General features: G+C 36.0%; 46 protein-coding genes (1 of these 46 running past the window's edge). 31 read left to right on the top strand and 15 right to left on the bottom strand.

The features are described from left to right. On the top strand, positions 1-157 hold the end of the coding sequence (locus BMX24_RS18755) for a DUF3667 domain-containing protein (RefSeq protein WP_089795566.1). 956 nt of this gene lie to the left of the window's left edge; the window shows 157 of its 1,113 coding nt (coding positions 957-1,113); the start codon falls outside the window, past its left edge; it ends in the stop codon at positions 155-157. Here the strand turns inward: BMX24_RS18755 and BMX24_RS18750 are convergent. Next, the gene (locus BMX24_RS18750; protein ID WP_089795564.1) at positions 154-486 is read right to left on the bottom strand and encodes a hypothetical protein; all 333 of its coding nucleotides are present in this window, start codon (positions 484-486) and stop codon (positions 154-156) included. The two genes, BMX24_RS18755 and BMX24_RS18750, sit on opposite strands and share 4 nt — an antisense overlap. A gap of 250 nt (positions 487-736) precedes the next feature. Here BMX24_RS18750 and BMX24_RS18745 point away from each other — a divergent pair, with 250 nt between their 5' ends. The 5 genes from BMX24_RS18745 (at position 737) to BMX24_RS18725 (ending at position 7,799) form a co-directional block, all read left to right on the top strand. Further along, the gene (locus tag BMX24_RS18745) at positions 737-4,084 is read left to right on the top strand and encodes a methylmalonyl-CoA mutase family protein (RefSeq protein WP_089795562.1); all 3,348 of its coding nucleotides are present in this window, start codon (positions 737-739) and stop codon (positions 4,082-4,084) included. A gap of 121 nt (positions 4,085-4,205) precedes the next feature. After that, the gene (locus BMX24_RS18740) at positions 4,206-5,249 is read left to right on the top strand and encodes a hypothetical protein (protein WP_089795560.1); all 1,044 of its coding nucleotides are present in this window, start codon (positions 4,206-4,208) and stop codon (positions 5,247-5,249) included. Positions 5,250-5,290: 41 nt separating this feature from the next. Continuing rightward, the gene (locus tag BMX24_RS18735) at positions 5,291-6,001 is read left to right on the top strand and encodes a Dph6-related ATP pyrophosphatase (RefSeq protein ID WP_089795558.1); all 711 of its coding nucleotides are present in this window, start codon (positions 5,291-5,293) and stop codon (positions 5,999-6,001) included. Between the two features lie 101 nt (positions 6,002-6,102). Continuing rightward, positions 6,103-7,242 carry a serine hydrolase domain-containing protein gene (locus BMX24_RS18730; protein ID WP_089795556.1) on the top strand — a complete coding sequence of 380 codons (1,140 nt, stop codon included), beginning with the start codon at positions 6,103-6,105 and terminating at the stop codon, positions 7,240-7,242. A gap of 29 nt (positions 7,243-7,271) precedes the next feature. Next, complete coding sequence (locus BMX24_RS18725; protein ID WP_089795554.1) at positions 7,272-7,799, top strand: 2'-5' RNA ligase family protein; 528 nt, start codon at positions 7,272-7,274, stop codon at positions 7,797-7,799. Between the two features lie 60 nt (positions 7,800-7,859). On the opposite strand, the gene BMX24_RS18720 is transcribed toward BMX24_RS18725, so the two are convergent. Beyond that, the gene (locus tag BMX24_RS18720) at positions 7,860-9,218 is read right to left on the bottom strand and encodes a T9SS type A sorting domain-containing protein (RefSeq protein WP_089795552.1); all 1,359 of its coding nucleotides are present in this window, start codon (positions 9,216-9,218) and stop codon (positions 7,860-7,862) included. Positions 9,219-9,220: 2 nt separating this feature from the next. After that, the gene (locus BMX24_RS18715; protein ID WP_089795549.1) at positions 9,221-9,712 is read right to left on the bottom strand and encodes a hypothetical protein; all 492 of its coding nucleotides are present in this window, start codon (positions 9,710-9,712) and stop codon (positions 9,221-9,223) included. A gap of 96 nt (positions 9,713-9,808) precedes the next feature. Between BMX24_RS18715 and ruvC the strand changes: the two genes are divergently transcribed. Then, positions 9,809-10,363 (top strand): crossover junction endodeoxyribonuclease RuvC, encoded by a 555-nt coding sequence (ruvC, locus tag BMX24_RS18710; RefSeq protein WP_089795547.1) that lies wholly within the window; start codon positions 9,809-9,811, stop codon positions 10,361-10,363. A gap of 27 nt (positions 10,364-10,390) precedes the next feature. Here ruvC and BMX24_RS18705 read toward each other — a convergent pair whose 3' ends face one another. From BMX24_RS18705 to BMX24_RS18695, 3 genes are all read right to left on the bottom strand, one after another. Beyond that, positions 10,391-10,801 carry a hypothetical protein gene (locus BMX24_RS18705; RefSeq protein ID WP_089795545.1) on the bottom strand — a complete coding sequence of 137 codons (411 nt, stop codon included), beginning with the start codon at positions 10,799-10,801 and terminating at the stop codon, positions 10,391-10,393. A gap of 68 nt (positions 10,802-10,869) precedes the next feature. Beyond that, the gene (locus BMX24_RS18700; protein WP_089795543.1) at positions 10,870-11,304 is read right to left on the bottom strand and encodes a hypothetical protein; all 435 of its coding nucleotides are present in this window, start codon (positions 11,302-11,304) and stop codon (positions 10,870-10,872) included. Positions 11,305-11,351: 47 nt separating this feature from the next. Further along, positions 11,352-13,250 carry a zinc-dependent metalloprotease gene (locus tag BMX24_RS18695; protein ID WP_089795541.1) on the bottom strand — a complete coding sequence of 633 codons (1,899 nt, stop codon included), beginning with the start codon at positions 13,248-13,250 and terminating at the stop codon, positions 11,352-11,354. Between the two features lie 223 nt (positions 13,251-13,473). Here BMX24_RS18695 and BMX24_RS18690 point away from each other — a divergent pair, with 223 nt between their 5' ends. The 9 genes from BMX24_RS18690 (at position 13,474) to BMX24_RS18650 (ending at position 26,070) form a co-directional block, all read left to right on the top strand. Then, positions 13,474-14,544, top strand: coding sequence for a DUF4407 domain-containing protein (locus BMX24_RS18690; protein ID WP_089795539.1), 1,071 nt, complete (start codon positions 13,474-13,476; stop codon positions 14,542-14,544). 118 nt (positions 14,545-14,662) lie between these two features. After that, positions 14,663-15,256, top strand: a complete 594-nt coding sequence (locus BMX24_RS18685; RefSeq protein WP_089795537.1) for a phage tail protein — start codon at positions 14,663-14,665, stop codon at positions 15,254-15,256. A 4-nt stretch (positions 15,257-15,260) separates the two neighbouring features. Beyond that, positions 15,261-15,962 (top strand): T9SS type A sorting domain-containing protein, encoded by a 702-nt coding sequence (locus BMX24_RS18680; protein ID WP_089795535.1) that lies wholly within the window; start codon positions 15,261-15,263, stop codon positions 15,960-15,962. Between the two features lie 288 nt (positions 15,963-16,250). Beyond that, the gene (locus BMX24_RS18675; RefSeq protein ID WP_089795533.1) at positions 16,251-17,819 is read left to right on the top strand and encodes a T9SS type A sorting domain-containing protein; all 1,569 of its coding nucleotides are present in this window, start codon (positions 16,251-16,253) and stop codon (positions 17,817-17,819) included. 4 nt (positions 17,820-17,823) lie between these two features. After that, the gene (locus BMX24_RS18670; protein ID WP_089795531.1) at positions 17,824-20,847 is read left to right on the top strand and encodes a hypothetical protein; all 3,024 of its coding nucleotides are present in this window, start codon (positions 17,824-17,826) and stop codon (positions 20,845-20,847) included. Positions 20,848-20,857: 10 nt separating this feature from the next. Next, entirely contained in the window at positions 20,858-24,187 is a 3,330-nt protein-coding gene (locus BMX24_RS18665) for a DUF6443 domain-containing protein (protein WP_089795529.1), read from the top strand. Between the two features lie 575 nt (positions 24,188-24,762). Further along, on the top strand, positions 24,763-24,960 hold the full coding sequence (locus tag BMX24_RS18660; RefSeq protein WP_089795527.1) for a KTSC domain-containing protein: 198 nt from the start codon (positions 24,763-24,765) through the stop codon (positions 24,958-24,960). A gap of 117 nt (positions 24,961-25,077) precedes the next feature. Beyond that, entirely contained in the window at positions 25,078-25,536 is a 459-nt protein-coding gene (locus tag BMX24_RS18655; protein ID WP_089795525.1) for a redoxin domain-containing protein, read from the top strand. A 15-nt stretch (positions 25,537-25,551) separates the two neighbouring features. Next, positions 25,552-26,070 carry a DsbA family protein gene (locus BMX24_RS18650; RefSeq protein ID WP_089795523.1) on the top strand — a complete coding sequence of 173 codons (519 nt, stop codon included), beginning with the start codon at positions 25,552-25,554 and terminating at the stop codon, positions 26,068-26,070. Between the two features lie 141 nt (positions 26,071-26,211). Here BMX24_RS18650 and guaB read toward each other — a convergent pair whose 3' ends face one another. The 7 genes from guaB to BMX24_RS18615 form a co-directional block, all read right to left on the bottom strand. Beyond that, positions 26,212-27,672 carry an IMP dehydrogenase gene (gene guaB, locus BMX24_RS18645; RefSeq protein ID WP_089795521.1) on the bottom strand — a complete coding sequence of 487 codons (1,461 nt, stop codon included), beginning with the start codon at positions 27,670-27,672 and terminating at the stop codon, positions 26,212-26,214. Between the two features lie 167 nt (positions 27,673-27,839). After that, a complete protein-coding gene (locus tag BMX24_RS18640; RefSeq protein WP_089795520.1) occupies positions 27,840-28,340 on the bottom strand; it encodes a DUF4252 domain-containing protein in 501 nt (166 codons plus the stop codon). 11 nt (positions 28,341-28,351) lie between these two features. Continuing rightward, complete coding sequence (locus BMX24_RS18635; RefSeq protein ID WP_089795518.1) at positions 28,352-29,626, bottom strand: DUF4252 domain-containing protein; 1,275 nt, start codon at positions 29,624-29,626, stop codon at positions 28,352-28,354. A 68-nt stretch (positions 29,627-29,694) separates the two neighbouring features. Further along, the gene (locus BMX24_RS18630) at positions 29,695-30,378 is read right to left on the bottom strand and encodes a hypothetical protein (protein WP_185116627.1); all 684 of its coding nucleotides are present in this window, start codon (positions 30,376-30,378) and stop codon (positions 29,695-29,697) included. Further along, on the bottom strand, positions 30,353-30,862 hold the full coding sequence (locus BMX24_RS18625; protein ID WP_089795516.1) for an RNA polymerase sigma factor: 510 nt from the start codon (positions 30,860-30,862) through the stop codon (positions 30,353-30,355). The genes BMX24_RS18630 and BMX24_RS18625 overlap by 26 nt, the downstream gene beginning before the upstream one ends. Before the next feature lie 98 nt (positions 30,863-30,960). After that, a complete protein-coding gene (locus tag BMX24_RS18620; RefSeq protein ID WP_089795514.1) occupies positions 30,961-32,121 on the bottom strand; it encodes a GlmU family protein in 1,161 nt (386 codons plus the stop codon). A gap of 114 nt (positions 32,122-32,235) precedes the next feature. Then, positions 32,236-32,487 carry a type B 50S ribosomal protein L31 gene (locus BMX24_RS18615; RefSeq protein WP_072961771.1) on the bottom strand — a complete coding sequence of 84 codons (252 nt, stop codon included), beginning with the start codon at positions 32,485-32,487 and terminating at the stop codon, positions 32,236-32,238. Between the two features lie 231 nt (positions 32,488-32,718). Here BMX24_RS18615 and BMX24_RS18610 point away from each other — a divergent pair, with 231 nt between their 5' ends. From BMX24_RS18610 to BMX24_RS18540, 15 genes are all read left to right on the top strand, one after another. Continuing rightward, positions 32,719-34,131, top strand: coding sequence for a hypothetical protein (locus BMX24_RS18610; protein ID WP_089795512.1), 1,413 nt, complete (start codon positions 32,719-32,721; stop codon positions 34,129-34,131). Positions 34,132-34,152: 21 nt separating this feature from the next. After that, entirely contained in the window at positions 34,153-34,350 is a 198-nt protein-coding gene (locus BMX24_RS18605; RefSeq protein WP_089795510.1) for a hypothetical protein, read from the top strand. Then, a complete protein-coding gene (locus tag BMX24_RS18600; RefSeq protein ID WP_089795508.1) occupies positions 34,350-34,676 on the top strand; it encodes a nucleotide pyrophosphohydrolase in 327 nt (108 codons plus the stop codon). The genes BMX24_RS18605 and BMX24_RS18600 overlap by 1 nt, the downstream gene beginning before the upstream one ends. 87 nt (positions 34,677-34,763) lie before the next feature. Continuing rightward, positions 34,764-35,987: a 3-phosphoshikimate 1-carboxyvinyltransferase gene (locus BMX24_RS18595; RefSeq protein WP_089795506.1), complete on the top strand. Its 1,224-nt coding sequence runs from the start codon at positions 34,764-34,766 to the stop codon at positions 35,985-35,987. 30 nt (positions 35,988-36,017) lie between these two features. Further along, the gene (locus BMX24_RS18590) at positions 36,018-36,704 is read left to right on the top strand and encodes a MarC family protein (RefSeq protein WP_089795504.1); all 687 of its coding nucleotides are present in this window, start codon (positions 36,018-36,020) and stop codon (positions 36,702-36,704) included. 51 nt (positions 36,705-36,755) lie between these two features. Continuing rightward, positions 36,756-37,544 (top strand): SDR family oxidoreductase, encoded by a 789-nt coding sequence (locus BMX24_RS18585; RefSeq protein ID WP_170835754.1) that lies wholly within the window; start codon positions 36,756-36,758, stop codon positions 37,542-37,544. Positions 37,545-37,702: 158 nt separating this feature from the next. Beyond that, positions 37,703-39,307, top strand: coding sequence for a BamA/TamA family outer membrane protein (locus BMX24_RS18580; RefSeq protein WP_089795502.1), 1,605 nt, complete (start codon positions 37,703-37,705; stop codon positions 39,305-39,307). Positions 39,308-39,492: 185 nt separating this feature from the next. After that, on the top strand, positions 39,493-42,633 hold the full coding sequence (locus BMX24_RS18575) for a SusC/RagA family TonB-linked outer membrane protein (protein WP_089795500.1): 3,141 nt from the start codon (positions 39,493-39,495) through the stop codon (positions 42,631-42,633). A 17-nt stretch (positions 42,634-42,650) separates the two neighbouring features. Continuing rightward, complete coding sequence (locus BMX24_RS18570; protein ID WP_089795499.1) at positions 42,651-44,126, top strand: SusD/RagB family nutrient-binding outer membrane lipoprotein; 1,476 nt, start codon at positions 42,651-42,653, stop codon at positions 44,124-44,126. Between the two features lie 80 nt (positions 44,127-44,206). Then, a complete protein-coding gene (locus BMX24_RS18565; protein WP_089795497.1) occupies positions 44,207-46,558 on the top strand; it encodes a phosphocholine-specific phospholipase C in 2,352 nt (783 codons plus the stop codon). Positions 46,559-46,797: 239 nt separating this feature from the next. Then, positions 46,798-47,376, top strand: coding sequence for a hypothetical protein (locus BMX24_RS18560; RefSeq protein ID WP_089795495.1), 579 nt, complete (start codon positions 46,798-46,800; stop codon positions 47,374-47,376). A gap of 99 nt (positions 47,377-47,475) precedes the next feature. Next, on the top strand, positions 47,476-48,273 hold the full coding sequence (locus tag BMX24_RS18555; RefSeq protein ID WP_089795493.1) for a WxL protein host-binding domain-containing protein: 798 nt from the start codon (positions 47,476-47,478) through the stop codon (positions 48,271-48,273). After that, positions 48,266-51,004 carry a COG1470 family protein gene (locus BMX24_RS18550; RefSeq protein WP_089795491.1) on the top strand — a complete coding sequence of 913 codons (2,739 nt, stop codon included), beginning with the start codon at positions 48,266-48,268 and terminating at the stop codon, positions 51,002-51,004. Before BMX24_RS18555 ends, BMX24_RS18550 begins: the two co-directional genes overlap by 8 nt. Further along, positions 51,001-51,534, top strand: a complete 534-nt coding sequence (locus BMX24_RS18545) for a hypothetical protein (protein WP_089795489.1) — start codon at positions 51,001-51,003, stop codon at positions 51,532-51,534. The genes BMX24_RS18550 and BMX24_RS18545 overlap by 4 nt, the downstream gene beginning before the upstream one ends. A gap of 12 nt (positions 51,535-51,546) precedes the next feature. Beyond that, positions 51,547-52,074 carry a hypothetical protein gene (locus BMX24_RS18540; RefSeq protein ID WP_170835753.1) on the top strand — a complete coding sequence of 176 codons (528 nt, stop codon included), beginning with the start codon at positions 51,547-51,549 and terminating at the stop codon, positions 52,072-52,074. A gap of 67 nt (positions 52,075-52,141) precedes the next feature. Here BMX24_RS18540 and BMX24_RS18535 read toward each other — a convergent pair whose 3' ends face one another. Next, the gene (locus BMX24_RS18535; protein WP_089795487.1) at positions 52,142-54,037 is read right to left on the bottom strand and encodes a SusD/RagB family nutrient-binding outer membrane lipoprotein; all 1,896 of its coding nucleotides are present in this window, start codon (positions 54,035-54,037) and stop codon (positions 52,142-52,144) included. A gap of 21 nt (positions 54,038-54,058) precedes the next feature. Continuing rightward, positions 54,059-56,965: a SusC/RagA family TonB-linked outer membrane protein gene (locus BMX24_RS18530; RefSeq protein ID WP_089795485.1), complete on the bottom strand. Its 2,907-nt coding sequence runs from the start codon at positions 56,963-56,965 to the stop codon at positions 54,059-54,061. Positions 56,966-57,671 lie beyond the last annotated feature (706 nt).

The following is a 57,671-nucleotide window of genomic DNA, read 5'->3' as shown; positions in this document are numbered from 1 at the left end:
TATTTCTCTTTATTTTTTTGTGGCACATCACAGGGTATATGAAAGCTCCAGGACGATGAGTGTTTTCAAAGGAATATTTTTATTCCTGATCAATTCTATTGGGATTATGTGTATGTTCTTAATATTAATGTATGTAAGTTTTCTTATGATGCATTAATCACGAAGCGTTTTGTTGGCTCGGAAGCTTGCAATCAAGTAATACGCCACGAAAACTGTCGAGAACTTCAATACAGACGGAATGGCCTGTTCGAGGTTGAAAATCAACGTTCCTATCGCCACCATTACTCCCATTGCCAGGAAAGACAAGCCCAGTTTTTGCGGTAATGAGAAATTCGGAGTATCAAGGTAATAGGCAATTCCCCACGCAAAGCCAAAAGCAAGGGCATAATATAAATCAAGACCTATATTTTTGGAGCTGTAAAAAAAATAATTAATTAAAAAACTCAAAACAGTTCCCAATGCAAAATACAGCAGCGCTTTTTTCATACGTAATATAATATGATGCAAAAGTAGAAAATTTAATCTGAGAATTTGAAGAGTAGCGCAAAACTCAACCTCAACCTTAATCTTAACCTTACCCTCACCTAAGTCATTTTTAAACGAATGTTTGTTCTATTGGGTAAACATTTAATTAATTAATTTGAAATAAATATTTAAAATTCAACAATTTAAATCAAAATCAAAGGTTACTATTTTATTGTTATATTTGGAAATTCAGAAATTCTCTAGATTTTTTATGGAAACCCAAAAATATACTCCTAAAAACAAAGTAAGAATCGTAACAGCCGCGTCGTTATTCGACGGTCATGATGCTGCGATTAATATCATGCGTCGTGTCATCCAGGGAACAGGATGTGAAGTGATCCACCTTGGCCACGACAAATCTGCTGAAGAAGTTGTAAACACAGCGATTCAGGAAGATGCCAACGCAATTGCCCTCACTTCATATCAGGGAGGTCACAACGAATATTTTAAATATATCTACGACCTTTTAAGAGAAAAAAATTCTCCGCAGATCAAAATTTTTGGTGGCGGCGGTGGAGTGATCTTACCTGAAGAAATCAAAGATCTTATGTCTTACGGAATCGACAGAATTTATTCTCCGGACGACGGTCGTGAACTTGGCTTGCAAGGTATGATTGATGATTTGGTAAACAGATCAGATTTCGCAACCGGAAAAGATGTTACGGAAAAAGATTTGGATTCAATTAATTTTGAAAATCCTACAAGCATCGCAAAAATCATTTCGGCAGTAGAAAATTTTTCAGATGAAAAACCGGAATTGGTGCAGGCGATTGACGAAAAATCAAAAGATTTAAATATCCCGATTATCGGTATCACAGGTACGGGTGGAGCAGGGAAATCTTCATTAACAGACGAATTGGTAAGACGTTTTCTACGTTCCAATACAGATAAAAAAATTGCCATCATCTCGATTGACCCTTCGAAAAAGAAAACCGGAGGTGCACTTTTGGGTGACAGAATTCGTATGAATGCGATCAACGATCCGAGAGTTTATATGCGTTCTATGGCGACAAGGGAAAACAACGTTTCCGTTTCTCCGTTCATTCATTCAGCTTTGAATGTATTGAAATTAGCTCATCCGGATGTTATCATTCTGGAAACTTCAGGTATCGGACAATCCGGCTCGGAAGTTTCTGATTTCGCAGATGTTTCTATGTACGTGATGACTCCTGAATATGGAGCTTCAACACAGCTGGAAAAAATCGACATGCTGGATTATGCAGATTTAGTTGCTTTAAATAAATCTGATAAAAGAGGGGCTCTTGATGCACTTCAGGCTGTAAGAAAACAGTTCCAGAGAAACCATTTACTGTGGGATCAGCAATTGGACGAAATGCCGGTTTATGCAACAAAGGCATCTCAATTCAACGATCATGGAACAACGGAATTATACAACAGACTTGTTTCTAAAGTAAACGATAAATTTTCAGGCTTAAACCTGCAAGGTTTTGTTGAACAGGAAATTACAGACGAAGTGACGATCATTCCTCCAAAAAGAGTTCGTTATTTATCTGAAATTGTTGAAAACAACAGACAATACGATGCCAATGTTGAAAAACAGGCTGAATTGGCGAGAAAAATGTATCATATCGAAGGGGTGAAAAATTTCCTTTCTAATGAAACTTTAGACGCCGAATATCAAAAAGCTGAAAAAGACCTTCAACAGGAAAATATCGACTTCCTAAAATCTTGGGATGATACGAAAAAGGCTTTCCATGAAGAATTTTACTCCTATTTCGTAAGAGGAAAAGAAATTAAAGTTGAAACTTCAACAGAATCTTTATCTCATTTAAGAATTCCAAAAATCGCTTTACCAAAATATAACGATTGGGGTGATCTGATCAAATGGAAAGGACAGGAAAACCTTCCGGGAAGCTTCCCTTATACAGCGGGAATTTATCCTTTCAAAAGAACGGGAGAAGATCCGACAAGGATGTTCGCCGGAGAAGGAGGCCCGGAAAGAACCAACAGAAGATTCCATTATGTTTCTGCGGAAATGCCTGCAAAACGTTTGTCTACGGCTTTTGACTCGGTAACTTTGTACGGACAAGATCCAGCTTTACCACCGGATATTTATGGTAAGATCGGAAATGCAGGAGTTTCTATTGCGACATTGGATGATGCTAAAAAACTGTATTCCGGTTTTGATCTGGTGAATGCTATGACTTCTGTTTCAATGACGATCAACGGACCGGCTCCGATGTTGCTGGCTTTCTTTATGAATGCAGCTATTGATCAGAATGTTGAAAAATATATTGCAGAAAATAATCTTGAAGCTAAAGTTGAGGCTAAACTTAAAGAGAAATTCGACGATAAAGGATTGGCAAGACCAAGATATAACGGAGAATTGCCTCCATCAAATAACGGTTTAGGATTAAAATTATTAGGAATCACGGGTGATGAAATTATCCCTGCTGAAGCTTATGCAGAAATTAAGGCTAAAACCATCGCAACAGTTCGTGGAACGGTTCAGGCAGATATTTTAAAAGAAGATCAGGCTCAGAATACCTGTATTTTCTCTACTGAATTTGCCTTAAGATTAATGGGTGACGTTCAGGAGTATTTTATCACAGAAAAAGTAAGAAATTTCTACTCGGTTTCTATCTCAGGATATCACATTGCGGAAGCGGGTGCAAATCCGGTTTCTCAGTTGGCATTTACATTGGCAAACGGTTTCACGTATGTGGAATATTATTTGTCCAGAGGAATGGATATCAATGATTTTGCACCGAACCTGTCATTCTTCTTCTCCAATGGTATCGACCCTGAATATTCAGTAATCGGACGTGTAGCAAGAAGAATCTGGGCAAAAGCCATGAAACTGAAATACGGAGCCGATGAAAGAAGCCAGATGTTGAAATATCACATCCAGACTTCGGGACGTTCGCTTCACGCTCAGGAAATTGATTTCAACGATATCAGAACAACTTTACAGGCGCTTTACGCCATTTATGACAACTGTAACTCATTGCACACGAATGCTTATGACGAGGCGATTACAACGCCGACTGAGCAGTCTGTGAGAAGAGCAATGGCAATCCAGTTGATTATCAATAAAGAATTAGGATTAGCGAAAAACGAAAATCCGCTTCAAGGTTCATTTATTATTGAAGAATTAACGGATTTGGTGGAAGAAGCTGTTTATGCAGAATTCGACAGAATTACAGAAAGAGGAGGTGTTCTTGGTGCGATGGAAACGATGTATCAACGTTCAAAAATCCAGGAAGAATCCATGCATTACGAATGGTTGAAACACACCGGAGAGTATCCGATTATCGGGGTGAATACTTTCCTTGGAAAAGACGGTTCACCAACGGTACTTCCTGGTGAAGTTATCCGTTCGACCGAAGAAGAAAAACAAGCTCAGATCGAAACGCTGCACAACTTCCAAAAGGCCAATGAAAGCAAGTCTGAAGAAGCATTAAGAAAGCTACAGCACGCTGCCATCAACCAGCAAAACTTATTCGAAGTGATGATGGATGCCGTGAAATACTGTTCTCTTGGGCAGATTACCAATGCTTTGTTTGAAGTGGGGGGTAAGTATAGAAGGAATATGTAGTCCGACTCATATTAGACAGACAATTTAAAAATTAAAACCTCAAGGAATTTCTTTGAGGTTTTTTGTATTTTTATAAACTAATCATCCATTTTATTCGTTACTAAACTACAAAATAGCCATTATGAAAATCAGTTTTAAGGGAATATCATTTTTAATAACTATTAGTTTATCATCCATCTTATTTGCACAAAAACGTACGGAAGATTTTACAATAAGCCTTCCTACTCAAAAATTAAATAGAAGTTTTTACAAAACCATTACCGTAATTGATAACAGAATCGATACTGCTTCAATAGGAATTGTACAACAAGGTGCATTGAACGCAAAAGCAAGAGTAGTTCCTACATCCCCGCTTTCAAATCAATTCCAAAGTGTTTTGAATAGTGTAAATGGAGAAAATGCAGAAGACGGAAGCTTAGTTTTGTATCTTAAACAATTGTATTTCGCAGAAGTTTCCAAAGCATTTACAGAATTTGGTTATTGCTACTTTCAAGGCTTTTTATTTGCTAAAAACGAAGACGGGACATATTCTCTGCTTGAGAAAACAGATACAGTGGTTGATCATAAAGCCGCAGATGTTACCAAAGAAATTTTAAGAAAAGGCAGCGACATGCTTGGTGAGTTTATTGCTAAAAATGCATCCAGGAAACCCGAAACCACGGAACCTCACTACACCTTTGATCAGATTAAAAAATTTGATGATATTGATAAACAGTCTATAAGTTTATTTAATTCATCTCAATTAAAAGATGGTGTTTATAAGGATTATCTTTCTTTTAAAAGTCAGCAGCCTCAGCAGGAAATCACCAATGTGAAATTTTATGGCAATATGCCAAAAATTGTAAGAATCTATGAAACTGTCGACGGAAAAGAAAGAGAAATAAAGAAAGACGATATCTATGCAATAATTTATAAAGGCGAACCTTATATTTATCTTCCTATAGAAAATCTTTTTACCAAAGCAGAAAAAAGAGATAACGATTATTATTTCGTAGGAAAATTAAGATCCGGAGGCCCAAATATGGCTAATCTAAGCATCGGAATGTTTTTCGGAGCTGTTGGTGTTTTGCTAGCATCCAATCCGGCTTATCCGTTCGAACAGAAAATAGATTATATCAACGGAGCTTTTATTCCCATTAAAGAAATTCAATCTAAAAAATATTAATTCACAGAATCTCCCTACTTTTGGGAGATTTTTATTTTAACATGAAACCAAAAGCCATCTTCAACTGGAGCAGCGGAAAAGATTCTGCGCTTGCATTATACAAAACTTTACAAGAAGGAAAATTTGAAGTTACATCTTTGCTAACAAGCATTAATAAGGAATTTCAAAGAATTTCCATGCACGGTGTTCATGTTTCATTGTTGGAAAAGCAGGCTGAAAGTTTGGGATTTCCTTTAATAAAAATGGAGCTTCCGAAAGAACCGACTATGGAAGAATATCGGGAAATTATGGGTAAAACGATGAACGAAATAAAATCTCAGGGCGTAATTCATTCAATTTTTGGAGATATTTTCCTGGAAGATTTAAGAAAATACCGCGAAGATCAATTAAAAACAATCGGAATGGAAGGTGTCTTCCCGCTCTGGAAAATCGACACCACCAACCTTATTCATGAGTTTTTAAATTTAGGTTTTAAAACCATCGTCACCTGCGTGAATGAAACGTATCTTGATAAAAGTTTTGCCGGAAGAATTATTGATAAACATTTCATTAAAGATTTACCCGAAAATGTTGATCCTTGCGGAGAAAACGGAGAGTTTCACACTTTTACTTTTGACGGACCGATATTTAAAAATCCGGTTCAGTTTGAAGTGGGAGAAACCGTAAAAAAAACATATCCAAAACCAAAATCAGATGAAAATGATGAAACCGGAGAATATATTTTCTGGTTCTGTGATTTAATCTCAAAATAGAATAATTTAAACAAACTATTAAAAACCTCTTACATAAAATTAAGAGGTTTTTCTTATTTTTGATAGACAACCAATGTTTAAAAATTTATTCCATACACCAAATGATCATAAAAACACTTCGCATATTCTTAATTATTTCTATTCTGATTAATTTAATTTCATGCAAAAATGAAGTTAAAGTAAAACCCGTTGACAAAAAAGCCATAGTTGATAGCACAATTACTGTTTTCCAGAAAAACCTTTTAAAGAATCAAATCGATTCTGTTTTTAAAAAGTATAATTTTAACGGAAGTGTTGCGGTTTTTAAAGATTCGGTTCAGTTGTATCGCAAAGATCAGGGCTTTTCTGATTTTAAGAATAAAATTAAAATTGACAGCAATACCGTTTTTGCGATCGGATCGGTGAGTAAACAATTCACTGCTGCTTTGGTGCTGCTTCAGATGGAGCAGGGAAAACTACAGACAGATGACAAAGTTTCAAAGTACTTACCTGATTTTCAAAATAAAGATTACCAAAATATTACAATTCATCAGCTATTGAACCACACTTCCGGATTGAATACTTTGGGTGAAAAACTGCATTTTAAGAGCGGTACCGATTTTCTATATTCAAATGAAGGTTTTAATGCGTTAGGAAAAATTATAGAAAAAGTTTCAGGAAAGTCTTATGATGAAAATGTAATGGAACTTTTCAAAAAAGCCGGGATGCTGCACTCTTCTACTGGAAATCTGTTTAAAGGAAATGACTTTGCAGGAGCCCACCTCAGAAACGGAAAAAAATTCGTTGAAATACAAAATATGCCGAAAAGGTTAGCCAGCAAAGATATTGGAATTCCCGCCGGTGGAATCCTTTCTACAATCGATGATCTTCACACCTGGAATAATGCCCTTTACAACGGAAAAATATTAACCAAAGAAACTTTAAAAAAATTCACATCCCAAAGCGCCGAAAGACACCATCCCGTCTTTGGAAAAATGGGCTATGGCTACGGAATCATGACAAATGTTGAAAAGCCCGTGACTTATTATCACAGCGGGTATGTAAAAGGTTCTCCGTCACTGAATATTTTTTATCCAGAAACAAAAACTTCAGTAATTATTTTATCAAATATCGCCGATGAAGAAAAAGGGAAAAACCTTATTTTCAAACCATATGCTGACATTAAAAAGATAACGGATGCCATTGAAAATTCTGTTGTTCAGATGAAGAAGGATACAACCAATGTTTTAGCTGTGCATTAATTTCATTTTAGTTTTCTTAAATTCAGTTCATGAAAAAAATGTATTTCATAGCTATTTATCCGCCTCAGGAAATTATTGAAGAAGTAAAAGTCTTTAAAAAAGATCTTGCTCTCAACTATGGGAATTCAAAAGCGTTGAAAAATGACGCTCACATTACCCTATTTCCGCCATTTTCTAGGGAGCTGGATCTTGAACGCGATATTCATGAAGCATTTCAAAAAATTGATACCAATATTTCACCTTTTGAGCTTACACTGAATGGTTTTGGAAGTTTTGGAAATCCGAAAAACCCTGTGCTTTTTGTTCAGCCCGAAAATAATAATCAGCTAAAAGACTTGTATTTGAGAGTTCGGGAAAGATTCAATTTTATGAGTTATTCTTTTAATCCGCATATGACCGTTGGCTACAGAGATCTTACGTATGATAATTACTTAAAAGCTTGGGAAGTTTATCAGGAGAAAGAATACAAAACTAGATTTTTAGTTGACAAAATATTACTGCTCCGCCATGATCAGAAATGGGTTCCGATAGCAGAAAAAAAGCTAAGCATTCATTAAGGTTTAAAACAAAAAAAATCGACTCAGAGAGCCGATTTAAAAACAATATTTAAAATTAAATTATTCTTTAATAATCTTCTGAGAAATAATTAATTCTTTATCATCCGTTACACTCAGAGAATAGGTTCCTACAGGCAAATTATTAATATCTACAGATAATGTTGAAGCATCCTTCAGGTCAAATTTCACCGGAATCAACTTTCCTGACATATCGTGTAAAATAACATTTACATTTTTAGAAAAATCCTGTTTTCCCTTAATATAGAATTCATTTTCTGCAGGATTCGGATATACGGAGAATCTTCTTTCTTTTGCTTTAATATCAACTGTTTTCAAAGTAGATTTATTCAATGTCCAGGTCACATTTGTGAAATGAATCGTGCTGTGATTATTGATTTTAAGAAGAGGATTATTATCATTCACCGAAAAAAGAAGTGTGTTGTTTCCGTTATTCAGCTGACTTGGAGTAATCGTAACCGAATTGCTGGTAGAAGCCAAAGGCGTTCCGTTCAACGTCCATGAATTCACCAATGTATTAGGAATCGGAAGAATTTCAGTTACGGTAAAAGTTACATTAGAATTCGCGTTTACAGTGGAGCTGTTTGCTGGTGTATAGGAATCCACTGGGGAAACCAGCGCATGAATTTTCTCAATAATCGCCTCTTTACAAACCGAGCAAAACTGCTGATTGAGATACCTCATCTCACAACTTTGGTGCGGACGGTACCAACTCGGGCTTTCTGCGTGAGCATAAACGCCTACTCCATTAAGGCCGATCCAGTTTTTCCATTTTATCGTTGCTGGATTGGATGTTTGTGTTTTATTCGCCGATTCTCCCGACCCGGAAAACCAATATTCATCGGCTAATTTCCCAAAAGAATGCCCCAATTCATGCACAACAATTTCGTTCGACGAAGAATTTAGTGAAGCAAAAGCATACGTTCCGCCGCAGCCTCCATATTCCGGGGAATTTCCAAGAACATACGCAACATCAAAGTCGGGAAGATTGGCCGCTAAAACCTGCGTAACTTTCGTTGTATTTCCGTAATAACATCTGTGAACCCCATTATCAAAGGTAGAATTGAAATAGTTATTGGGATTCGAAACAGGGAAAACGGGTTCTGTAACGTCCGAAGCTGTTCCCGGATGCTTCACCCCCGATTCGGGAGAAACCACTTTTATGGCATAAGCATTAAAATAATTTTTATATTCTGTATAAGGGCTTTTTGTGAAAAGATAATTCACCGTATTCTGTGCCGAAGTGACAAATGTCGAAAGCTGTGCCGTTGTAAATCCGTCTCCCAACACCGCAATATTAATGCGTTTGTCGTTTGTCCCGTTCTGTAAAACAGGAACCGTCTCAAAAACCTGAGCAAAACAAAAGCTTCCGATAAAAAGTGATAATAAAATTTTCTTCATGGTTATAGTTTTTGAGTGAATAATAATTGCTTTCCGGTTTCAGAGATCTTTTGGATTTTCACCATTTGGATTTCGTCAGAATGTGAATATCTTACACTGAATTCAGCATTTTGTAATGAAATTTTATTTCTGCTGATTTGATCTCTGTCATACACTTCTCTTGACGGATTCAAAGGATCTTCCACAATTTGTTTGATGATTTCTTTTCCGTTTGCGTTCGTAAATGAAACAATAAAATCTCCGTTCTGACCATTATTTTCATCTGAATTCGGTACAGATTTCAATTTTCCTTCTGTGATTTTCTTCTCCTGCAGCGTGATTTTTTCCACACCGGAATTTGTTTTTTCTACTTTAAAAAAAAGATAAACAATCTGCGGGCTTTTACTCAAAGTTCTCATAGCGGGGTTTTCCCCCGTATCCTTTACTTCTTTTACCTGTAAAAAGCTGTAAAAGAAATAAAAAGGCAGCGTTAAAAAGATCATTAAATTTTTCATGGATATATTTTTGATTAAGTTAATAAGATTTTAAATAAGAATACTTGATGAATTTTTTCATGACTAAAAATTTTAGAAAGTCATATCTTTGACCTAATGATTGCAGAGAAAATTATTTTAGGAATCGACCCGGGAACAACGGTAATGGGTTTTGGAATTATTTCCGTAAAAAAAGGTAAAATGGAAATGATCTCCATCCACGAGCTTTTGCTGAAAAAATATCCCAATCACGAAACCAAGCTTAAATACATTTTTGATAAAACCTTAGCTTTAATTGATGAATTTCATCCCGATGAAGTCGCTCTTGAAGCTCCTTTCTACGGGAAAAATGTTCAAAGTATGCTAAAGCTCGGCCGTGCACAGGGGGTTGCGATGGCTGCAAGTCTTTACCGAAATATCCCGATCACCGAATATTCTCCGAAAAAAATAAAAATGGCGATCACCGGAAACGGAAATGCGAGTAAAGAACAGGTTGCGGGAATGCTTCAAAATCTCTTGAATTTAAAGGAATTCCCTACAAAATATCTCGACGCTTCCGACGGTTTGGCGGTTGCCGTCTGTCATCATTTCAATTCCGGAACAATTGCAGACACCAAATCCTATACCGGCTGGGAAAGTTTTTTAAAGCAAAATCCTGGTCGTTTAAAATAATTTTCTTTATTCTAAAATTTCAAGAAATTATTTACCCTTATATTCTGCGGGAGCGATGATGAAATCTGCCGTAGGTTTTCCGTTTTTATCAAAATAGGAATATTGTAAAGTGACGTCATTATTCCGAAACTCCTGCATATCTCCGGAGTTTCTTACAACTTTTAATGCTTCTTCTTTAGCTTCTTTTTTAAATGTTTCTATTTCTTCGGGAGTTACGTTTTCTTTTACATCATCCGTTAAGGTATAATTGTATTTAAAAACTTTATTGGGTAAAACCGAAACACTGTCGAGTCGCACACCTTCATTCAGAATTTGAGGGGTCATTTTGTTCATATTGGCAGCGGCCTCTTTTAGTTCGTCATCGATGGTTTTCTCTTTTTTGCAGGAAATTAAAACCATGATTAAGCAAACTAATGAAAATCTTGTTACGTTTTTCATAATACTATTTTTGTAGGTTGGTATTATAAAGGTAAGATAATTTTTATAAATAGATTTTTCTTGCAAAATCACTGTCTTTCATACAGGTCTTCTATTTCTCTTACCTTTCCGTCTAAAATCTCGCTGTACAAGATGGAGAATTTGTTTTTCGATAGAATTTTGTATTGGTCTTTTCTTTTTAGATCTAAATCGAGATAAGAAAATGAACTTTCCTCAATTATGATTGAAATTTTTCCAGAATTGCTTTTGAGCTTACAATCTTTTCCCGCTGCATAGTTTTTAGTTAAAATAATATTGTTATTTGATTTTTCAAAAACCAGACTGTATTTCTTTTCACATTCTTGAAGTGGATAAGATTTTTTGCTGTTTCCATCCATATAGTTTCTTTCTTTTAATATCCAGTTGCCGATAAAATAATTTTTATTTGTCTTCGAAATATTTTTTTGTGACTGACAATTAAAAGTCAATGCACACAACAGAAAAGCTAATAGTAATGTTTTCATTGTTAAAAAAAAGAGCCCTTTTTACAAAGGACTCCTTTAGGATTTAATTAGTTATTTAAAAATTTCTTAGATTCTTTTTTATTGTTGTTGGAGAAACTAACAATATATCCTCCTTTTGGAAGCTCCTGAATTATCTGAACTTCATTGGTTTTCGAATTTCCTTTCTGAATGATTTTTCCACTCATATCCAGAATCTGATAATCTCCGAAGATATCATTCTTATTTCCAAATAGTTTCAATTTATTTTCTGCTTTTACAAATACTATTTTGGTTTCCGTATGATCCTTCACTTCAGAAGTTCCCAAAACATCCATAATTCTTACTGCATAATCTTCCATCTGCCCATACTGCACCTGCGAACAAGCGCCGAAATCAGGAAGTGGTGCTGAAGTGTACGTTGCTGCATCCACTCCTACCCTCATTCTCAGATATGTGTTTTTCACAGCACCTGCCGGAGGTGTAATATTGGTCGTAACCGTATTGGTGGCTCCAGAAGTCATTACCGCTGATGTATTATCAACAACCAATTCAGAAGCTTCAAAAGCTCCGTTGTTATTGTAATCTATCCAAACTTTTGTTTTAAATTTATCCGATTGTGGAAATCCGTTCATAGAATACACTTTAAGGGGCGTCGCAGTGTTTGCCGGAATATCTGTATAATAAGCAGGTCTTATACAAGTCGCTGTAGAGTAATCTGCATAGAATATCGGAGCCGGTTCATCGGAATCATATCCATTTGTGATACTATTTATTGACCCTAAAACCACTCTGTATGGCCCAATCGCAAAATTATTGTTGGCAGGATGCGCAGTTCCTGCAGGATTACATTGTGCACTGGCCACAGAAACCGGAGATGGTACAACAATAGAAGGATCTTTTCCTGCCAAAGAATTAAGAAGATTTTTTCTATACTCCATCATCATTAGTAAAGCTCTGTCTCTTTGTCCCCCTGTAAATTTTTTATTAGAGTTGGTATAATTCATAATGTTATACTGGGTTCCGTCATAGTTTTGTCCTGTACAAGGATCCGTAGCCGTGTTATCCGGAACAGCAACTCCGTACATACTTCTTGACGGCGATGTATCACATACTCTGTCTCCATCCGTAGCACAGTTGTTATTTGCCGGACAGCTGGTCTGGTTGTTGTAATTTACCCCTTCAAAAGTATGGTACAATCCGAACGCGTGTCCCAACTCGTGGGTAAGAGTAGTATCATTATTATTTTTAATGGTTGCCACTTTCATAAAGCTTTCGTAGTTATAATCATACGTATCCGGGAAGGTCGCATATCCCATCAATCCATAAGTCAATTGCTGCTGTCCGTCAAATCCAATCACTACATAAATATTAAAATATGAAGTTTCCGGCCAGTGTGGAGCCAATTGATTTTTAATCATATAATCCGGAGCACCATTAGCACCCTGCGCTTTTACACCGTAAGCATCATATCCTGTAAGAGAGCTTCCGTTGTATCTTACAATTCCCGTTGTAGGAGTACAACTTGGTGATCTTTTAGCCAAAACAAGTTTAAAAGGAATCACATTGCCACCTGTTGGTCCGGATCCTTCAGGGTAAAAACCGTTTCCGTAAGTGGTGGCATACATTTTATTGGCTCTGTCTATCCAGTTGATGATTTCCTGGTCGGTAAGAGCCAGATTTGCATTAGCCGAGGCATTGGATTCTATTACATGAACAACTACCGGAATTTCATAAATCTGCCCTGTGTATAAGCCATTCCATGAAGTTGTAGCTCCCGCTTTATTAAGGTAAGAATTCTTGTCCATGGTACTGAACCTCGTATCAGCTTCATTTCTAATTTTCTTTAAATTAGGAAATTTGCTGTCCATTTTTTGCATCACATCATCAAAACCGCAATATTTTTGTGTGTTCTGAGAAAAAGCATTAAAAAAAATCATTAATGCAAATAAAAATACATTTTTCTTCATTATTTTTGTTTTTTTATTAAAATCAACGCGAATATATTAATTTTAAAACTTATTTTATAATTATTTAATAAAATATTTAAAATTTATTTTTTTAAAATTTACAACTATAATTGGTTGATTTTCAATATCTTTTCAAAAACAACAACAACTTACTTGGTAAAACATAATACTATCTTAAACATTGGTATAATTTTTAGTATTACCTTTGTATAAATTTTCTATCATGAAAAATAACCAACCAACTATAAATCAGGTGAATCATAAAATAAATTGGTTCCAAAAATTTCTGATGGTCTGTTCCGGAGGAAACATTCATATTTTGAGGAAAACCCCAAGCGAATGGAACAAATTTTCGGGTATCGGAGGCATTGTTCTCTTTACCGCCGTTTTTGCTACACTTTCTGCAGGTTATGCGATGTATACGGTGTTCGACAATATCTGGGCTTCTATCGGCTTCGGAATTTTGTGGGGATTAATGATCTTTAACCTAGACCGTTACATTGTTTCTTCCATCAAGAAAACAGGAACGTGGGGAAATCAGATTTTAATGGCCATTCCTCGTTTGGTTCTGGCTACTTTTCTGGGAATTATTATTTCTAAACCTTTAGAGCTTAAAATTTTTGAAAAAGAGGTCAATAAACAATTAAATACCATCATTCAAAGGAATAAAAAACAGCTTCAGGGCGAAATGAACGGAAGAATTCTTCAGCAGAGCGGGCCTTTTGAAACAGAGAAAAAACAGATTTCGGACAAAATCGCTCAATACCAAAAATCTTATGATTCTGCGGCAGTGGAGCTTGAGAAAGAAATTTTAGGAAAACAATCGGGGTTAACGAGTGGTAAAGAAGGTTTTGGACCCAATGCGAAACGTAAACAGGAACTGAAAGAACAAAGAAGACAGGATCTGGAAACTTACCAAAAACAGGTCGCTCCCAGACTGGAATATTTAGACAAAGAAATCTCAAAAGTATACACCAATCTCGAAACCGAAAGAAAATCTACGGAAACCTTTGAAGATAAATTCAATGGTTTTGCAGCGAGATTGCAGGCATTGGATGAATTAGGAAAAAATTCGGCGATTATTGGCTTGGCTGCAGCTTTTATTATGGGACTTTTTATTTGTCTGGAGATTTCGCCGGTTTTGGTTAAATTAATTTCCCACGTCGGACCTTACGATTATCTTTTAGAAAAAACAGAAAACGACTTCCGTCTCTACTCCAAAGAGAAGATCGAAAAAGGAAACGCACTCACCGATTTCAGGATTGATGATTTTAAAGATAATTTACACAAATAATTCATTTACATTAAGATAAGTTTACCTTTCAGTTAATTCTGAAAGGTTTTTTATTTTTATAATCAAAATATATTAAATATTTTTTACCTTTGGCATAACCTAAACTAAAACTAACATCATGAAAAAACTAGCATTAGCATGCACGCTGCTGATCAGCTATGCATTAGCACCTTCTCTAAAAGCACAGGCTTCTGACCCTTATCTTGGACAAATCGCATTCGTACCTTACAATTTCGTTCCGAAAAACTGGGCTGCTTGTAACGGACAATTATTATCCATCGCTCAAAATCAGGCATTATTTTCTCTTTTAGGAACTACATACGGCGGAAACGGAACAACCACCTTCGCATTGCCGGATATGAGAGGAAGAGTACTTGTACATGAAGGTCAGGCTCCCGGAGGCGCTACCAACTATACAATGGGGCAAACCGGCGGAGCAGAAAGTGTGACTTTACTGGTAACACAAATGCCTGCTCACTCGCATACCGTAAATGCAGTAACTGCAGAAGGAAATCAGAATACTCCGACCAATAATCTTCCCGCCGATACAAAAGGATTGGACAAAGAATATTCTGACGCAACCGCAAATACAACAATGAAATCTACAATGGTAAATCCTACAGGAGGAACTCAGCCTCATGAAAACAGACCGCCATTTGTTACATTGAAATGTATTATTTCTCTAGTGGGAGTCTATCCATCACAATTCTAAACATATGAAAAGTTTATACTTATTATGCCTGGCTCTGGGGAGTTCGGCATTTGCACAAACCATTACCTTTAATGGATGTCATAATTTGTTTGACGCCGATAACACATTTATCTTCAATAAAATAGGAGTAGATGCTTACAACAAGAATATTTACATGACAACACCCATCAACGATCAGCAATCTTGCAGTGGGTTAGGAATATGTGAATTTAAGATTCAGTGGAACAATGCCCTGACAAGATGGGAATTTCTTGCTGATGAAGGCTACGGAACTTTCACCAATCCTCTTTTAATCTATTACAACTCTACAGGAAATAATAATTTTGTAGGAAATCCACCTTCCATTACCTTTGGAACATGGGTTGAAAATACAGCTGTTACCCAGCCTGCAGGAGGATGTGGAGGAAACCTTACTCCTTCAAACTCCACGATGACCGGTGATGTCCACAGTACATCTCTTGCCGTTTCGGATGTGAAAGCTGATTCTAAAATTCAGATTTTCCCGAATCCTGTTGCTGATGTGATCCGCATTTCGGGTATTGATAATGGGCAGTCTGTTCAGATTTATAATATGGCCGGACAGCTTGTAAAATCAGAAGTATTTGACCAAAAAATCAATGTTTCTCAACTTACTTCCGGTATTTATTTGCTAAAAATTAATACCAAAAACTTCCAGACTCATGAATTTAAGTTCGTGAAAAAATAAAACACACAATGTCTCTATAAATTTACAATTATATTGAAAGCCTCTGGAGTTTTTCCGGAGGTTTTTGTTTTAATATTATAGGTATTTGTATTAACAGAAAAACTCGATTAATAATATGACAAGTTCTGTCGCTTTGCAATTATATATTTGCAGTAATTGTAAAGTATAGAATTAAATTTAAAATGATACAATAAAATTGTTTCCATTAAAGTATTATCAAGTATGGGGCTTTTACCTATTGTATAATAAGAACAAATAATATAAGTTCGCAACTTCAATAACTATAATATGAAAAAAAACTACACAGGTGCACTTTTCTTGTGCACAATTCTGAGTACATCTGCTCAGGAAGTAGTCTGGCAGAAAGACATTAAATCCTCGACACAGGATTTTCTAAGTCAGGTTACGACAACTATCGATCAGCAATATCTTATTTCAGGAAGCTCGATTCAGGCTGGAGGCCAGAAGATAGGAGCTGGAAGTAAGCAGAATAACGGTTACGACTATCATTTTATAAAATTAAACCAGCAAGGAGAAGAAGTCTGGGAGAAATATTTCTCAGGACAGAATCATGATTTTTTGTCGGCTACTGTTGCTACTCAGGAAGGAGGATTTTTAGCAGCAGGAACTTCTTATTCAGGAAAAGGATTGGATAAAAAAGACGATTCTAAAGGAGGAACAGATATTTGGCTGATTAGACTCAATGAATTCGGGGATGAATTGTGGCAGAAAACCATTGGTGGAGCTTCTGACGAGGAAGCAAGAGCTGTTATTCAAACCACAGATTTCGGATTTTTTGTGGCCGGATCCTTCGTCTCCGCTCAGGACTCTAAAATGAAGGGTTACGGCTCAAAGGATGTTCTCATTGTAAGACTGGATAAAAACGGAAAAGAGCTATCACAACTTACTTTAGGAGGAAAAGGACTCGATGAAGTTGAAAAAATGATTCCAACAAAGGATGGTGGAGCTTTACTCGGAATTTATTCCAGAAGTAATCAAGAAGGATCAAAGAAGACAGAAAACTTTGGTGAAGGTGATTATTGGATCATTAAGCTTTCAAAAGATGGAAAAGTTGAATGGGAAAAGAACTTTGGAGGAAAAGGTGATGATCATTTGAGAACGTTGGCTTTAACATCAACCGGATATTTAATTGGCGGAGAATCGAGATCTGAAAGATCAGGCAATAAATCTGTAGGAATCGAAGAAGGAACAGATTTATGGTTGATTTCACTCGATGAAAGAGGTGAAGAAATCTGGCAGAAATCTTACAATTTCAAAAACAGGGATGTTTTAATGGGAATGAGTGGGATAAGCGGGATGATGGAAGATGGAAGCGGGAAGTCAAAAGGAATTTTGTTAGGCGGCTATACTCAGGCAGAAGGAAGGATTGAAAATGACGATGAAACTTTTTGGATGTTGTACTTAGATCAAAATGGTAATGAGCAATGGAGAAAACATGTAAAAGGAGAATCCAGAAAGAAAGAGGAAAGATTGTCTGATATTAAACTCAACAAAGACGGTTCGATTATTTTAGCAGGCACCAGCGCAGAGGAACTTGGAAAGGAAAACTGGAAGATTGTAAAACTGGGTGATAAGCAGATTGATCAGTTGATCGAAAAACAGGATATTAAGATCTATCCGAATCCGGTGACAGACTATGCTTATATAGAAATTGGTTTTGATTTTAAAGAAGCTGATATTGTTTTGTATGATATGGGAGGAAGACAGTTGCAAAGTCTGAAAACTAAGAATAAAGTGACGAAGATTAATACTCAAGCTTTGATTCAGGGGGCTTATCTCATCACTATAAAAACTGATACCAATAAAACGGCTAACTCCAAATTAATAAAGAAATAGAAAGATGAAAAAAAGATTAATATTAGTCTCTGCATTACTGGCATCGCTACTTAATGCACAAGGAATACAAAACTACCAAAACTTTGGAGGAAATTTCTTCCCGCAAAGTCCTAATTCCACACCATTTGCAGTTGCAGGCAAATATCCGATCAATATGTACAGAGGAGTTCCCATAATTAATGTCCCTTTGTTTAATGAAGAACATGGCGAAAGCAATTTTACAATGTCCCTTAGTTACAATGTAAAATCTGTAAAACCATCAACAGTTCCTACATGGGTTGGATTAGGTTGGAACCTGGATATTGGAGGTTCAATTACAAGAATAGTTAACGGAGGAGTAGATGAAGTATATGTTAGCGGTGTAGTTCCCAACAATAGATATTCATATTTGGATAATTATTCTACCTTGGACAATTCTAATTGGGACAGCCAGTCCGCTTTGCAAAATTATTATAGTGCTAATTTACAAGTGATATTGCAGTCTGAACCTAATGTTGTACCAAATCCAGATGAGTTTATAGTTAATGTTGGTGGTCTGACCGGAAGTTTTTACCTTAATGAAAAAGGAAAATGGATTGGGAGAACTAGAGATGGGCGTACATTAAAAATAGAACATCAATATAAATTTGATTATGTTTTACCAGAAAAAACAATATTAGGTTCAAGTTACATTGGTACAACCTCACATAATCTTAAAAGAATGTTATATGGATTTGCTGTTACTACAGACGATGGCACAAAATATATTTTCGGCTTGGATGATACGGCAATAGAGTTTTCTTCAAATCCTGAAACAGTTGATCTGAGTTTTAATCCTCATATCGTTCCTTCAGCCTGGAACATAAAAGAAATAATTTACCCTACTGGGAAAAGCACAAAATTTACTTACGAACGTGATGAGCGAAGTGTATTTGTAGTAAATAGAAGTGGAAATAGATCATATTATTCTCAAGGCTCAAGTTCCGGATCTATTGGAAACTCAGCGTCTTCTGGTAATTTGTTGGCATTGCATTCTAACAGATTGAATAATGTTTTTTTAAAGAAAGTTGAAGGTGAGGACTTTATCGTTAATCTTAACAGATCTCTAGCCAATCAAAAAGAATATGAACAGTTTGATGTACCAACGAATGAATGGGTTCCACCCTACACACATCATATTTCAGCCTACTATAATTTTAAACATTGGTATAAATTAGACAATGTAACAGTTACAGATAAGGCCGGAAAAATAATTAAAAATATAGTTTTTAATTATAATAATGATCCTACTGACAGGCTTATGCTGAATAATGTAACAATTAATACTATTGAAAAATATAATTTCGCATATAACTCCCAAAAACTCCCCAAATATATATCTGACGCCACTGACCATTGGGGATATTATAACGGAACAAGTTTTTATGAATCCAACGTCAATTTGAATGTTCCTCAGGATCAAATGAAAAATATATTTTTAAATGTATATCCCACTTACAAAGTTCCTAATTTAAACTTGAGTAAGGCTCAAACCCTTGAACAGATTACTTATCCAACAGGAGGAACTACAACCTTTGAATATGAACTAAATGATTACTCTAAATATGGAGATAAGGATATAAACGAAACATACCTCAAAATATACCCAACAAGTACTAATGAGATTGCCGGTGGTTTAAGGATCAAGAAAATTAAATCATGTAATGAGAATAACAATTGTATTAATAAGACATATTCTTATTTAAATGATGATGGTATTACTTCTAGTGGAGTACTTCCGTACAAACCTATATATTTATTAGATGGATATGAGCCATCTGTAAATTTGAGCTTCTGGGAGTTTAATTACAATTCGTTTCAAAGTTTAAAAAATGAAGACAATTCTATCGGGTACAGTAAGGTCACAGAGATAGATGATAATGGAGGAAAAAAAGAGACTTATTATACGAACTTGGAGCAAACCGACTACAAAGATAAATCTGGAAATAGGTATTATGGCTGGCTATCTCCTATATTATTTAAACAACTTCCGTATTTATCATACTCACTAATGAGGGGTAAGCCATTAAAAGAGATAGTTTATTCCGATACTAATAAAATAAGTGAAACTACATATACTTACACTCAACAGACTGATTATTTAAGAGCGTATGCATTTAATTCAAAACAATTTGGACAGGTACAAGCATGGGGGCCTTGGAGCAATGCAGGAGGTGTCTCCTATGGAGCTTTATTAGATGCTCATAATATAAATTTTAATTCAAGCTTCTTATCTCAAAAGAAAACAGTTTTTGAAAATGTAGAATCGACAGTACAAAACTTTTATAATTATACTTACAATACCCCAACCTCAACATGGAAAACCCAAAGTGACGGCACTATTTATGTAACGAATTATAAATATGCATCCGATACAAATAATACGGCAATGCTTAATGCTTATATGGTTGGGGTTCCTGTTGGACAAGAAATAAAAAAGAACAATATTGTTCTTTCAAAAACGGAAACAGTGTATCCAACATCTTTGCCAACAACACAAACTGGGAATTTACTGTTACCTCTGTCGGAAACTTATTTTGATCCGCAAAACATTGCGCCAAGTACAGAAATTACTTATGATAAGTATGATACTGATGGAAATGTAGTTCAGTTCACCACCAAAGATGATGTTCCTACAACCATTATATGGGGTTATAGCAAAACACAACCTATTGCAAAAATTGAAGGTGCTACCTATGACCAAGTACAACCCTATATTACAGGTATACTTACTGCGTCGGAAAATGATTTTATGCCGCCAGCCGGAATGACCTCAGACCAAACGGAAACAGCAATGGTAGAAGCCTTAAATATTTTTAGAAAAAATCCGGCACTTTTAGGGTATCAGATCACAACCTATTCTTATGATCCAGTTATTGGTGTAAGAAGCATTACCCCGCCATCAGGAGTTAAAGAGGTTTATAAGTATGACAGCAATAGCAGACTGGAAAGAATAGAGGATGTCAATGGAAAATTGTTGAAAGAATTTAAGTATAACTATAAACCTTAAAAAGCAAATCATGAAAAAATATATAACAGAAAAAATAACCACAGTTCTTTCCGTATTACTTGTGAGCAACACTTTAATAGCACAGGCAAGCAATACAGAAAACTATATATCAGAAAAAACTTGCTTCGATGCTGACTGTGTAAAAAACACTGAAACCATTAATTATTTTGATGGTTTAGGAAGATCAAAACAAACTGTCGGAGTAAAAGCATCACCAACCGAAAAAGATGTTGTTACGCATTTCGAGTATGATGCATTCGGCAGACAAATTAAAAATTATCTTCCGGTTCCTCAAAGTGGAACACAAAACGGAGCTATTTATACATCTCCACTTTTAAATGCCTCAACTGTTTATGGGCCAGAAAAAATCTATTCCGAAAATGTGCCGGAAAATTCACCATTAGATAGAATTAAACAAAGAATACAGTTCGGAAATGACTGGACTTCACATCCTGAAAACTATACCTATGGCGCGAATACAGTTGCAGATGGTGTAAGGAAATTCACCACCTCAACCACTTGGGAAAATAATGCTACCAAAAGTACATTGGGAACAGCTGGGAACTACATTGCAAATCAGTTGAGCAAAGAAACAGTAATCGACGAAGACGGTTATTCTACAATCGAATTTACCAATACTAATGGTCAGCTTATTCTTGAAAGAAGGGAAATCACAGTGGGTGATTACGTTGATACTTATTATGTATACAATGAGTATGATCAGCTTGTATTTATTATTCCGTCTCAGGCGAATATTTATTCTGATCTTGTAACAAATACTACGAGGCAAGCTGATTTATGCTATCAATACAAATATGATGGCAGATATAGGATGGTAGAAAAGAAACTGCCGGGTAAAGGTTGGGAGTTTATTCTGTATGATAAACAAGATCGTGTAGTAGCCACTCAGGATGCTAATCTCAGAGCACAGGGAAGATGGCTTTACACCAAATATGATAAATTTGGAAGAGTTGCCATCACAGGAATTGGAACAGGGGCTACAACAAGATTAGCGGAGCAAAATATTGTTGACGGCTTGAACTCAAATAATGTAGAGAGAACTGGCTCATCGGTCTTTAACCGAGAGGGAATGGATGTTTATTATAACAATCAGGACTCGACTTATCCTAATTCCACAAAGTGGTTTAAAATTCTTACTTTAAATTACTACGATCAATATCCTGCATATGATTTCAACCCGACTTTTCCGACATCTATACTAGGTGAACCTACCTTAACACAAAATGAGGTTTCGGAAAATGTAAGTACAAAAAGTCTTCCTGTACTGAATCTGATTAAAAATATTGAAGATGACAGATGGACTAAAAAATATACCTATTATGATAAAAAAGGTCGGGTAATTGGTCTTAATACCATTAACTATTTAGACGGATATACCCGTCTTGAAAATGAACTTGATTTTATAGGACAAACCAAGCAGACCAAAACGTTTCATAAAAGAAGTACGACAGATACGGAAGTAGTCATCAAAGAAGATTTTGAATATGATAATTTAAAAAGGCTAAAGAAACACTGGCATCAGGTAAATAATGGAATTCCTGAACTTTTGACGGATAACACATACAATGAACGTTCTTTACTATCTAATCAAAAGTTAGGAAACAATCTACAAAGTATCGATTATGAGTACGATGTAAGAGGGTGGTTAACTAAAATCAATGATCCAGCAAATTTAGGAGGTAAATTATTTGGCTATAAAATTAAGTATCATAATCCCGATCCTTTATTGGGAATTCAGGAGGCTAAGTATAACGGGAATATTTCTGAGGTTGACTGGAAAACAGCAACCGACGGAATCCTTAAAAGGTATACTTATAAATATGATGGCCTTAACAGGCTTATATATGGAAAAAGTTATCAACCTTTATCTACTACTTTGAATATCGACTATTATGAAGATATAGAGTATGATAATAATGGGAATATTGCTAATCTAGTACGTGGAAAAAAAGGAACAGGGAATACATCAATCACTGAGGTAATTGATAATCTAACTTATAATTATGAAGGGAACAAACTTATTACAATCACAGATGAAACTGGAAATACTTCCGGTTATCCTGGAGGTGGAAATATAATTACCTATGACACAAGTGGTAATATGACCAGTATGCTTGATAAAAGAATAAAGCAAATTGATTATAACTTTTTAAATCTTCCTAATAGTATTCAAATGAATGCTGCAATTGGCGTTGGATATACACTTAATCATATTTATAGAGCTGATGGAGTTAAACATCAAAAGCAATATATGAGAGGCTCAACATTTATTACCACAGATTATTTAGATGGTTTTCAATATGAGCATAGTTCTCTATTACCGACAACACCCGATTTAAAATTTGTGCCAACAACAGAAGGATATTATAGTTTTGAAAATAATAAGTATATTTATCAATATAAAGATCAAGTTGGAAATATTAGAGTTTCTTTTTATAAAGACACAAATGGAAATGCAGTAATAGATGATGCAGTTGATTTTTATCCATTTGGATTAGAGCATGGGACTATCGCTACATCAATTGTCACTCCTTCCTATAAATATAGTTTTCAAGGACAGGAAAAACAAATACATACAGGCTGGAGTTCTTTTAAGTGGCGAAATTACGACCCTTCTATTGGAAGATTCTTCAATGTTGATCCACTTTCTGAAAAATATGCTTATCAGTCTCATTATAATTTCTCTGAAAATAGGGTTATTGATGCTCGAGAATTAGAAGGATTGGAAGCTGTAGACTTTAGGAAAAATGATGGATATAAAAATTTAGTTGTTGTAGTGCAGGGGCATTCAGGTGATACTGTTAAAGGACATACCCAAGCAAGAAATCGAGGAGATGGTTCTGTTGATAAAAATGGGTTAGGAGCATTAAATCAATTAAGCAGTAAAGATACTCGAGTAGTAATTTTTGATTCCTCCCAAAATGAAAATACAAAAGATGATATAAACTCAACAATTTCAAGTTTTAACAAAAATCATCCTGATGGTGATGTAACTGCTGTGGGGCATAGTTTAGGTGGAGATAATTTAATTGAAAAAACAAATGAAAACAAGGATTTGAAAATCAATTTGATGATAACTTTAGATATTATGGATTTTTACTCAGATACAACAATAAAATCTAAAAATGTTTCGAAAGTTATGAATTATTATCAAACAAAAGATTTTTATGGTGGTGAGAAAGTAACAGTTTCAGAAGATAATAAAAAAACTAAAGTTACTAATATACATGCTCCCAAATCAACTCATAAAAGTATTGATAATGATTTAAGTAAGAAAATTGTTAAAACTGTTAAAGATGAAATTAATAAACCAAAATAATCTCTAATGAAAAAAATCACACAAATAATTTTAATTATTTCATTAATTTATACTGCATTATTATTATATTTTCAGTATGATTATTTTTTAAAATTAACTCCAATAATTATTATTTTACTGACAATTAATTTTTATTTGATTTATAGATATAATAGTAAAATACTAAACTATATTTTTAATGGGTTATTATTTATATTTCTAATTATCTGCTTCTCTTTTGGAGTTGCTTTAAGACAAGATTGGTAGTCGATTCTAGTAATAAATTAAAGTAAACCACTGCTTTATGCGGTGGTTTTATAGTTAGAAAGACCAGATAGGAAATATCAGATTAGCGTTCTTTAAAGATGCTTAGGGTAATACAGCAATATACAGGACAACAAATTTTTACCCTTGCTTTTTTTATTTGATGATTATGATTATTATAATGTTGGTGAGTTTATTATTAAATGATAACCTTTATAGAGCAATTTATACTTTTATTATTTTTAATCTAAAATCCCCTTTCATTATAAAAATGTAGGAATAAAATAAAGATTCCACTCCAACCAAGGAACACTTTTTGCAGAAAATTATGCATGCCCTCATCAGTAATCAATCATTATCTGTACTTCCCGGAGACTGAAATATTGCGAATCATATATCAGTCGGGAGCAGTATATGATTATCTCGATGTACCTCAGGAAATCTTTGATAGGTTCAGATCCGTACAATCCAAAGGCCGGTTTTTAAATTATGTGATTAAACCCAAATTTAAATACAGGAAAGTAGAATAGATCAAACTTTAATATTAATTTAAGTAAAGCAATGGCTAATAATTGGATTCTTATTCCTAATTTTATTCTACAAATTAATCGATTACACTATTTTCTTTAACCAAAAACCACTCAAATATGATATTAGAAAAAGGAACTCCTGCTCCGGAATTTGAACTTCACTCTACACCGGATCAGAAATTGAAACGTTCGGATTTTTTAGGAAAAAATTTAATTTTAGTTTTCTACCCCGCCGACTGGAGCCCTGTTTGCGGAGATCAGGTGACTTTATATAACGAGATGCTCAGTATTTTTCATAAATACAATGCAGATATCCTGGGAATTTCCGTAGACAGCTCATGGTGTCATGATGCCTTTATGGGAGACAGAAAACTGCACTTTCCATTGCTTGCGGATTTTAATCCAAAAGGAGAAATTGCAAAAAAATATGGCGTCTACAATGAAGAAAACGGAACTTCAAAAAGAGCTTTGTTTGTCATTGATAAAGAAGGAACAATTCAGTGGAGTTATTTGTCGCCGGACGGAATTAATCCCGGAGCAGACGGAATCATTGATGCATTAGAAAATTTAAAATAAAAAAACTTATCCATTATGTCTACATTAAGAATTCCGGTCGGGTCGAATGATCACGTTCAGGGAAATTTGGAAACCGCGAAAATTGTTTTAGTTGAATACGGAGATTATCAGTGTCCTTACTGTGGACACGCTTATCCTTTGGTAAAAAGATTTGTTGAAGAATATGGCGATGAAGTAGCTTTTGTATTCAGAAATTTTCCTTTGACAGATTCTCATCAATATGCAATGGCAGCCGCAACGATCGCTGAAGCAGCTGGAAAACAGGGAAAATTCTGGGAAATGCACGACCTCATCTACGAAAATCAGAATCATTTGAATGAAGAAATGCTGAAAGAATCTGTAAAATCTTTAGGTCTTGATTTTAATAAAATTGAAAACGACATCAACACAGCCGATCTGCAGGATAAAATTGAAAATGATTTTGAAGGCGGTGTGAGAAGCGGAGTGAACGGAACTCCCTCATTTTTTGTGAATAATCAGAAATGGGAAGATTATGACGGAACGTATGATTCTTTCGTTGAACTAATTTCTTAGTTGAAGATTTATTTTAAGTTTCGGCTAAAGCCAATCAAGCGTTAAACATATTAAAGCGGACTAAAGTCCGCTCCTATTGATAACAAAAAAACAAGGCTGTCTCAATGTTGAGACAGCCTTGTTCATTATATTTATTTATTATTATAAAGAATAATTCGGAGCTTCCTGCGTGATGATAACATCATGAGGATGAGATTCTTTCAATCCGCTTCCTGTGATCATTACCATTTTGGTATCTTTTTGCAAAGCTTCAATATCTTTAGCTCCACAATATCCCATACCTGCTCTTAGACCCCCTGTCAACTGAAAAATCACATCTTCCAATTTTCCTTTGTGCGGAACTCTTCCTTCAATACCTTCCGGAACGAATTTTTTAGCCTCACTCTGGAAATATCTCTCTTTTCCACCTCTCTTCATTGCAGAAAGACTTCCCATTCCCTGGTAAGATTTGAATTTTCTGCCCTGGAAGATAATTTCTTCACCTGGCGCCTCATCAGTTCCGGCTAACAGTGAACCCAACATTACTGCTCCTGCTCCACTTGCAATCGCTTTTACGATATCACCTGAAAGCTTGATTCCACCATCGGCAATTACTGCTACATTTTTAGATTTAGCATATTCGTACACGTTGTAAATAGCAGATAACTGAGGAACTCCAACTCCTGCAACTACTCTCGTTGTACAGATAGAACCGGGACCAACACCTACTTTTAATACATTTGCTCCTGCTTTAATCAGATCTTCAGCAGCTTCAGCCGTTACAATATTTCCTCCAACGATATCCAAATCCGGATACGTTCTTCTGATTTCAGCAATTTTATCCAACACTCCTTTCGAATGTCCGTGAGCAGAATCGATACCGATAATATCAACCCCGGCCTGAACCAAAGCTGCAATTCTATCCAATGTATCTTCTCCTACACCAACTCCGGCTCCCACGATCAAACGTCCGCTCCCGTCTTTGTTGGCATTCGGGTATTCTAATTGATTGTCGATATCTTTAATCGTAATTAAACCAACCAATTTGTTGTTTTTATCAACGATCGGCAGTTTTTCAACTCTATTTTTAAGAAGGATTTCCTTTGCCTGTTCTAAGTTTGTATTTTTATCGGAAGTGATCAGATTATCTTTCGTCATGATCTCCTCAACTTTCATGTCAAGTTTTTCCTGATATTTTACGTCTCTGTTTGTGATGATTCCGATCAGCGTATTTTCTGCATCTACAACCGGAAGACCTGAAATTTTGAACTTCGCCATCATTTCTCTGGCCTCGCCTAATGTATGATCTTTTGAAAGGGTAACAGGATCGGAGATCATTCCGTTTTCAGAACGCTTTACTCTGTTTACCTGTGCAGCCTGCTCAGCGATCGGCATATTTTTGTGAATGAAACCCAAACCGCCCACTCTGGCCAAAGCAATTGCCAATTCAGCTTCTGTAACGGTGTCCATCGCAGCAGAAACTATCGGAACATTAAGCGTAATTTTGTCGGTAAGTCTTGATTTTAATGAAACCTGATTAGGTAAAACTTCTGAATAAGAAGGGACTAGAAGCACGTCATCGAAAGTGATGGCTGTCTCTACAATTTTGTTATGAATAGACATCTTTACTTTCTTGCAAAATTAAGGTATTTTATCGAAATACGAAAATCGATTTTAATAGTTTAAATAAAACTTAATAATCAATAACTTAAATGAAAAAACCGCCCCGAATTGCGGAACGGCATTTTGTACAAAATAAAATTAGTATATGAATTTGAATATGAAAGTCCTTATTTATCGGTAGCGGAAGCTATCATCTTTGAAATATCATCGGCAGTGAAACTTCCCTTTACATCTACAAAAACCAATTCTTTGTCAGAGTTCACTGTGATGAGCATATTTTTAATAGCATCACCTTTTTGTTTTACACGGATGTTTACATTATCACCGTCGTGCTTTATGGTTGCCCATTCTTCGTAATTGTTGTCATTTAAATAGCTTGCAAAATCTTTCAGCATTTGTCTGTCGCCATTTTCCACGGTCATGACTTTTATTTTTGACACTTTTTTTACAAGATTAATGATCTCTTCACTTTCGCCATCTTCCTTCAATGCTTTTTTGATATAAGGCTTTGCCAGAAGCATCGGAACATTAATACTCACAAACTTCGCTCCTTTAAAATCGTGTCCCGACTCTGAAAAGAAGGCCATATTGGGTCTTTCTGATACCACGCATGACTGTAGTAGCAACATCATACAAGCGATCAGAAAAATGTTTTTTAAAATTTTCATGGTGATTAATTTTAGTCAATTTGTTTTAAAGTTCCTCCTGAGATTTTATTGATATCTGAGGTGATCTCCGGATTTCCTCTGTACTTGATCAATCCTCCTGAAGAAGCTCTGGCTTTTAATTTATCCACAACATTGATAGATAGACTTCCTCCCGAAGTAGATTCTGCCTCTACCTGATTGGTTCTCAGATTATCCGCTTTGCAAAGTGCGCCGCTGCTGATATCAAAGTTTGCCATTCCTGCCTGTCCGTCGAATTTTGTACTAGAACCGCTAGATCCTTTGAAATCGAAGTTTTTAGAATTAATATCAATTTTAATATCTGATCCCGATGTCGCTTCTACTTTCGTATCATTGGCAATATTGAATTTCCCTTTCACTATAGACCCTGATGAAGCATCGATGCTAAGATTATTTTCTCTTACAGAATTAATGGTCGTAAAAGTTGATCCTGAAGAAGTCTTGATGTTATCCATTCTTGGGGAAGAAACATTTACGCTGATGTTTTTGAACTTTAAATTTTTCTGTCCTTTATTATCAACATATACTTTCAAAACTCCATTGTCCACTTTCGTTACGATGTACTGAAGCTTATCTGCATCGGCAATTACCTTCACATTGGTCGGGCTTTCCTGTTTGAAAACCACATTCACCCCGGTACTTACCTGAATTCCTGAAAATTCTCCCACACTTCTGGATTCTCCACTTAAGTAAGAAGAGGTATTTTCAGAAGTTAAACTGCTTCTTGTATTGGTAATAGGATTGGTATTGGTTTCGCTGGAATTGATAATTTTATTAATATCATCCATTGAAAGTTTTCCATCCAGTTTCATCAGGATATTTTCTTCACCACCGCTGTCGATGCTTAACAAAAGATCATCCAAAATCCCGTTTTTTTCTTCCGCAGAAAGGAATTTTATTTTTGCGCCATTGCTGTTCACTGTCATGATTTCGCTGTAGTTCAGATTACTCAGATAAGAGGAAATATCTTTATTGATCTGAGTAAGCTTCTGTTCTTTTGCATTGGTTGCATTCGCAGGTCTTTCAGCAATTAAAATTTTTAATCCGGTAATTTTTGCCAATAAAGGTTTGATCTGATCCAGTTCTGCATCTCCTAAATCCAGATTGCTCAACATCCCGAACATGGGTTTTGCAATTTTAATGGAGGTCACTCCTTCCACTTCCTGGTATTTCTCAAAAAGCTGGTCTAGTTTGTCTTTATCTTTCTGCCCATACACATTGAAGAAATGGGAAAAAGCAAGTGCAAATATTAATATTATTTTTTTCATGAGTCAATTTTTATTTTTTTTGATTATTAGTGCCTGATCAGGTGCATAATATCTTTTTTAAAGGTTAATTAATAATCGTCGTCAACGACTTTTGGCTGTACTAATTTTTCACTGACATTATTTGCAAATATTTGGAATGAATACTTAGTCACATTAATGGCTTCCTCTACATTGTCGATTCTTTTGCCGTTTACGATCACGTAAGAATCTTTGTACCCTGTAGAATCTGAAGCTTTTTTATACTTTCTGTAAGAGGAATTATCTACATACTTTGGTTTTCTTTCTTTTTTCAGTCTTCCTCTTTTTGGTAAAATTTCATCTAAAACATCCTTTTCAGCTACCGTATTTTCCTGAAAAATCGAATCTTTTTTAGTTCCGGAAATCGAATCTGTAGTATTGTTCACCGCTACCTGTTCCTGATGTTCGCTATTTTCTTCAATAAAATCATTTTTCTGATCCTTGATCTGGTTTTCCACAAGCTGAGCCTGATCTTCTACATCAGAATTTTTATTGATGTTAAAAATAAGCCCGATACTCAACAGCAAAATTACACCCGCTGCCATCCAGAACCATTTCGGGAACGAAGGCTTTGTTTTTGTATCGATCGGGATAATCGGGGTTTCATCTTTCTGAACCTCATCTTCCTTTCCTTCTGCTTTTTTCAGGAAATCTTCAAAATCCCAGTCCATTTTCTCTTCCTTTATATTTTGGAAGATCTCGTCGTATTTATTTTGAAATTTGTCGTTGCTCATAGCTCATCAATTGTGAAATTTGTTCTTTTACTTTTTGTCTGGCCCGCATAAGATTTACTCTTACCGCATTTTCTTCCATTTCCAGCATTTCTGCTATTTCCGAAACTTCATATTCTTCTACATCTTTCAGGTGAATCACCATCTTTTGTTTTTCCGGAAGCTGATTGATAAAACTGATAATGTGTTCTTTCAAATTATTCACCTCCATACTGTAAAGCTCGGATCGATGCAACTGCATATCTGCAAACCCCCTTTTTACATCGTGATGCTTGAGTCTGTTCAGGCATTCGTTCCTGACGGCTTTCAATGCATAGGATTTTAAATTCCCGAACTGCTCCAGCTCATCTTTCTTCTGCCAGAATTTGATCATCAGATCCTGCACAACATCTTCTGCTTCATCACTACTCATGACAAATCTTTTCGCAAAGCGATACATCTCATTTTTGAGAATAAATACCGTATTCTTGAAAGTTTCTTGGGTCATAAGTTTTGTTTCTATAGGTAAGACAATTAAAATTTCAGTTTTATTACATCAAAAACAAAAAAACTTCAAAATATTTTGAAGTTCCTTTTATAGTCACATTAATATGTATCAAAAATATATTTAAAAATAGCCTTATCATCGTCCGTTAAAGCCACTTTTCTTCTGGCCATGGCTCGCTCTGCAACTTCGTAGGCTTTGTCTAATTTAAATCTTTCATCATCTTTAAAACCTCCCCATGAAAAATTCTCTACCAGATTCGGAGGGAAGCCTTCTTTAAAAATATTCGAGGCAACACCGACAACCGTTCCGGTATTCAGCTGGGTATTGATCGCTGTTTTAGAATGATCTCCCATAATCAGTCCAGCGAATTGTAAGCCTGTATCTTCGAAGGATTTTGTTCTGTAATTCCAGAGTTTCACATTGCTGTAATTGTTTTTAAGGTTGGAAGAATTGGTATCTGCTCCAAAATTACACCACTCCCCGACTACAGAATTTCCTAAAAACCCGTCGTGTCCTTTACTTGAATATCCGAAAATAATGATATTGTTAACCTCACCACCAACTTTGGAATGAGGGCCAACCGTCGTCGCACCATACACTTTAGCGCCTAACTTTAGCTGGGAATCTTCGCAAAGGGCAATCGGGCCACGAAGATTGCAGCCTTCCATGACATCAGCGTTTTTCCCGATGTAGATTTTTCCGGTTTTGGTATTCAGGGTAGAAAACTCAATCTGTGCGCCTTCTTCTATAAACAGGTCTTTTTTATCTCCTAAAAATCCGTTGGTAGACGAAAGTTCCTGTGAGGTTTTCCCTTTTGTTAATAATTCAAAATCAAAATCAATAGCTTTGTCATTATAGGTAAAAAGATCGGTCGGCTTTTTGAAAAAGGTGAGTTCTTCTTTGATGTCCGTCATTTTTTCGATCTGGTTTAGCGAAAAATCTTTCATGTTGATTCTCGCTGCGATCAGTTCATCTTCATACACCAAAGCTTCTCCTTGTTTCAGGTCTTTAATTTGCTGGATCACCTGTTGCGTCGGTAGAAAATTCGTCACCAGAAAAAGGCTTTCCTTTTCTTCAGGATTTCTGAATTTGTTTTGAAGGTAATTTTCCGTGAAATACGAAATTTCCGTGTTGTCTAAAATTTTCTGCCATCTCTCGGAGAATGTAAGAATTCCGCATCGCATCTCTGCGACAGGTCTTGTAAATGTAAGCGGAAGAAAATCTTCCCAGTATTGCGCATCTGAAAATACTAATTGCATCGTTCAGTTCTGTGTTTATAGTTTAAAAATTCAAAGTTTAAAGTCTAAACAAAATTACAATAAAAAAAGTCTCCCGAAAATCGGAAGACTTTAAATATTTTTAATTTCAAAAAATTATTTAGCGAATTTTTTGTATTTGTTCATAAACTTATCAACTCTACCTGCAGTGTCAACCAATTTCGTTTTACCAGTGTAGAAAGGGTGAGAAGTTGAAGAGATTTCCATTTTGATCAATGGGTACTCTTGTCCTTCGTACTCGATAGTATCTTTTGTTTCTGCAGTAGACTTGCAAAGAAACACCTCGTCGTTACTCATATCTTTGAAAACAACAAGTCTATAATTTTCTGGGTGGATTCCGTTTTTCATGTGTAAATTTCTTTTTTTGTTAATGTCACATGTAACCTTGCGGTTTCATAATACAATTTTAAAAATTAAAGTTTGCTTTCGAAATAGTAATGGATATTTCTCTGCTAATTTTAGGTTGCAAAAGTACAATATTTTTTTGAATTTGCAAATATGGAATCAATAATTTTTTCTTGATAAGAAAATTAAAGTATTTTCGTTACATTTGAAATCAATATTTAAACTTAAATTTCGATGAAATTCAAATTATTACTGGCTTTTTCTTTCTGGATGCTCATTATGGCTGTATCTTGTAATAAGGATGATATTAGTTTTGATGCACCTTCACAAGAATTGAGTTTTTCAAAAGATACGGTTTTTTGTGACACGGTTTATCATCAGGTTCGTTCTGAAACGTACGCCGTAAAAGTGTATAATAATGAAGACAAAGATATCCTGATCCCAAGAATTCACCTCGAAAAAGGCGCTACTTCTTTATATAAGATAAATGTGGACGGAAAGCCCGGCTACGATTTTAAAGATGTTCCTTTAAGAAAAAAAGACAGCTTATATATTTTCATTGAAATTGCCCCAGAAGCTACCGGTCCGGAAGCTATTGCCGAAGATAAGGTCTTATTCGAGAGTCCTGCAGGTAATCAACAGGTTGTTCTATTCTCGGTGGTTCAGGATGCCGAATTTTTCATAGAAACACCCACCAATCCGAATGTAATTTCCGCTGATGCGACCTGGACTAATAATAAAGTTAAAATTATTTACGGAGATCTTACCATCGATCAAAACGTGAATTTAGATATACAGCCCGGAACAAAAGTTTATTTCCATAAAAACAGCGGAATGAAAGTTTTATCCGGAGCTTCTTTAAATATTAACGGAACTTTAGCCAATAACGTCGTTCTGCGTGGCGACAGAAATGATCCGGCTTACGATACGATTCCAAAAAACTGGAACTCCATCAGAATGGAAGCAGGCTCGAATCTTACTATGAATTATGCAAGGCTTCTCGGTGGAACAAGAGGTTTAGATATGAAACAGACCAACGCTGTGATCAGCAATTCTTTCATCCATACCTTCCAGGAATACGGAATTTATGCTGTAGCTTCTACAGTAAATGCTAAAAACTTAGTGATGAACAACTGTGGAGAATCTGCCATCGGAATTTTCAAAGGGGGAACGCATAATTATATTCATTCTACGATTGCAAACTATTCAAATTTATTGCATTCTTACAACAGGAACGGAATTTTTGCCACCAACGAATGGACAAACACTTCCGGGCAAACCGAACAGGGCGCATTAATTCTCAATGTAAGAAACAGTATTATTTATTCTGACAGGGATAATTCTGTGAATTTTGAGCAGACTCCGGGACAGTTATTCAATTTTGTGTTTGAAAACTGTTTATTAAAATATTCCAACACATCAGAGGCAGGATTCCCGTTTGACAGTAATCCGAGCGTGATACAGTCCATCAAGAATCAGGATCCATTATTTGTGAACTATTTTGCAGCTCAGATGCAATTGAGAGTGAAGCAGAATTCTCCGGCAATCGGTAAAGGAAGCCCTGCGGTTGCAGCGACAGTTCCTACAGATATTGCCAATGTTTCAAGAACTTCAAATCCTACGTTGGGAGCTTATCAGTATCAATAATATTTTAAGAATAATTAAAAAATGGATTTTAATATTATCAAAATAGTTGGTTTAATTTCATTAATCATCTGCTACATTTTTGTCAGAAGATTTTTCAAGAGAGTGGCCAATTACACTGAAACCGCAGGAGAATCTCTAGAAACCAAACAAGAAAAGGAAGGAGAAATCAAAAGACTGAATAACAAAATCGCTTCCCTGGAAGAACAGCTGAAAAAATAATGGAAATTACAAATCTGCAACAGCAAGTTGATGAATGGATAAAAACAATTGGTGTCCGTTATTTCAATGAATTGACCAATATGGCTATGCTGACGGAAGAGGTGGGCGAAGTTGCCAGAATCATTGCCAGAAGATACGGCGAACAAAGCGAAAAGGAAAGTGATAAAAGCAAAGATCTGGGCGAAGAATTGGCAGATGTTTTGTTTGTAACGTTGTGCCTTGCCAACCAAACCGGCGTAAACCTGCAGGAAGCTTTTGACAAAAAAATGAAGGTAAAGACGGATCGTGATAAAGATCGTCATCAGAATAATGAGAAATTAAAATAGCTGGATGCCGGAAGTTGGAAGCCGGAAGTTTTAAACTAAACTTTTCACCTCCATCTTCCAGCTTCGAGCTTCCAACTTAGAAGAACAATGAAGACGCTAGAAAAATCAAAATTAACAGGAAATAAAACCATACAGATCAGCGGTTCGAAAAGTATTTCGAATCGTTTGTTGATTTTAGAAAGTTTATTTAAAAATATTAAAATCGGTAATCTTTCCAACTCTCAGGATACCCAATTGCTGAAAAAAGCATTGTCTGAAGATACCGAAATAGTAGATATTCATCATGCGGGAACGGCGATGCGTTTCCTTACTTCCTACTACTCAATCATGGAAGGGAAAACGACCATCCTTACCGGTTCTAAAAGGATGAAAGAAAGACCCATCAAAAACCTAGTGACGGCTCTGCAAAATCTGGGAGTAGAAATCGAATATCTTGAAAATGAAGGCTTTCCTCCTCTGAAAATTACAGGAAGAAAAATTACTCAGACGACAGTTGATGTTCCATCCAATATTTCAAGCCAGTTTATCACTTCCCTTCTATTAATTGCCGGAAAACTGGAAAACGGACTGGAAATAAATCTGGTAGGCGAAGTAACCTCAAGGTCGTACATTGAAATGACGCTGGATATTTTAACCAAATTCGGAATTAAAAACAGCTTTACCGGAAACACTATAAAAGTAGAACCTTTTACCCACAATCATTCATCAATCATTGATTATGAAGTGGAAAGCGACTGGAGTTCGGCCTCCTATTTCTATTCGTTTGCAGCGTTGGGAAGGGAAACCATTTACCTGAAAAGCTTTTACAAAGAATCGACACAGGGAGATTCTGCGATTGCAAAAATTTATGAAGATTTCTTTGGAATTAAAACAATTTTCACTGAAGAAGAACACAAACTCAGCCTTATACCACAACCCAATTTTCAATTTCCGGAAAAAATTGTCCTGGATATGAATAATTGCCCCGATATCGCACAAACACTGTGTGTAACCGCCGCTGCCCTGAAAATTCCTTTTGAAATTTCAGGGTTGGGAACATTGAGGGTAAAAGAAACCGACAGGCTGCAGGCTTTGTATAATGAACTAAAAAAACTGGGAACGGAAACTGAAATTACAGATTTAACGATACAATCTGTCAGCTTCAACGAACCCAAAAAAAACATTTCCATTAAAACCTATCAGGATCACAGAATGGCCATGAGTTTTGCGCCGTTTTGCCTGATCAAAGAATTAAATATTGAGGACGAGGACGTTGTCGAAAAATCCTACCCCGACTTTTGGAAGGATTTGGACAGCCTGCTCGAAACATAGAATATTTAAAACAATTATATTATACCCTTTATGGAAACGTCTATTCACACTTTTATCCATTTGCTTTTTACAGGAATTATTGCCCTTTTTCCAGTTGTGAATCCTATTGGAAGTGCTTTTATGGTAAATCCTTATCTTCAGCATCTAAGCAATGAGGATAAAAAAGCAGCAGTAAAAAAAATTACCCTTTACGCTTTTTGCGTTTGTGTAATGTCTTTATTGGCCGGTCATTATATCCTCGAGTTGTTTGGTATTTCAATACCGGTTATCCAATTGGCAGGAGGCATCATGATCTGCAAAATGGGCTGGGAATTTTTATCTGCCAAAAATGATGAAAAGTCTGATGTAGACAAAAATGATATGCAAAATGATATGGGAGCTCAAAGTGATATCAGCAATAAACTTTTTTATCCCGTTACTTTTCCTGTCACTACCGGAGCGGGTACTATTTCAGTACTTTTTACCTTGAGTGCACACAGCAAAGCACTGAGTATCAATAATTATCTTATTAATATCTTAGCCATTATCGCAGCCGTACTATTCATGTGTATTCTGATCTATATTTTTTATCTGAATACTAAAAAAATCATCACATTTCTGGGAAGCAGCGGCGAGAAAATCGTAAACAGACTTACCTCTTTTCTCATCTTTTGTGTCGGTCTGCAAATTGCGGTGAGCGGCATTCAGACATTAGTGATGGAACATATTGGTAAATAGTTCTCTAAAGTACTTTTCTTTTGTTTATTTTTGTTCAAAATTTTTAAACTAATGGTCATCATTATCACAGGAACCTCATCAGGAATTGGTTTCGTATTAGCAGAATATTTCGGAAAGAAAGGTCATCATGTATATGGCTTGAGCAGGAAACACACTGAAAGTCAGCACTTCAAATCGATTCCTACCGATGTTACGGATAACGATGCGGTACAGAATGCCATCGCAGAAGTTTTGAAGACAGAAACCAGAATCGATGTTCTGATCAACAATGCCGGAATGGGAATGGTAGGAGCTGTGGAAGATTCTTCAAAGGAAGATATTTTAAAATTGTTCAACCTCAATTTGGTGGGAGCTGTTCAGATGATGAGTGCCGTAATGCCGAAAATGCGGGAAAACAAATTCGGGAAAATCATCAATGTTTCCAGTATCGGAAGTGAAATGGGACTGCCCTTCCGCGGGTTTTATTCAGCATCAAAATCGGCTTTGGATAAAGTAACTGAAGCGATGAGATATGAAGTTTATCCTTGGAATATTGACGTTTGCTCACTGCATTTGGGTGATATTAAAACCAATATCGCAGAAAACCGCGTAAGAACAAAAGTTTCTGAGCCTTATAAAAATGTTTTTGATAAAGTCTATGCTTTAATGAATTCTCATGTTGGCGACGGAACCGAACCTTTGGAAGTTGCAGAATATATTGATACCCTTTTAGCTAAAAATAAATGGAAAGCTCATTATTATTTTGGAAAGTTCGGACAGAAAATCGGAGTTCCTCTGAAATGGATTCTTCCGCAGGGAACTTATGAAAATTTAATGAAGAAATATAATAAACTGGCTTAGTTTCAGTTATTAAACAAATTTTTAATTATATATATTTTGAACCATTAAGATTTATTTAAGGAGTTAAGCTTAATTAAGATAATCATTCTGATTTTTAAGCAGCAAACTTAATATTCTTAACTCCTTAAATAAATCTTAATGGTTTAAACATACCAGAATTGAAATTAATTTTAAAAATATTTTTTGTACTGTTTTGCGTTTTTGTACAGGCGCAGAAGAAGCATTATTTTCTCATAGATTCTGAAACAAAGGTGAAGAAAAAGGTGAAAGATTCTTTATCTGCAGCGAAATTTCTGGATTCTCTGGCGCAAAACAATTACTTTTTCACTCAATTAAAAGAAGTAAACATCAAGGGAGACAGCACGGAAATTATTTACGACAAAGGAAAAAATTTCAATGAAACTTACGTCAGCCTGACAGATTCGATTGTTCAGAAAACTAAAAATCAGAAAGAATTTTTTACTAAAAATTTAGACTCAACAAAGAAAAATATTAATAAACAATATATTGATGACGGGTTTGCGTTCAGCAGGATCAAATCAAAATACAAAGGTCAAAAGAACGGCTATCCAATCGTAGAATTAGATATTAATAAAAATGATAAAAGAACCATCAATGGTTTTGTGGTAAAAGGCTACACCAATGTTCCGAAGAGGTTTATAAAAAATCTTGAAAAAGAATTCAAGGGAAAAACCTACGACGACAAAAATCTTATTGCCATTAATAAATCCTTTCAAAGTCACCAGTTTATCACCCTGGAACGCCCTCCGCAAACATTGTTTACAAAAGATTCCACCAGCATTTATCTTTTCATGGAAAAGAAAAAGACCAACAGTTTCGATGGTGTGATCGGTTTTGGAAATGATAAATCTGATAAATTTACATTAAACGGAACTCTGAATGTCAATTTTAAAAATATATTTAACAGTTTTGAATCCATCAATCTGTATTGGCAGAGAAACCCGGACAAAGGACAGACGTTTGATCTTCAGACTGATATTCCTTATCTTTTCAAATCGAATGTCGGTTTGAACATGAAGGTAAATATCTTCAGACAAGACTCTACTTTTGCCAATGTAAAGGCACTTCCGGCTCTTTATTACCATCTCAATTCCAGAAACAAAATCGGGTTGAGAGGAACTTTTGAAAGCTCAAGCATCATTGATACGCTGTATGTGCAGGGAAAAGATTACAACAAAAAAGGAATCGGGATTTGGTTTGAAATGATTGAACCGACGGATATCGACCTTTTTCTTTATAAAACAAAAATCAATGCCGGATATGACTATCTGACAACGACTTATACGAAAGATAATATTAAATCTCCGCAAAATCAGTTCTACTTTTTCGGGGAACACAATTACCATATCAACGGAAATCATTTCCTCAATATCAAAGCGGAAGGAGCCATGATGGACTCAAAGATCGAGTTTTCGGCCAACGAATTGTACCGTTTCGGAGGCTGGAATTCCATGCGGGGTTTCAATGAAAACTCCCTCGCCGCCGATTTTTACTATTACGGAAGTCTGGAATACCGGTATCTCATCGGGAATCAGGCCTTCTTTGACGTCTTCGGACAGTACGGGCAACTCAATAACAAATCTTTAAATGTAAAACCCAAACTCTACAGTGTCGGGCTCGGTTTCAATTTCTTTATTCCGATCGGGCTGATGAGTTTTCAGCTTTCCAATGGTAATGAGTTTGGAAATCCGTTTAAGTTTAATGATATAAAAATTCATTGGGGAATTTTGAGCAGGTTTTAGCCTGAAAACTGCATTATACCTTATAATAACACTATATAAAAAAGCAAAAATCTCTGAGGTAATCATAATTTTTATGTTTATAATTTCATTAATTTTTCTATTGTCTCCTACTGAAATGATATATTTATCGTAATACCACATTAAAGTTCAGGTAACAGTACACCGCTAAATTTGTCCTCAAAAAAATGAAGAAGACTTTAGCTACTTTTGCGGTTTTTTTACTTCCCCTTTATCTTACTGCTCAAGAAATCAACATTTCCGGAAATGTAAAATCCGAAAACGGCTCTGGTGTTTCAGGCGTCAATGTTACCGACAAAAACACCGGAAAAACGGCTACCACCGATGAAAACGGAAATTTCACCATCTCAGCCAATCCGAAAGATGTCCTTGAGTTTTTTTCACCGGAATTTTCCACGTATACTATCGAAGTTTCAAACAAAAGAAATTATTCTGTTGTATTAAAAAAGGTTAATGAAAAACAGATCGAGGGTGTTGTCATCACCGCTTTAGGTATTGCAAAAAAGAAAGAAAAAATCGGTTACTCAACTCAGGAAGTTGGAACAAAACAATTTGAAACAATCACAACTCCAAGCATCGGAAATCTATTCTCAGGGCAGGTTGCCGGATTAAATGTTTCAAACCCAACAGGAATGCAACAGGCTCCGCAATTTACGTTAAGAGGAAATTCAAATCTCGTTTTTGTAATCGACGGAGTGATTGTTGAAAAAGAAGTTTTCCAAAATTTAGATCCAAATAATATTGACAATATCAACGTATTGAAAGGAGCAACTGCTTCCGCTCTTTACGGTTCGCGAGGCCGTTACGGCGCTGTTTTGATTACTACAAAAAGTGCAAAAAAGAAAGGCTTCACAGTTGAATTTTCTCAAAACACAATGGTCACAGCGGGATTTACCAACCTTCCGAAAACTCAGACAGAATACGGAAACGGTTCGCACGGAAAATATGAATTCTGGGACGGAGCCGATGGCGGTGTGAACGATGGAGATATGATCTGGGGTCCGAAATTTACTCCCGGATTGAAAATCGCACAATGGAACAGCCCGATCCGAGATAAAGTGACAGGACAGGTAACGCCGTGGTATGGAGCAGTGACGGGAACTCAGTATGATGACAAATCAAGATACGAAAGAGTTCCGATCGATTGGAAATATCATGATAACCTGGATACTTTCCTGAAACCAGCGGTAATTAATAATAACAATTTTTCGATTAGTTATAAAAATAATAAAGATGTTTACAGACTTTCAGGAAATTTCATGAACTATGACGACCGGGTTCCTGAGTCTTATCTTCAGCGTTATGGTGTAAATTTTTCATCTGAAAATCATTTAGGCGAAAAATTAATTTTTGATACTAAATTTAATTTTAATCAGACTTTTACCCCAAATATTCCGAATTACGATTACAACCCAAGTGGTCACATGTACACGATTCTGATCTGGATGGGAGGCGATGTAGACGGAAGAGATCTTAAAAATCATATGTGGATTCCCGGAAAAGAAGGAACTGCACAAGCCAACTGGAACTACGCATGGTACAACAACCCATGGTTTGGAGCAGAATATTATAAAAATAAAAACCGAACCAACATTATCAATGCACAGACAGGTTTAGAATATAAAGCAACGAAAGATTTTTCGGTAAAAGGGAAAATTTCCATTGTGGAAAACCACAACAAACAGGAAATTCTAAGCCCATATTCTTATTTTAATTACAGTGCACCGAGAAGTGGTGGCTATATTTTGAACGATACCAAAACCTGGAACCTCAACTATGATGTTTTAGCAACGTATAAAAAGAAAATTTCTGAAAATTTTGATTTCACGATCAATGCTGGAGGTTCTGCTTTTTACTATAAAAATGATGTGGATAATGCTTCAACAGATGGCTTGAAAATTCCGGAATTATATACTTTGGATAATTCTGTCGGAGCTGTAAAATATTATGATTATTTAAAAGAAAAGTTAATTTACAGTGCCTATACAACGATTGACGTTGGTTTGTACAATGCTTTTTTCTTAAACGTTTCTGGTCGTAACGACTGGTCTTCTACCCTCCCGAAAGCCAACAGATCATATTTCTACCCTTCCGCTTCATTGAGTGCTGTTGTTTCGAATTTAATTAAAATGCCGGAATCCATCAGCCTGTTAAAATTATCCGCTTCGTGGGCAAAGGTAGCGTATGATTTTCAGCCTTACTCGATCAGAAATTATTATGTAAACAATGGCGGAATTACATTCAACGGAAATCCTACCTATTATTATCCAACTACTTTAAATGTTGAAAATACATTAAAGCCGGAACAGACAAAATCTTATGAATTAGGATTAAGTGCAGGTTTCTTCGACAATAGAATTACGTTGGACGCTACTTATTTTAGAACATTGGATTATAATAATATCCTTCAGTTCCCAAGCGCGCAACCTTCAGGTTTTACCTCAAAATATGTGAACGGAAACGAATACACTACGAAAGGTCTTGAAATTTCATTAGGATTAACACCAGTTAAAACATCCGATTTTACATGGAAATCATTGATCAACTGGAGTACTTACGAACAGAAACTGACTTCCATTTACGACAATATGCCGGTTTACAACAATATCAAACTTGGAGAGAGAATGGATAGTTACTACGACTACACTTGGCAAAAATCCCCAGACGGAAAAGTGATCCTGAATGCCGAAACAGGAATGCCGACAAGAGCAAACACACCGACAAATCTAGGACATTTCAATCCGGATTGGACGTTTGGTTTCAACAATACATTTAAATATAAAAAATTCACTTTGAATATCGGAATCGACGGAAGTGTCGGTGGTGTCATGAGATCGCAGGTGGTAGAAAAAATGTGGTGGGGCGGAAAGCATCCGAATTCTACACAATACAGAGATCTGGAATATGCAAATCCGGGAACGTATTATTTTGTTCCGGATGGTGTAAATTATAATGCAGCAACAGGAACGTACACGCCACACACCAAAGCCATCAGCTTCCAGGATTGGGCACAGAATTATCCTTATCAGGCGAGAGTGACAGAAGATGAAAGTGAAGAATTTGCCAACGTTTTCGACAGAACTTTCGTGAAATTAAGATCCGTAGTTCTGGAATATGACTTCTCTTATTTATTAAACCCAAGAGGTATGGTAAAAGGCTTCACGGCAAATATTTCAGGATACAATCTGGCGATGTGGAAAAAATCTAAAAATCTTTATTCGGATCCGGATTACAAAATCGGGACAGGAAATGATATTCAGGATCCTTCAAGCAGATGGATCGGAGTAGGGTTTAATCTTAAATTTTAATTAAAAGAAAAATCAAAATGAAAAATATTATAAAATCAATTTTTGTAGTTGGATTATTAGCGTTGACTTCTTGCGAATCTAATCTTGACACCATCAATGAAAACCCGAATGATCAGGCAAGTGTAGATCCGAAATATTTGTTGACCTACGTTTCTTCCAATGCTTTTCAGGTGAATGGCGACAATATGTATGCTTCCAGAATGATGATCGGGACAGACGGTGAAAATACTTATCAGTACATGAAGTGGAGCGATGCCTCATTCGATGTTTACACAAAAGGCCTTCTGAATACGGTGAAAATGATGCAGGAAGCAGAAAAACTTAACAATAAAAATTACCAGGCCATCGGTAAATTTTACAGGGCTTTGTATTTCTTTAATTTAAGTTTAAAATTCGGAAGCATCCCTTATTCTGAAGCCGTAAAAGGAGAATCAGGAATTACCCAGCCAAAGTACGATTCTCAGGAAACCGTGATGGCGGGAATTTTAACGGAATTAAAAGAAGCCAACGATTTAATCAATCAAAACGATAAAATCGAAGGCGATATCATCTACAACGGCGACGCAACAAAATGGAAAAAACTGATCAATTCTTTCCGATTGAAAATTTTGATAACAATGTCTAAAAAAGCGACCATTGGAAGTTACAACGTTGCAACGGAATTCGCATCCATCGCAGGAAGCCAGACTTTAATGACATCTATTGCAGACAACGGAGAATTAAAATTCGTAGACGCTGCAGACAGCCGATACACGATGTTCAACAACAGTGGTTACGGGTCGAGTTTGTACATGGCCAATTATTTTATTGATTTATTCAAAACAAGACAAGATCCACGTTTATTCACTTTTGCAGCGCAGACAACCGGAGCAAAAGAAGCAGGAAAACCCATCACTGATTTTACAGGGTATAACGGAGGAAACCCAACTTCTCCTTATTCTGATAATGCAGCTTTAATTACAGCAAAAAACATTTCTAAAGTAAACGACCGTTTCTACAAAGATGCTACCAACGAGCCTTCATCAGTATTAAGCTATTCGGAACTAGAATTTATTTTAGCTGAAGCTACGGCAAGAGGTTGGATTTCAGGATCGGCAAAAACACATTACGACAATGCCATTAAAGCCAGTTTTAGTTTTTATCAGACTTATGTAAAAAATCCTGGTCTGTATTTTTCAGGATTTGATGTTAATAATTATCTGGCGACTCCTCTGGTTGTGTATGATAATTCAGCTCCTTTGGCAACACAACTGGAAAGAATCATGACACAAAAATACATGACAATGTTCCATCAGTCACAATGGACTTCCTATTACGATTATCTGAGAACAGGTTACCCAAACTTCCCTTTACAGACAGGAGTTTCAGCACCTTTCAGATTCCGGTATCCACAATCTGAGTACAATTACAACAATGCTAATCTTAAGGCTGCATTGGCATCACAATACGGAGGAAATGATAACATCAATTCTAAACCGTGGTGGTTGCAATAAAATCTAAATTATTTTTTTAAACATTAAAGAAATCGCAGGAAAAGAAATTAACTTGCGGTTTCTTTCTATTACTATTCAATATGAAAAGAAGAGAATTTTTAGAAAAATCGGGTCTTTTGCTGGCTGGTTTGGGAACTTCCAATGTTCTGCATCCTTCCATTTTAAAAGCTTTAACCATCGCTCCCGCCGCTGAATCAACTTTTTATGATGCTGAACATGTGGTGATTTTAATGCAGGAAAACCGTTCTTTCGATCATGCTTTCGGAGCAATGAAAGGGGTTAGAGGATTTTTAGATCAAAGAACTTTCATAAAACCGGACGGTCATTCTGCGTTTTTTCAAAAAGGTGATTCCGGAAAATATGCCGCTCCCGCACGTCTGGATCTGAGAAATACAAAATCAACGTGGATGAGCTCACTTCCCCACTCATGGAGTGATCAGCAAAAAGCACTGAATAAAGGAAAATACGACCAATGGCTTCAGGCAAAAGCTTCCGGAAACAAAGATTACAAAGATATTCCATTGACATTGGGATATTACAACCGCGAAGATTTACCGTTTTATTATCAACTGGCGGATGCGTTTACCATTTTCGACCAATATTTTTGTTCGTCTTTAACGGGAACTACTCCCAACCGTCTTTTTCATTGGTCAGGAACCATCAGAGAACAGAAAAACGGAAAAGTAAAAGCAAATGTTTACAACGAAAATATCGATTACGATAAAAACCATCAGGCAAGATGGAAAAGTTTCCCCGAAATTTTAGAAGAAAACACGATTTCATGGAAAATTTATCAGAATGAAATCAGTCTTCCAAAAGGGATGTCTGGTGAACAGGAAGCTTGGCTGAGCAACTTTACGGATAATCCGATTGAATGGTTTTCAAAATTTAATGTAAAATTTTCAAGGGGATATTATCAGAACATTCCGAATATTATTTCTTATTTAAAAAAAGAAATTGAAAAAAATCCGAAGCAAAAAGAGAGATTCGAAACTCTGATCGCCGAGCTTGAAGAAGATAAGATTAAATATCATCCTGATAATTTTGCTAAACTTTCACCAACAGAAAAAAATCTTCATGAGAAAGCCTTTACCACAAATATCAACGATCCCGATTATTGGAATCTGGAAGAGGGACAAGATGAAAATGGCGACAAATTGGTAGTTCCGAAAGGTGATGTTTTATTTCAATTCAGAAAAGATGTTGAGGATAAAAAACTGCCGTTGGTTTCGTGGCTGGTTGCGCCTGAGCATTTTTCGGACCATCCTGGTTCGCCGTGGTATGGAGCATGGTACATTTCTGAAGTATTAAACATTTTAACCAAAGATCCGGAAACCTGGAAAAAAACGATCTTCATTATTAATTATGATGAAAATGACGGCTATTTCGATCACGTTTTACCTTTTGCGCCACCGATGAATCCAAGTCAACTGGTAGATTTTGATGGAAAAGAAGGCGTGGAATATGTAAGTATAAATCAGGAATATATGGCTTCGCCAAATATAAAGGATAAAGAAAAAATAGAAGGAACAGTGGGCTTGGGATACAGAGTTCCGATGATTATCGCATCACCATGGACAAGAGGCGGATTTGTCAATTCTGAAGTTTCGGACCATACTTCGGTGTTGCAGTTTTTGGAGAAATTTATTCAGAAAAAATTTAATAAAAATGTTACAGTAGATAATATCAGTGACTGGAGAAGAGCAATTTGCGGGGATCTGACTTCCTCTTTTAATTCATCTAATGTAAAAATTCCGCAGATCGATTATTTAAACCAAAAAGATTACGCTAAGACCATCAATTCCGCGAAAAACAAACCTGTTCCGAATTTAAAATGGTATTCAGAAAATGAATTGAATAATAATCTCTTGGAAATTCAGGAGAGAGGATTGAAGCCATCAAACCCTTTGCCTTATAATTATCACGTGAATTTTGGGAGTGGAAAAATTTCCATGATCAATGTAAAAGAAAGAGCCGTTCCGTTATTGATCTATGACAGAACGCAATTTAACAATGATAATTTCCATTTTTCGTATGCTTTATATTCTAAACAGGAGTTATCTCACGCTGTAAAGCCCGGAAAATATGACATGGAAGTTTTTGGCCCGAATGGTTTTTACAGGCATTTTAAAGGAGAAGATGATCCTCAACTAGAAATTTCGTTGAATAACATTTCATCAAAAAATCAGCTTGAATTATTAATTAAAAAGAATAAAAAAGAGAGTGCCGATATACGTCTTGATCTGGAAAATGGCTATGAAAAGAAAAAAACGGAAATTACCTTAACCATGATACAGGAAAAAATCATTATTGATTTAAATAAAATGAAAGGCTGGTACGATATAAAACTTGTTTCAGGGAAAAACAGCTGGCATTTTGCAGGAAGAATAGAATCCGGAAAGCCTACAGTTTCAGATCCACACTGGGCCTAAGCTTATAATATTTCAAAAAACAATGTAAAGTCTTATGTTAAAAAACGTAAGACTTTTTTAGTTATTGAGTTTAATCATAAAAATTTAAATTAAAAAGTTATAAAATGCAGAAATATTTTAACCATTAAAAATTGAAATGTTAAAATATTGAAAATGAACTATAACCATTAAAAAAAGAGTTAAAAATATTTCAAACTATGATGAATTTTACTAACTTCACATTACCAAATCATAACATCATGAAAAGAATCAAATTCACTTTAGCTTTGTCTATAGTGGCAGTGGCAATTTCTGCCAACCTGAGTGCACAAGACACGAACACAGACAATCACACGGTAACCATCTCTGTTCCGGAAGTTGCTTTGGTAGATATCGAACCGGCAGCAAACAAAAACATTACTTTAGGATTTACGGCGCCTACAGAAGCTGGTCTTCCTGTAACACCTACCGGCACCAACAACACCCTTTGGCTGAACTATTCATCCATCAAATCTGTTGCGGATGCCACCCGTAATGTTTCTGTAAAAGTAAATGCCATCATCCCCGGAATTGACATCAGAGTAACGGCTGCAGCGGCAACCGGAGCCGGCGGAGGAACATTAGGAACGCCTTCAGCGCAATTGACATTAAGTGCAGCAGATCAAACCATCATTTCCGGAATCGGAAGTGCGTACACTGGTGATGGTGCCAACAATGGTCATAACCTTACATATGCTTTAGCTCCCGGAAGCGGCCCCGGAACAGTCGCCAGTTATGCCGATCTGGAAGCCACTGCAACAGCTGTCGCTACGGTAACCTACACCATTTCGGATAATTAATCATCGTCTGAAAACCCTTAAAATTTAATACGGAGAAATCGCTCAGCAGTTTCTTCCTTGTTCTTTTGTCTTTGTTTCAACCCAAACTTTACATTAAAAATGATAAAGCATATTTCCCTTTTGCTTATTTTTCTGTTACCAGTCTGTCTTTTACGGGCTAATATTGTAATTCTTAACGGTCTTACCCACAATTATAAAGTAGAAAACGGACAAGTCTATAAAGGAAAAATTTCCCTAGAAAATACAAGCAGTCAGCCACAAAGTGTAAAATTATTTTTGCAGGATTTCACGTATCAGTCGGATGGCTCTATCAGCTATACCGCTCCCAATACGAATGTAAAAACCAATGCAGAATGGATTAAGCTTAACACCAATCTTATCACTTTAAAAGCAAAAGAAAAAACAGAAGTCTTCTACGAGATCACAGTACCCAAACAGCTTTCCAATGCGGGAAGCTATTGGAGCGTGATCATGGTAGAACCTGTGGAAAATATAAAGCCGAGCAACGAAAAAGAAGGGATAAATATTACGTCGATCGTTCGATATGCCATTCAGGTGATTACAGATTTTGATTCTGAAAAAGCAAAACCTGACTTAAAATTTGAAGGCTTAAAAATCGAAAGAGAAAACGGAAGCCAGATTCTGAAAGTTGCCATTGCCAACAATGGAAATCTCTATTGCAAACCAACCGCAACCATAGAAATCTACAAAAAAGATGGCCAAAAGCTGGGCGTTTTTTCCAGCCAGCCAATGGGATTATTACCACAAACCTCAAAATCGTTCCATATCGATATAAGCAAAATGCCTGCTGCCCGATACAATGCCGTACTCATAGCCACCGATGAAGATGAAAACGCATTTGCTCTCAATGTGGAATTGGAAGTAAAGAATGATTAAAAATTGGATTTTATATCTTATTTTACTATTCCCAGTACTAATTTTTGCTCAAAAAAAAGATTTTGTCAACAAAAAAGATAGTCTGCTGCCGGGAACCTCTACCTCTATTTCCTTTACGATAGAAAATACGGCTCCCGAAAGTAAAATCTATGACCTGAAAGTCGAGACATCAAGCTCACATATCACTCCGATTCTTACCAATGGAGAATTGAAAATTTCAGCAAATGAAAAAAGTGTTTATATTGTTCCTTTAAAAATAGCAACAGAAACTCCGCAAGGAAAATATTCTGTGTTTTTAAGTGGAATTGAAAAAAATACGGGTGAAAAATTCGTTAAAAGTTCAGCGTTTTTTGTTTCAGGTACGAGAAAAATTTCCCTGACAACTTTACATTATCCAGAATTTGTAAAAGCAGGAGAAACCATTAAAGCTACTTTTTTATTAAAAAATAACGGAAATCTTTCTGAAAATTTAATCCTTGAAAGTAAAAATGCCGTTGTTGAAGAAAATACTTCACTAGTACTTCCTCCCGGAGAAAGTAAAATAATTACTATCAATAAAATCACCAATCCGGATTTAGGAAAAAATGAATATCAAAACCTAAATCTTTCGGTATACTCACTTGATAACCCTTCGGAAAATCAGACAGCGTATACAAGTGTGAAAATCATTTCGGTAAAACCTGTTGAAGAAGATATTTTTCACAGATTTCCGGTGGCAGCTTCGATTTCTTTCATCGGAATGCGAAACCGCGGTGAATATGACGATGGTTTTCAGGGTGAAATTTACGGCAAAGGAAGTTTAGACAAAGACAATAAAAATCTTCTTGAGTTCCATGCCATAACGAAAAATCCGGTAGAATTTAATTCTTTCACCCAATACGAAGAATATTTTGTGAATTATAAGAGAGATAATTTCTTTGTTCATCTCGGAGATAAAAATTATTCATCTTCGTTTTTAACGGAATATGCAAGGTATGGTCGCGGCGCAGAAATTCGTTTTGATTTAAAAAAAATAAGTTTTGGCGGTTTTTACAATCATCCCAGATTTTTCAGGGATATTAAAGATGAATTTAATGTGTATTCAAAATTTAAAATTGCTAAAGAATCGGAAATTACCACCGGATATTTATACAAAATCCCAAGAACAGAGAATGTAGATGTAAGTTTTTCAAATTTCAGATTGGATTCCAATGCCCATTTGCCCTATGTTGCCGGAAAATTTCAGTTGACGAAAAATTTTGAGATTTCTGGGGAAGCCTCTTACAGCAAAACAGATAAAACAGACGGAAATGCATTCATGCTTCAGGCTATTGCGAGTTTTGAAAAGATCAGCGGGAATGTGATGTACATGAAAGCCAGTCCGGAATATGCAGGATATTTTAACAATACCAGTACTTTCAACGGAAATCTTCAGTACAACCTTTCAAAGAAAATAAATGTACTTGCGACGTATGTTCAGGACGCCAGAAATTTTCAGCGCGACACCCTATTTTTGGCGGCTCCTTACCGGAAATTCTTACAATACGGAATTCAGTACAGATACATGAAAAGTGGTTCTGTCATGCTTTACAACGGATTTCAAAGATATGAAGACCGTTTGATGCCCAAAGAATTTGATTATAAAGAACGTTTTTTTAAGGTAAGTATAGACCAGCAAATTGGGATTTTCCAGTTGAATCTGGAAGGGCAATTTGGAAAAACCGACAATTATTTAACGGGATTTTCCGGGAATTCGAGTTTTTATACCGCGAATATTGGCTTTGAAAAATTTAAAACTTCATTTAATATATATGGAAGCTATGCGATTACTTCACGGTATCAATTGCAAAACCAGAAGCAGGTATATTATGGTGCAAGAATTTTAAGCAGATTTTCAGATACAACAAGTTTCAGCTTATTTTATCAGAACAATTATATGCCTGAAGATTATTATACCGACCGGAATCTTTTTGAAATACTTTTTCATCAACAGATTTTTCGCGGTCATGAAATTGATCTTTCCGGAAGATATACTTTGCAGCGTGGAGAATTGGGAAATAAAGATTTTATTTTCTCCCTGCGTTACACCTTGCGCATGAATGTTCCGACACAGAAAATTGCAGAATACACGACGCTTTCAGGAAATATTAAAAATCTTGGTGTGAAAAAAGTCGACGGCATCCGGCTCATGCTGGGAAATCATTTATCCATCACAGACAGAAGCGGAAATTTTATATTTAAAAATGTGATTCCGGGAGATTATGTTTTAGAAATGGATCGGTCTACAACGGAAATCGGTGATATTCCGGATGTAAATGTTCCTGCCTCGTTAGTTCTTACCGAAAAAGAAAATATTTTCAATTTCGGATTGACCAGTGCAGCCAATATTGAAGGAAATATCCAATATTCTGAAAACCAGGCGAGCTTTGCGCAACTTGCTATTAAAAAAGATAAGAAAAAGAAAGAAAACCTTATTATCGAAGCCTCAAACGGTGATCAAACTTATCGTAAAATGGCGGTGATCGGAGAAAATTTTGATTTTACCTACCTGCGTCCTGGAGAATGGAAAGTGAAAATCTACCGAAACGGATTGGACAAAAGGTATAAAATTCCGATTGATGAATTTCGATTTAATTTAAAACCTTCTGAAATAAAAAAATTAACCATACATGTCATTAAGCAGCAAACAGAAGTAAAATATCAACAGGAAACCATAAAAGTAAGTTACAACGAAACAAAAAAGCGGAAATGAAATTATTCAAATTATTATTTTTAATCTTTTTAGGCTTTTCCTGTACAATATTTTCACAAACCACAGGAAACCGGACTGTTGCTGTAACCTTGCCCGTTGTGACACTCATGGACGTAGAACCCGCAGGAACCATCGCTATAAATTTTGTAGCACCCACCGATGCAGGAAGACCCGTCACTGCACCTGCAGCCAATACTGCAAAATGGATCAATTATACTTCTGCTATTGCTCCGGGAGGGCTTTCCAGGAGAATTACAGCTTCTATTAACCAAGTTCTTCCAGGAATTGATATAAAGATTCAGGCGGCAACAGCTTCCGGATCGGGGGGAGGAACACTGGGAACCCCTTCGGCTCAGGTAACGCTGACCACCACTGCGCAAACCATCATTAGCGGAATCGGAGGAGCCTTCACCGGAACCGGCGCCAATAACGGACATCGACTGACCATTACTTTATCTGCAAATACGTACGCCAATTTATCGGCTCGGACAAATACTCCGGTCGTCATCACATACACCATCACCGAATAAAAATGATTTAAAATGAAGCTTAAAACCTATTTTTTTAACACTAAATTTTTCGTGAAAAGTGCATTCTTTGTGCTTTTGATTTCATTTTGTCATTTACAATCACAACGGACACTCACCGTCGGCGGAACTAATTGGACAGTAACCATCCCATCGATTACAGAAGCCGGAAGCAATTATACAGGAACTTATGAAAGTGCGACCAATCAAATTTTGTTGGCGGCAAGTGTTCCATTATTGTTAGGGAGCGGAAAAGTGTCTGTTCATTATGAGGCCAATCCTACCTGGAATTCCAATCTGATTTTGCATGCCCGAAGAACCGGAAACGGAACAACAGCCTGTCTCACATGCTCTATTACGGGAGGAACGATATATATCACAGTTCCCTTGACGACGGATGTTGAGTTATTCAGAATTCAGGCGATTGTAGCGCTTGCTTCTTATACCAATATCCCTGTTCAGCTGGAATTATCCGGTGTTTCAGTAACTATTCCGGCAACTACTTATAACAGCAGGGTTGTTTTTACCATAAGTGCGCTTTAAAAAAAGTCCCTTTCAAAAAAATTGAAAAGGACTCCTGAAAAAAAAAATTCTGTAGCTTAGTTTATCATTAATGTTTTGCCCACCAAAGCGGAGTAAGAACAGCATCTTCGGCTCCGAGAAGTTGGACGGCTTTATCGTAACCTGTCTGATCCGTATTTCTGAAAGTACTCGGATATCTTAATCTTTGAGGGAAATTTTTAATTGAATTGGTCATATAATTTCCAGCATTCAGATTCGGTAAATTCACCAACGGAGCTTCAATGGCAGGATTTTCGAAGAACGGAAGTCCCAGTCTTCTATGATCGCTCCAGGATTCCAAAGGCAGCCAAGGCATATTGGCAATATATTTTTGAGTAATAACCTTTGTTAATTTATCATTTTTAAAGGCTCCGTTTTTATAAATGGTATTGACAGGATATTTAATTTCAACAGAAACTAAATTATTAGTTGACGGATCTTTATACTGCATGGTATGGCTTGCTCCCGGCTCCGTTGTATGATTGTACGCAACTGATGTCCCATCCCTGTTATAGTCTGTAGAAGCAATGTATTGCCCGTAAAACTGTGAAACATTATTATAAGTAAAACTATCCTGAATACCTTTGTTGTAAGCTGCTTCATCATTCATGGGTGTTGCCCATCCTTTCAGAGCCGCTTCAGCGATAAGGAAATAAGATTCCCAGCTTGCAAAAAATATCCTGGAATTTTTACTTTCTCTATATTGTTTTCCTAAAGCCGGCATACAGCCTATTACATTTCTTAATCCGTTCCTTTGTCCTTTCACTCCCCAGTTTCCAATGGTATAAGCATTCCAGGTATTTACGGTATTAATTGTTATCTGAGAATTATCTGCAAAAGTAAGATTGCCATAATTGGTTGTGGCCTCATTGGTATAAGTGGGATAAAGAGAATAAATAGGATTGGTAAGATCTCCGGGAATATAGAAAGTTTTATAAGCTCTTGGATCAATTTTGTTGGGAAGCCCATCCAGCCAATATCCCGCGCTAGGATCGTTCGTCATTGTGGTGAATTGCTGATCGTATTTTATTCCTACATAATCAGCAGCTTTTACAGCAGGATGTTGAGCTGCAGGTAACTGACTGGTAGTATTAATTCCCCCTAAGCCAATATAAATATTATTAAGAGTTGCCGACAAAATCTGGGAATTCCATTCTCTGGACATTACGCCCGTTAAGGCATCCCATCCTGGCTTTTCGGCCACCGTAAAGTTATCAGTGCTTGAAGCGATGAACATATTGGAATTGGCAGCTGCTTCAAACTCGGTTTTTGCTTTTACAGGATCTACTTCTGAAATTCTCATTGCAATTCTCATTCTCATGGAATTGGCATATTTTACCCATTTTCCCCAGCTAAAACCATACACCATATCATAAGCATTGGGATTTGAGGGAGCAGCCTGGTTAAGATCCATTTTGTCGGCTGCATCCTTTAATTCATCTAAAATAAAATAATACACTTCTTTTTCAGAATTAAAAGTAGGATTCGTACCCTGAAATGCCTGAATTGGCTGTGGCCCGAAGTTATCGGAAAATTCACTCATTAAATAAGCCCTCCAAATTCGGGAAACCTGAATAATATTGTCATAATAAGGTTTGCCTTGACCGAGTGCTTTTTTCTCATTAGCTATTTGTATCGCTGCATTTGCATTATTAAGCCATTCTGAAATATATTTCCAGTATTCTGAAGTCCATGAATCATCGTATGTCCCTCCCGCAATTCCGGTTGTCAAATGTTGTCTTGCTGCAGTTTTCCAGTATAAAACAAAAACACGTTCTGCAATATTGGGGTCTTGCTGTGCCCCGAGAATTGAATTATTTAAAAAATATTCAGGTTCAGCTTTATTAATATCTACGGAAAACGGATCGTTGTTGATGTCTTCAAAATCATTACATGAAACAGAAAGTACCGTTACTGCAAGAAAGGATAAGATATATTTTTTCATTGTTTCAATTTTTGTTTGGTGTTAAAATCCTAGTGTAATAGTAAATAAATATGATCTCGTTGTAGGAAATGCAAGGTTTTCAAATCCTACAGCATTAGAATTTATGGCAAATACAGATTCCGGATCTACGCCTTTTGCTTTACTATAAATCATCCATACATTATTTGCAGTGAACGCAACTTTAGCACTTTGTAAGGCCAGCTTTTCAAAAATACTTTTTGGAAAATTATAGGATAATTGTACATTTCTAAGCCGGATATTGGTGGCATCATAAATATTTTGTTCCGTAATTCCAAGATTTCCTGTTGTGACAGCAGTCCAATAATCCTGTTGAGTGATTTCTTTGGTATTTGCCGTATAACCACTGCCGCCCTGTACGACTGCATCCAGTACGATATTATCGCGTCTTCCTCCCGGAGCCGTATCTTCGGCAAGTCCGACTCTTTGTAATGCAGATTGGGTTGCTGAGAAAAATTCACCTCCAATTCTTCCATCAATTAAAAAAGAAAGACCAAAATTTTTAATTACAAAACTATTTGTAAACCCAAACAAAGCTTTAGGAGATTGATCTCCCAAATAATGCTGGTCGGGTGTTGCCTGCGGCAATCCATTTTGATCGACAATAAGTTTCCCATAGTAAGGACTATTCACATCTTCTACTCTTAAAAACTTTGTTCCATAAATAGCTCCGTAAGGTCTTCCCACTTCAGCAAAAATTCCGACATTGTCAAAACCAGCCAAAGGATATTTCGAAACAGTGCCGTCAATTTTATCGATTATACTTTTAAGCTTAGAAAAATTTGCATTAATATTCCAGATAAAGTTTTCTTTTTTAAAGATATCTGTATTTAAAACAACCTCAATTCCACTATTATGCAATCCTCCGGAACTTATTTTTGCCTGCTCATACCCAGAAAGAGGGTTCATAGGAAGGTCTATCAATTGGCCTGTAGCATTATTATTAAAATAGCTTACATCCAAAGAAACCTTGTTAAAGAATTTAAGATCTGCCCCTACTTCAAAGGTCTTTAGCTTTTCTGCCTGTAAATTTGAGTTATATAATATCTTCTTTCTGCTCAAGATAATATGACCGTTGGGATCTGTAGAAAGAGTATAGGTATTATAAAGCTCATAAGGATTTAAGGAGTTTCCCGTTACCGCGTATGCTGCACGTAATTTGGCGAAGGTTAAAATTTTAGATGTGGTTCCGTTTAATTTATTCAACATTTCCGTTAAGACCAAGGAAGTGCTTATTGAGGGATAAAAATAAGATCTGTTTTCAATATTTAAGGTTGAAGACCAGTCATTTCTAGCTGTAGCATTAATATACCAATAGCCGTCATAATTAATTTCAGCAGCCGCAAATACGGAATTGATCTTTTTTCTAAAATCTACCTCATTGGTAGCCACCGCAGCAAGATCACTTGTATTATCTACACTAAATACATTTGGGATAATAAGGTTTTGTGTTGAGAAGTAAATAGCTTTAGTTCGACTTTCCATCATCTGACCATATACCGAAAGCGAGCCTCCCCATTTTCCAAATAAGTTATCTTTTTTGGCCGTCAGACTTGTAATATAATTATTTTCATAAAACTTTTCTTCACTTGTTCCATAAGAGTTCTTGCGGGAAGAGCCTGTCCATACTTTTGCATCTGCATTCAGAGAATAGAAATCCGTTCCTAATCTCACATCGGCGCTCAGCCAGTCGTTGAATTGATATTTAAGATATCCGTTTAATAAAAACCTGTCTTTTTTATCTGAATTAAGACTATTATAGGCCGACCAGTAAGGATTGATTCCGTTTGAGGTAATCCAGCGGGAATTTACGCCATTTTGCATCTGCCCTTCACGATAATCATTGATATCAATATTCTGTGGCATGAGAAGAATTCTTGGATAATAGTTCCCATCTCCACTTCCTCCGGAAGGTCTGTTATTAGCCTTTGTGCTGATATACTGAGCTTTCATTTCAGACGTCCATCTTTTATTGGCTCCGAATGTTGAATTCATTTTAGCCATAAAATTAAACCGCTCGTATTTCGAATTTGGAATCTGGCTATTATCATGTAAATAATTCGCCGAAGTATACAAGCTGGAGCCTTCTCCCAAATTTTCCTGAAAGCTTAAAGTGTGTTGTGAATTAATCCCGGTTTTAAAAAAACTCTTCAAATTATCGTAAACAGTCATATCAGATCCTGCAAAAGCAGGTCCCCATGAGGAAGTTGTGCCATTAGGATCATTTGGCGGGTTTGCAACTCCATTGCTGCCTTGAGCAAAGCTATGCTGCATATCAGGCTTCATAAAAATTGTCTCAAATCCTAAACTCGTAGAATAGGTAATTCCTAAGCCTCCTTTTCTCTTACCACTTTTTGTAGTAATTAAAATAACACCATTTCCACCTCTTGAGCCATACAAAGCCGAAGCCGCGCCACCCTTAAGGACAGAAACACTTTCAATATCATCGGGGTTGATATCACTCAGGCCGTTTCCCATATCCAGATCAGGATTCCAAAAGTCATTATTGTAATAACCATCATTTTGTTTAGGCTTTGTTCCTAAATTATTACTCAGTGGAACTCCGTCAACGACAATTAGAGGCTGATTGTCTCCTTTAAAAGAATTAAGACCCCTTAGATTAATTTTTGAAGATGAAGCAGGTCCAAAGCCTCCTTTTATCACTTGTAGTCCGGCAACTTTTCCTACTAAAGCATTGGTCACATTCGTTTCTTTAGCATCTACAAGTGTTTGACCTTTTACATCCTGGAAAGAATATCCGAGAGCTTTCTTTTCTTTTTTTACGCCATACGCAGTGACTACGACTTCGTCGATCTTTGTTGTTTTAATAGAGTCACTGTTTTGGCCATACAACCCCAAACAGAATAATGTGGACTGGAGTAGTCCAATCTTAAAAGTTATTTTTCTCATAAAAAGCAATTTGGTATATACGTAGCAATATTTTAATAAGTTTTAACAAATAATTTAGAACCATATTTAATTTTAAGTTCTTTATAAATTATTCGATTAAAAAATATGAATAAAAATAATCACATTTTTGTGATAAAATAAAAATTTTAAATGAAAATATCATTTCATTCTGTTTGATTCCCTCAAAACATCTCATAATTAAACATTTAAAAATTTATTCACTATAAAAAAATAGCGCCTAAGAATTTACAAAAATGCTAATTGATGAAAAAAAATAGATTTAAAAACGAATGCCAAAAGAAAATTTTTATTGAGAATTATTCTGAAGAAAAAAAGGCTTGCATTGATAATGTAGAAGGTCTGTATGTATTCATAAGATTACTTCTCACAATAACAAATCATTTAATTATCACTAGCAAAACTACTCATTCCTTATTCGTTTTTTTTTTTAATTTCCATATGCAACATTAAATACGATTGTTGTTATTACAGGTCACCCCTACAGGGCTAATCTCTCCAAACATTACATTCCTCGGCTATTAACAGGTCGCTCCTCCGGAGCTCCCCGCGCATCTAGCATCTAGCATCTAGCATCTAGCATCTAGCATCTAGCATCTAGCATCTAGCATCTAGCATCTAGCATCTAGCAAAGATAAATCTTTGGGGTATGTGCATAAAAAAAGTCTCACAGAAAACTCTATGAGAC

This window comes from Chryseobacterium wanjuense, from assembly GCF_900111495.1.
Lineage (GTDB): Bacteria > Bacteroidota > Bacteroidia > Flavobacteriales > Weeksellaceae > Chryseobacterium > Chryseobacterium wanjuense.
Note: the sequence above shows the minus strand (reverse complement) of the source record. Positions and strands in the feature narration are given on the sequence as shown.

Bases quoted from the DNA above. Each gene is read 5' to 3' on its own strand.
- BMX24_RS18550 (WP_089795491.1), top strand. From the start codon at position 48,266: ATGATTAAAAATTGGATTTTATATCTTATTTTACTATTCCCAGTACTA.
- BMX24_RS18700 (WP_089795543.1), bottom strand. From the start codon at position 11,304: ATGAAAACATTACTATTAGCTTTTCTGTTGTGTGCATTGACTTTTAAT.
- BMX24_RS18750 (WP_089795564.1), bottom strand. From the start codon at position 486: ATGAAAAAAGCGCTGCTGTATTTTGCATTGGGAACTGTTTTGAGTTTT.
- BMX24_RS18655 (WP_089795525.1), top strand. From the start codon at position 25,078: ATGATATTAGAAAAAGGAACTCCTGCTCCGGAATTTGAACTTCACTCT.
- BMX24_RS18740 (WP_089795560.1), top strand. From the start codon at position 4,206: ATGAAAATCAGTTTTAAGGGAATATCATTTTTAATAACTATTAGTTTA.
- BMX24_RS18560 (WP_089795495.1), top strand. From the start codon at position 46,798: ATGAAAAGAATCAAATTCACTTTAGCTTTGTCTATAGTGGCAGTGGCA.
- BMX24_RS18600 (WP_089795508.1), top strand. From the start codon at position 34,350: ATGGAAATTACAAATCTGCAACAGCAAGTTGATGAATGGATAAAAACA.
- BMX24_RS18620 (WP_089795514.1), bottom strand. From the start codon at position 32,121: ATGCAATTAGTATTTTCAGATGCGCAATACTGGGAAGATTTTCTTCCG.
- BMX24_RS18695 (WP_089795541.1), bottom strand. From the start codon at position 13,250: ATGAAGAAAAATGTATTTTTATTTGCATTAATGATTTTTTTTAATGCT.
- BMX24_RS18715 (WP_089795549.1), bottom strand. From the start codon at position 9,712: ATGAAAAATTTAATGATCTTTTTAACGCTGCCTTTTTATTTCTTTTAC.
- BMX24_RS18610 (WP_089795512.1), top strand. From the start codon at position 32,719: ATGAAATTCAAATTATTACTGGCTTTTTCTTTCTGGATGCTCATTATG.
- BMX24_RS18545 (WP_089795489.1), top strand. From the start codon at position 51,001: ATGAAATTATTCAAATTATTATTTTTAATCTTTTTAGGCTTTTCCTGT.
- BMX24_RS18615 (WP_072961771.1), bottom strand. From the start codon at position 32,487: ATGAAAAACGGAATCCACCCAGAAAATTATAGACTTGTTGTTTTCAAA.
- BMX24_RS18590 (WP_089795504.1), top strand. From the start codon at position 36,018: ATGGAAACGTCTATTCACACTTTTATCCATTTGCTTTTTACAGGAATT.
- guaB (WP_089795521.1), bottom strand. From the start codon at position 27,672: ATGTCTATTCATAACAAAATTGTAGAGACAGCCATCACTTTCGATGAC.
- BMX24_RS18665 (WP_089795529.1), top strand. From the start codon at position 20,858: ATGAAAAAATATATAACAGAAAAAATAACCACAGTTCTTTCCGTATTA.
- BMX24_RS18680 (WP_089795535.1), top strand. From the start codon at position 15,261: ATGAAAAGTTTATACTTATTATGCCTGGCTCTGGGGAGTTCGGCATTT.
- BMX24_RS18540 (WP_170835753.1), top strand. From the start codon at position 51,547: ATGAAGCTTAAAACCTATTTTTTTAACACTAAATTTTTCGTGAAAAGT.
- BMX24_RS18675 (WP_089795533.1), top strand. From the start codon at position 16,251: ATGAAAAAAAACTACACAGGTGCACTTTTCTTGTGCACAATTCTGAGT.
- BMX24_RS18635 (WP_089795518.1), bottom strand. From the start codon at position 29,626: ATGAAAAAAATAATATTAATATTTGCACTTGCTTTTTCCCATTTCTTC.
- BMX24_RS18730 (WP_089795556.1), top strand. From the start codon at position 6,103: ATGATCATAAAAACACTTCGCATATTCTTAATTATTTCTATTCTGATT.
- BMX24_RS18725 (WP_089795554.1), top strand. From the start codon at position 7,272: ATGAAAAAAATGTATTTCATAGCTATTTATCCGCCTCAGGAAATTATT.
- BMX24_RS18745 (WP_089795562.1), top strand. From the start codon at position 737: ATGGAAACCCAAAAATATACTCCTAAAAACAAAGTAAGAATCGTAACA.
- BMX24_RS18735 (WP_089795558.1), top strand. From the start codon at position 5,291: ATGAAACCAAAAGCCATCTTCAACTGGAGCAGCGGAAAAGATTCTGCG.
- BMX24_RS18575 (WP_089795500.1), top strand. From the start codon at position 39,493: ATGAAGAAGACTTTAGCTACTTTTGCGGTTTTTTTACTTCCCCTTTAT.
- BMX24_RS18650 (WP_089795523.1), top strand. From the start codon at position 25,552: ATGTCTACATTAAGAATTCCGGTCGGGTCGAATGATCACGTTCAGGGA.
- BMX24_RS18625 (WP_089795516.1), bottom strand. From the start codon at position 30,862: ATGACCCAAGAAACTTTCAAGAATACGGTATTTATTCTCAAAAATGAG.
- BMX24_RS18690 (WP_089795539.1), top strand. From the start codon at position 13,474: ATGAAAAATAACCAACCAACTATAAATCAGGTGAATCATAAAATAAAT.
- BMX24_RS18555 (WP_089795493.1), top strand. From the start codon at position 47,476: ATGATAAAGCATATTTCCCTTTTGCTTATTTTTCTGTTACCAGTCTGT.
- BMX24_RS18530 (WP_089795485.1), bottom strand. From the start codon at position 56,965: ATGAGAAAAATAACTTTTAAGATTGGACTACTCCAGTCCACATTATTC.
- BMX24_RS18565 (WP_089795497.1), top strand. From the start codon at position 44,207: ATGAAAAGAAGAGAATTTTTAGAAAAATCGGGTCTTTTGCTGGCTGGT.
- BMX24_RS18705 (WP_089795545.1), bottom strand. From the start codon at position 10,801: ATGAAAAACGTAACAAGATTTTCATTAGTTTGCTTAATCATGGTTTTA.
- BMX24_RS18640 (WP_089795520.1), bottom strand. From the start codon at position 28,340: ATGAAAATTTTAAAAAACATTTTTCTGATCGCTTGTATGATGTTGCTA.
- BMX24_RS18670 (WP_089795531.1), top strand. From the start codon at position 17,824: ATGAAAAAAAGATTAATATTAGTCTCTGCATTACTGGCATCGCTACTT.
- BMX24_RS18570 (WP_089795499.1), top strand. From the start codon at position 42,651: ATGAAAAATATTATAAAATCAATTTTTGTAGTTGGATTATTAGCGTTG.
- BMX24_RS18630 (WP_185116627.1), bottom strand. From the start codon at position 30,378: ATGAGCAACGACAAATTTCAAAATAAATACGACGAGATCTTCCAAAAT.
- BMX24_RS18720 (WP_089795552.1), bottom strand. From the start codon at position 9,218: ATGAAGAAAATTTTATTATCACTTTTTATCGGAAGCTTTTGTTTTGCT.
- ruvC (WP_089795547.1), top strand. From the start codon at position 9,809: ATGATTGCAGAGAAAATTATTTTAGGAATCGACCCGGGAACAACGGTA.
- BMX24_RS18585 (WP_170835754.1), top strand. From the start codon at position 36,756: ATGGTCATCATTATCACAGGAACCTCATCAGGAATTGGTTTCGTATTA.
- BMX24_RS18595 (WP_089795506.1), top strand. From the start codon at position 34,764: ATGAAGACGCTAGAAAAATCAAAATTAACAGGAAATAAAACCATACAG.
- BMX24_RS18535 (WP_089795487.1), bottom strand. From the start codon at position 54,037: ATGAAAAAATATATCTTATCCTTTCTTGCAGTAACGGTACTTTCTGTT.
- BMX24_RS18605 (WP_089795510.1), top strand. From the start codon at position 34,153: ATGGATTTTAATATTATCAAAATAGTTGGTTTAATTTCATTAATCATC.
- BMX24_RS18685 (WP_089795537.1), top strand. From the start codon at position 14,663: ATGAAAAAACTAGCATTAGCATGCACGCTGCTGATCAGCTATGCATTA.
- BMX24_RS18660 (WP_089795527.1), top strand. From the start codon at position 24,763: ATGCCCTCATCAGTAATCAATCATTATCTGTACTTCCCGGAGACTGAA.